Below are 55,530 nucleotides of genomic sequence, written 5' to 3'. Positions count from 1 at the left end.
CGGCAGACGCCGACCGCCAGCAGGCCTGCTCAGTACGGCGGGTGAGAACGGCATCGGCGAGTAGGGCGACGTCGCCTTCGGACTCGGCTTGCTGTTCGAGGAGCTGCGATTCGATGTTGTGCTCGACGATCAGCGTTTGGCTATGAGGGTGTTGCGGCAGCAAAGGGAACAGGTAGTGGCCTTCGACATGCACCGCGGTCGGCGGGGCAGCGGCGAGTCGGTCCGCCAGGTAGCGTCGGGCTGGCTGCGACTGATGGCGACGCACGTGTGAGCTCAGGCCCGGCGCGGTGGCCGGCGACGCCGGGAAGATTCGGGCCCGCACACCGGCTGCCTCTGCGTCGCCGAGATGTGCGTGGTCGAGACGGGGATCCTTTGAGACGGCGACGACCTCGATGTCGAAGTCGGCGGACAGCCGGTGCAGGAGCTGGCCTTCGCGTAACCGCCCCCCGCTGCAGGCCGGCCAGGGTAGGTGATGAGTGAGGTAGAGAACGCTTGGTCTTGGCACCCTGAGCCCTTCCCCCGTGGTCCATAGCGCTCAACAGGTTTCCTACTTTCTCATCAAGAAGGACCGTTGGAGTGGGAAAGTGGGAGGAAACTGCCGCGTGCCGAAGGGGGCGACACCGTGTTCCTGTTGTGTGCGCCTTGCCTGCCCGGGAGTTGCCGGTGACCGTGCACGCGGAAGGGGCCGGGTCGATCGCGATCGGGGGAGACGCGATCAACAGCATCTTCGTCACCGGAGGTGTCAACCAGTTCTTCGTCGGACAGTACCAGCGCCTTGCTGAGGCCTACCTCAACCCCCGGGCGCTATACCGGGAGTTGACGCTCAAGGACTTCACCGGGCGCGCCTGGCTCGTGCAGGCCGTCGACGCCTTCCTGGCCACCAACGACCGCGGCTATCTGCTCATCGAGGCGGAGGCCGGGATGGGAAAGACCGCGTTCCTCGCCTGGGTCGCACGGGAACGGCGGTACGTGCATCACTTCGTACGGCTGATGCCCGACGTGAACGATGTGGGAGTGGCGCTACGGAACCTCTCCGCTCAGCTGATCCGGGCGTGGGACCTCGACATGATGGCGGTTGGCGGGGTGCTGCCGGCGAATGCCTCCCGGCCTGACTTTTTCACCGAGGTCCTTTTCGAGGCAGCAGACAAACGGGATGCGACGCGGCCCGGGGAACCGATCGTCATCGCCGTCGATGGACTGAACGAGACGGCCACGCTGCCCTACCAAAACCCGCTGTCGCTGCCGGCCGACCTGCCCGCTGGTGTCTACGTGCTGGCCACACAACGCACGAGCCACATCCCGATGGTGGTGACCGCACCACGCCGAGTCGTCCGGATCCGACCTGAAAGCCGCGACAACCAGAGCGACATCCGCGCCTACCTGGAGCGGGCCCTCCGCACGCCAGGCCTCGCCGAGCGAGTGGCCGACCCTGTGGCGGTGGTCGACCGGCTCGTGAACTGGTGCGGCGGGGTGTGGCTGGTTCTCCGATATGTGCTGGCCGAGTTGCGGACCGGAGCCCGCAGCCCCGACGAGCTGTCGTCGCTGCCGATCGGCCTGTGGCACTACTACGCACGGTTCTGGCGAGAGTGGCAGCAAGCCCACGAGAGCACCTGGTCGGCGGTCGATCTGCCACTGCTCGTCACGATCACCGCCGCGCGGGAGCCGCTGACCCTCGACCTGCTGTGCACGATGAGTCGCTGCCCCGACCCCTCCCGGGCCGCCGACCTTGTCGGCGACGAGTGGCGGCCCTTCCTCCAAGTCACCGGGGAGGGAGCCGACGAGCGGTACGCGGCTTTCCACGACAGCCTCGGCGAATTCATCGCCAGTCAGGTGGACGGAACAGCACTGACCAGCGCCGAACGGTTCTTCGTTGAGCGCCTGAACCGTGCTCAGCGCGACGCCCACCGGCGCATCGCCGAACGCTACCTTGCCGCCTGGGGCGATCTTCTCCACGGGCTGCCACGACTGCGCGGCGAAGCCGCTGCCCTCGATGGCGGCTATGGGCTGCGGCACTTGGCCGCTCACCTCGTCCATGCCAGCCAGGACGCCGTCCTACACAGCCTCATGGCACTCGAATGGCCTCGCGACGACCACGCCGAGGAGACAGCCAACGCCTGGTACGAAGCGCACCGAGCCCGCCGCGAGTTCGCCGGATACGCACTGGACGTCCAGCGAGCCTGGGGTCAGGCCGAACGAGCACCGACCGTGTCCCGCAGCCTCGCCCTCGAGTTGAGGTACGCACTGATCGCGGCCTCCGTCGACAGTGTGGCGGGTAACGTGCCCAGCGAGCTGCTGGCCATGCTCATCGAGCACCGGATTGTCACGGCGCCACAGGCGCTGGAACTGACCCGAGAGATGTCGGACGCACGGATCAGAGCCGAATCACTCTGCGCGCTGCTGCCTCGGCTGCCCGGGAATCTGCGCACCGAAGCGGTCCGGGAGGCCCTTGCAAGCGTCCAACTCGTACCCGACGGCTACTGGCGCACAGGCGAACTGTTGCGCCTGGCCGAAGTCGCCGGACCCGCACACATCGAGGATCTACGACGCATCGCCGCAGGTTTGGGACGCCAGTACGAACGGGACATTGCGCAGGCCGGCCTGGACGCGCTGGGCCAGACCTTCCCCGCCGCCCACGTGACCACGGCGGACCCGCACGAGCCGAGCGACCCGGTGGAGTTCCTCGCGCAGTACCGCAGGCGGACCAGCCGCGGCCGCGCGACACTCATGCTCGGCCTGCCGCCCGGTCAAGGAGTCGACGGCAGCCGCTTCGTTCGCTCCCCCCGCTGGCGGGCCGAACTCCTCACCGAATCGGCGCGAACGGCACCGCAGCGCGAACCGGTACTCCGCGCAGCACTCGACATCTCCCTCCTGGTCGGCGACCGGGAAGCGCTCACCGCCACGCTCGGCGCGATCGTGGCCGAATTGGCCGCGACCGGCACCGTCGCCTCGGCCCTGGCCTGTGCCCTCGGGATCCAGGACACCGAGGCCCGCGCCCGTGCCCTCTTCGCGATCGCCGCCCATGCCGACGTCGCCGACCAGGCAATCCACGCCACTGCGGCCATCCCGGACGCCGTCACCCGCGGCTCGGTGCTGAGGGCACACGCCGCCTGCCTCGCTCTGCCGACCGCCCCCGGCTCCCTCACCCCGATCCTGGCCGACCTGCCCCGAGACTGGCACGCCGCCGTCCTTGGTGCGATCGCCAACCACTCCACCCCCGACCAGCGCGACTCGCTCCTCGCCAAGGCCCTGGAGATCGCCGTATCGGTACTGGATACGGGCGGCGCCCGCATCCTCAAAGACCTGCTCCCCGGCCTACCTGGACCCCTGATCCCGTCCGCCCGCGCAGCCGTCACCGCCATCAACGATGTTGAGACCCAGCACTGCGCGACCGCGGCTCTGGCCGCCCGACTGGCCCACCTGAACCGCCCCGACGAGGCCCAAGAGCTCCTTAAGACGATTCACGATCCCTACTGGAGAATGACCGGCGCCTTACGCACCGCCACCGGCCTGGCCGCCTCAGGCCACCCCGACCTGGCCACAGCACTGGCCACCACCCTCCCATCCCCTCATTGGCGCGCCGAGATCTTCGCCCGCACAGTCAACCTCCCTGCCGCATACGCCGAAGTCACCGCTCTGACCGACCCCGGCACCCGTGTCGCCACACTCCTGCGCATCGAATCAGCGATCTCGAGCATCCTGGAACAAGCCCGCACCGCCCTCACCGATCCCGACGAACACATCTCCGTGTTCCTGGAGAGCGGAGCGGCAGCCACAGCCGACCTGGAGCAAACTCGCGCGACCCATACCGAGATCGCCGATCCGCACGGGAGGATCGCGGCGTTGCCCAAGCTCCAGGCGGCACAGCGGGAGGGCCTGGAACGAACTCGAGCGGCGCTCAACGAGATCACCGATACTTTCGTGTCGGCACAAGCCACCACGGCGGTCGCACTTGTCTTCGGGCAACGACGCTGGACCGCAGAGGCACTTGAGTTGATCGCAACGCTTCCCGCTGAGAACCGAGAGGCAGCGCTGATCCAGCTGACGCCGCTCCCTGAGCAGGCCGTGGCAAGGGCCGTTGCGCTGGCTCAAACGCTGCCGCACCCCGTCGGGCGGGGACGCGCTCTGGCGCGCATGACGGGGCCACTCGTTACGGCAGGTGAGTTCGACGTCCTGAACCACGTGCGAACCGTGCTGCGACTGCTGTCGGCCGGCACTCGGGCACAATTGCTGGAGTCAGCGCCCGGTCTGCTCCCCGGATTGCTGGAACTGGCGGGACCAGAAGGGCTCGTCGACCTGGCCGCAGCGATCTCCGCCGCCTACCGTTGGTGGCCGTGATGGGGGACTTCGAACTGGTCGTCCACCACGACTACACGTCCGGGACCTGTGCCGACACATCCGGATACGGCAACCACGGATACAGCACCACATCACCAAACCCGGACGGCCTGCCGTTCGACGGTCGCAGTACCCGCGTCGTCGTGTTCCCCGCCCCCAGCCTCACCAACCTCGGCGGCATACGCGCCCGTGTCAGGCTGCGCGCCGACGCCCTCTCCGAACGCCGCACTCTCATCGAGGGCTACTTGGCGTTCTCATTTTCCATCGAGCCCGACGGCGCGCTGCTCGGCGCCGTCTACGCCGGCCTGAAGTGGTACGTCCTCAGCACCCCGCCCGGCATCGTCACCACCGGCCGCTGGACCGACGTCGCCTTCGTCTACGACGGCCGCGACACGATGTCCCTCTCAGCCGACGGCACCCTGATCGCCCTCCGCCAAGACCTCCTCGGCGGCATCGCCGACATCGAATGGCCTTACGGCCTCAACATCGGAGCCTGGCCGGACGACGACGTCCGCGTCTTCGCGGGTGTCATGTCCGAACTCTGGCTCTGGCGCCTCCCTACCCCAGCCGAACACCGGTAACGCTGCGCGACGTCCCAGAAGGCAGCCCGAAGATTCGGGCCGGTCAGTTCCCCCTTTTCATGGCTCGCATGTTCACTTGTCCCACTCGGGGTTCCTCCCGCTCGCCGCGAGCGCACGGTGGAAGGCCGGGGCGGCTGCGGACACGGGCAGGGGAGCGCCGTAGCCGCCGGTGGCGCGAGCCTGGTCGGCGATCTGCTCGACGACCCCCAGGGCGACCCGCGAGGTGTCCTCGCTCAGGGCGAACGGCCGGTTGGTGGCGCGGGCGAGGTCCCAGCCGTGCAGGGCGAGTTCTTGCAGGGTGATGGCAGCCGCGAAGGCGGCCGGCATCTCGCCGGGCCCGAACTCGGTGACCCCTTGGTAGGCCGCCGGGTCCGCCCAGGCGGCCGCGGCGAGTGCGGCGGCCTTCGCGAGGGCGTCCGGTGACATCGCGGGCGGGACGGCGTCGCCCGGCTGCGGCTCCTTTCGGGCGGCCCGCACGGACGAGGACAGGGCCCCACCGAGGTGGTCGAGGAGTTCGGCGACGGTGAACTTCTCGCAGGGGGTGCGATCGTCGAGCTGTTCGACGGAGATGCCGGTGGCCGTGGCGGCGACGGCGTCGGCGCATTCCCTGATGGCGGGGTACAGGGTGCTGTGGTCGGGGTTCATGGAGGTCCTCCCTCGGGTGTGCCGGCGGGTCCGGCGGTGGTGGTCGTGCGGGCGGGGTCGGGCGCCGGTTCAGCGGGTGAAGAAGGGCGCGGGCTCGCCGGTCTCGGCGTAGGTCTTGAGCTGGACGAACTTCGTGGCCCAGCCGTAGGTGAAGTCCCGGTAGGCGTCGTCGACGGCGGGGAAGCCGCCGTGGGTGAAACGCAGGGTGACGCCGCCCTCGGTGCGGGGCAGCAGCTCGTAGGTCTGGACGGTGCCGGTCCAGGGCCCGTTCTCGCCGGTCAGGACGAGTCGCTTGCCCGGCTCGGCCTCGGCGATGCGCAGGCGCCATGCCTCCGGGACGCCCGGGAAGCGCAGTTCGTGCACACCGTCCACGCCCTCGTCGGCGGTGGCGGTCGTGGTGAACCAGCCGTGGATGCCGTCGGTGGTGGAGATCGCCGTATAGACGGTGTCCGGTTCGGCCTCGATGTGCAGCTGCATCGCGATGTCTGCCATGACGTGTGCTCCTTCTCCGGTCGGATTTCGCTTTAGTGGAGACTAAAATGATGCGACGCTCGCTGGCAAGCTGTAGCGGCGGCTAAAATGACCTCATGGATGCGGTGCGGGCTGTCGCGGAACCCAGAAGGCGCGAGATTCTGCGCCTGGTCTGGGACGCGGAGCTGTCCGCGGGCGAGATCGCCGAGCGGTTCGATGTCACCTTCGGGGCCGTTTCACAGCATCTGAAGGTGCTGCGGGACTCCGGCCTGGTCACGCTGCGCCGGGAAGGCAAGAAGCGCTTCTATCGCGCCGACCATGAGGCCCTGGGCCCGCTCGCGGACTATCTGCGGTCCATGTGGTCCGCCAAGCTGGACACGCTGGCCGAGCTGGCGGAGGCGGCGGAGCAAGAGGGGCGCGATCACTCCGAAGGGGCGAGCCCATGAGCGGGAATGTGGTCACGGTGGAGCGGCTCATCGCCGCACGGCCCGAGACGGTGTTCTCCTTCTTCACGGACCGGGACAGATGGCTGTCCTGGATGGGCGAGGACGGCGAGTTCCGCTTCGAGCCCGGTGGTGCCTATCGCACGACGATCACCGGCGAGAACGTGGCCGAGGGCCGGTTCGTCGAGGTCGACCCGCCCAAGCGGCTGGTCTTCACCTGGGGCTGGGCGGAGGGCGGGATGCCCTTGCCGTCCGGCTCGACCACGGTCGAGATCACTCTTGAACCGGTGGCCGCGGGCACCCTGCTGCGCCTGGTCCACCGGGGTCTGCCCACTCCGGAGGCCTGCGCCGCGCACGAGGAGGGCTGGGTGCACTACGTGGATCGGCTTGCCACCGTGGCGGCGGGCGGAGACCCGGGACCCGACGACTGGATGTGAGGGGTCGCCGCGGCCTCATGGCGGTGTACCGCACACCGTCCGGGACACCTGCTGCCCTGCCGGCCACGCGCAGGCCGGCCCAAAAACGGGTTTCCGCTGCGGGGGACGAGGTCGTTAGGGTGAACGGCATGCACGCCACCCCCGTCGGCCTTTCCGAGTTGCGCGCCGACTGCGGCCGCTGCTTCGCCCTGTGCTGTGTCGCACTGCCCTTCGCCCGCTCGGCGGACTTCGCGGTCGACAAGGACGCCGGCACACCCTGCCGGAACCTCGGGGAGGACTTCCGCTGTGGGGTCCATGCCGAGCTGCGGCCGCGCGGCTTCTTCGGCTGCACGGTCTACGACTGCTTCGGCGCCGGACAGAAGGTCTCCCAGATCACCTTCGGCGGCCGGGACTGGCGGTCGGGAGGCCCGGAGCACGCCCGGCGGATGTTCGACGTCTTCCCCGTCGTGCGCCAACTGCATGAAATGCTCTGGTACTTGACCGAGGCGCTCAGCCTGCCCGCCGCCCGCCCGGTCGGCGGCGAACTGGGCCGCCTGCTGCAGGAGACCGAACGGCTCACAGTGCTGACCCCTGAAGAGCTGGGGGAGTTGGACGTGGGCACGCACCGGCAGAAGGTCAATGTGCTGCTGCTGCGCACCAGTGAGCTCGTCCGTTCCGGGAGCGGACGGCGCGCCACGGATCGGCGGGGCGCCGACCTCATCGGAGCCCGGCTGAAGGGCGCCGACCTGAGGGGCACCAGTCTGCGCGGCGCCTTGCTCATCGCCGCCGACCTCACGGCTGCCGACCTGCGCGGCGCGGATCTGATCGGCGCCGATCTGCGGGACGCGGACCTCACCGAGGCCGATCTGACCGGCGCCTTCTTCCTGACCCAGCCTCAGATCAACGCCGCCCGTGGCAGCGTGGGCACCAGGCTCCCGGCGTCAGTCACGCGTCCCGGTCACTGGACAGCGCGCCAGTGACGACGCGACCTCCACGGGGGCCGGGGTGCGCACCACAGCGGCCCGCCGGTCGAGGTGCAGCCGCAGCCCGTTCGGCATCAGCGTCTGCCGCTCCGCCACGCGCAGCCGGTGGCCGGGATCGGGTCGCAGCTCATAGCGGCGCAGCGGCAGGCCCGGCGCCAAGGTTGCTTCATGCAGCGCGAACTGCCGCCCGTTGCAGGCCCGAGCCCCTGTCCCGAACGGCTTGAAGGTGTGCGCGGGCCGGGCCCGTACCGCCTTCGCGTCGAACCGGTCGGGGTCGAACCGCTCCGCGTCGGCACTCCACGCCTGCGGATCCCGGTGCCGGCGCGCTGCTGGGAGTCATCGCGCGCTGACCGCAACCGTTCAGGTTCATGCGCCCGGTTGGCGTGCGCCCCGATCTCCGATAATTTAGGCAAGGCTTACCTAAGGAGGTTGAGGATGGGTGACCGTCATGACTGGACGGCCGCGCCCGCTGCGGCGCAACGCGCCCGCTCGGTTCTGGCCGCGGCGTGCTCCTGCGCGGTGACCATGGAGACCGGCAGGGAGGAGGCGGTCGGCGCGCACACCGTCACCGCCGACGGCCGGGTGCGGCTGCACCTGCCCGAGGACAGCGCGCTGCTCACCGCGGCGATCTGCGCACCGCGCGGAGAGCCGTCCACGGTGCTGGAGTTCGCGGATGTCGCGCCCGTCCCCGTACGGTGCCGGATCCGGGCCCGACTCTGGCTGGCCGGCTCGTGCGTGCCCCAAGAAGGGCATCTGGAGTTCCGGCCGACGCGCATTGCACTGCGCCGACCGAACGGCGTGGTCGTCGTGGACCCGGACGAGTACGCGGTCGCCGAGCCCGATCCGCTCGCCACCGCCGAGGCCAGGCTGCTCACCCACCTCGCCGACGCCCACCCGGATGCCGTCGAGCGCCTCACCCGCCTCGTCGAGTCCGACAGCCTGCACGGCGCCGTGCGCGTCCGGCCGCTCGCGGTCGACCGCCACGGGCTGACCCTGCGCATCGAGCGAGCGCGCGACCACGGTGACGTACGCCTGACCTTCCATCGGCCCGCCGCCGACGTCGCGCAGCTGACCGAACGGATGCACGCCCTGCTCACGCAGGCCGCCCGCGCCTGTCCCCGTGCGCTACAGAGGCAGCGCACAGACGGCGACCGGTGAGGCGAACGGTTCGCCCGCGAGCCGCAGTTCGCCGCTTGCGCGGTCGACGTGGAAGACCGTGACCGTGCCCGACCGCTGGTTCGCCGCGAACAGCAACCGGCCGTCCGGGGACAGCGCGATATGACGTGGGAAGTCCCCACCCACCGGCACCGTGTCCAACAGGCGCAGCCGGGCGCCGCCCGCCTCGATCGCATACCGGGTCAGGCTGTTGTGGCCGCGGTTGGCGAGGTAGGCGTACGACCCGTCGGCGGTCACCACGAACTGCGCCGGATAGTTGGTGCCCTCGCCCGTACCCGTGGACTGCGGGTCGCCCGGACTGAGGCGCCCGCTCGGCGGGTCGTAGGCGCAGACGACGGCAGTGTCGTCGACCTCGTTGGCCAGATAGGCGAAGCGGCCGTTCGGGTGGAACGTGAGATGCCGCGGGCCCGCCCCCGGTCGGGTGTGTGCCCGGGAGCCCTCGGTGAGCGTTCCCTTCGACGGGTCGAGACGGTAGGTGTAGACGGTGTCGGTGCCCAGGTCGACAGCGAGCACATGGCCGCCGTCGGGGCTGGTGACGATCTGGTGGGCGTGCGGTCCCTGCTGGCCGGGCCCGGGCGGCGGGCTGGAGTGCGTGACGACATCGGTGCGTTCACCGAGCGCGCCCGAGGCCTCGACACGATGCACGGCCACGCTGCCCGAGGCGTAGTTGGCGCTGAGGAGCCAGCGCCCGCTCGGATGCACCGACAGATGGCAGGGTCCCGCCCCACCGGTGCTCCGGGTACCGAGGATCTGGTGCCCGGGCAGGCGTACGGCCGTCACACTGCCGGCCTCCTGCTCGTCGACGGCATAGAGCGTGTGCCGGTCCGGATGCACGGCGAGATACGAGGGGTCGGCCACCCCGGTCAGCGTTCCGGTGCCGGTGATCCGGCCGGTCACCGGGTCGTACGTGGCCAGGCCGATGCCTTTGCCGCCGCCCTCGACGGAGGTGTACGTGCCGACGAAAAGCAGCCGGGGACCGGAGGGCCGACGAGGCGGCGAAGGCTCCTCGGCCGGAGTGCTCCCGGGCGCGGCCGACGACTGCCGGGGCGATACCGGCGCCGGTATCGTGGTGATCGCGGTGGCGGCCGTGGCGGCGCCGAGAAAGCGGCGCCTGCTCCAGCCCCCGCCGAGCGAAGTCCGCGTCGGTTTCGCACGCCTGTCCATGCCGCCCCTCGAGATTCGATGGCCTCAGCTGTCACAGCCACCATGGCGCGCATCGACCGTCAGGTGCAAGGCGGGCAACTTCCGTTGCGTCCGCCGCAACGGACGCGGCTACCAGTCGCCGTCCTCGATCGGCTTGCCCGGCGCGTCGCCCAGTGGCTTCACCTGGTGCGACGAGGGCTCCCGCCACGGCTCGTGGTCGTCGCCGAGCCAGTCGCCGACCGGTTTGACCTGATCGAGCGCGTCCGTGGGCGCGAGGTCCTCGCCGTCCTGGTCGTAGTAATCGAACCACGGCAGCCCGGCCTGCGTGTACGCCGCGCGGTCCACCGGTGACGGGGGCGGCGCCTCTCCCGTGATCCGGCGCCACTGCGGGGGCGTCACCAGATGGACGAACACCCGCCCCGCGGGCTCCTTCACCCAGCTTCCGGCCAGCCAGTCGTCCTTGTAGACCTCCTGCCGCATCGACCCGCCGACACCGAGCCCCATGGCGGGAGCGCTGCGCGGGGCACCCCCAGGGGCGGCCATGGCCGCAGGCGCCGGTACGGCGCCCGGGGCGGCGGGCGGAAGTCCCCCGTACGGCCCGGAGGGCGCCGACGGAGCCGCCTTGATCGCACGTTCCCGCTTGCGCCGTCCCTCCTCCCGCCACTGGGCGAGCGGCGCCTCCTTGAGGGGGAAGGTCTGCAGCTGGATGCCGCCCCACGTCTCCTCGCCGGTGACCTGGCCCTCGACCGTGGCGCCGAGGCCGAGGGGTACCGCCACGAACTGCCGGACCGTCCCCTTGCCGGAATTGATCCCGTCGAGCCACGGCTGGCGCGGCAGCACGACGTAGTTCTGCGGACGGCGCCTCAGGCGGGAGCTCCAGTCCTTGCCCGAGATCGCGCACACCTTGCCCACGCCCACCTGCAGCGCGGCGGGCTCCGAGGTGCCGAAGCCCAGCCACATGGCCTCGCGCAGATAGACCGGCAGCATCACGCCACCGCGCGCCCGCCACTCGGCGGGCACCGTTCCGGGGTAGTCCTCGACCCGGCGGACCGGGAATTGGCCAAGACCCGGCGGCAGCGCGTGCGTGCCCGTCTCCGGCAGCCGCAGTGTCCGCATGAAGCGGACCCGTACACCCCCCGGCAGCAGCAGGGAGTCCCCGTCGATCCGCACCGCTTCCATGCGCACTCCCCTTCCCCGCCCGGATCGTTCGTCCTCACCTAGAACGTCAGGGCGAGCCCCGACGGTTCCGGCCCGGCAGAAGACCGCGCAACCGGGCGAAGCGAGGAGCGCGCGCACGGTCCCGCAGTCTGGCCAGGCGCGGATTGCGCTCGCGCTGCTCCCGGGCGTTGTGGTCCAGTTCCTCCAGCAGCCGACGGGTGCGGTGCTCGGTGTCCATCTCGTCCAGGATGCGATTGACCTCGGTCAGGATCGCGCCGTGGAACTGCCACTGACGGGTGTCCCGTTGGACCTCCTCCCGCAGCAGCTGGGCCAGCTTGTCGCGGGTCGCGCCCGCCGTGATCAGCTCCTCTGCCAGCCTGGCCTCCGCCGATTCGGCGCTGCGGCTGACATCGGTGGTGACCAGCACCGCGAAACTGACCACGGCGTCGCCGATCTCGGACAGCAGCCGCTCCAGCGTCGCCCCGATCGCGGGCTCGAACAGCGGCTCGCCTTCCCGCTCCTTCGCAAGATCGGCGAGGGTACGCGCGATCACTCGCAGCACCACCGTGACGATCTCGAGCGTGTCGAGCCCGGTGCGCAGCACGATGCGGTGGAGCAGCCCCTCGCGGACCCGGGGGTTGAGCTTCAGGCTGTCCTCGGCCTGCCGCAGCGTCGCGTCCACCCCGACGATCTCATGGTCGAGCCGGCGCGCCTCGTACAACCGTGCGGTCGCCTGCGAGGCGGGTGTGCTCCCTGCGGCTTCCTCTCCGACGCGCAGCATCAGCTGCCGTACGCGCCGTGCCATCGCCTCGATCGACTCCCCGGCGGCAGTCACCCACACCGGGGGAGCGACGAGGAGGTTGATCCCCAAGCCGACGACCGCACCGATCAGGGTCTCCAGGACCCGCGCCCACGCCGTACTGCCCACCTGGGTCACACCGAGGATCAGCATGGCGCTGATGGCCACTTCGGGCACGTACTCCTCGACCCGTACCAGATGACCCACGGCCAGTGAGGCCAGGATGATCAGGGCAAGGCTCCACCAGGTCAGACCCACCAGAATGCTGAAACCGATGGCGATGACGACACCGGCCACCACGGAGTTCACCCGGCGCACACCGTTGGTGATCGTCGCGAAAAGCGTCACCTGGACGACCAGCAGGGCCGTCAGCGGCGCCGTCAGCGGCGCCGCCTCGGGACTGAGGTGCAGGGCGATCACATACGCGAGGGTCGCTGCAGCAGTCGAGCGCACCGCCTGGACTACCTCGGGCTGCCGGTGCCACCTTCCGATCCGGGCGGATGTCGTCGCCCACGCATCACGCACATCTCGCATCCCTAGGGGCCTTCCCGTTCCACCCGGGCGACGAACGTATCCAGCCACACAAGGAGCGTGTACGCACGTCACCGGGAGGAGTGTCGGCCCTGCTCGGCGGCGTCGGCGTCGGGTGGCGGCCGCGCCGTCGGGGCCACCTCCGCGGCCGATTCCGAACGCCGGGCGGGCATCGGTGGTGGGCTCGCCCGCGTCTGAGCCTTCCCGGCCCGGCCGGGAGGGGTCAGACGTGCAGTTTGCCGAGGAAGGAGGACAGATTGGCCACCATCCGGTCGATCTGTTCCTGCATGCTGAGGCTCTCCTCGAAGCGGAGCCCGGCCTCGGGCACCTTCTTGCCACGCACATACAGGGAGCACGCCAGGTCGGTGCACATGTAGACACCCACCGAGTTGCCCTCGCGCCCGGCCGCTCCCGCCTTGCGTGCCGTCATCAGGGACACGCCGCTCCCCGGGTGGGTGGTCAGACAGAGCGAACACATGCTCCGGTGCAGGAAGCCGCGTTGCGACGACGGAAAGCGCAGCGCGACGCCGACGAGCCGGTCGGGCTGTTCGGTGACCAGATAACTGCGATCAGGTGCCCCAGGGTCGCGCCAGCCCAGGAAGTCCAGGTCGTCCCAGGGGCGTTCACCGAGGTCCCGAGGTATCGACAGGCGCTTCGCCTCCCCCTTTGAGCAGTTGACAAATGAGTTGCGGATGTCCTGCTCGGAGAGTGGTCTCATGAGGAGTCCTCCAGGGGCGTACGCGAACCTAGGGGTATTAGGTTTATGGCTAAGCTATCCAGCTTCGTGGGGGGAGCGTCAATGGATTTCTACGACGGGGGACTCGGCACGGCCGCTGGCCGTGCCCTGCGTCATGTCGCGGCCCGCTCCTCGGGACCCGGACTGAGCAGAAGTCTGCGGCTGACGCTCAACTTCCACCCCGACCGGCTCGTGCGCGGGCGGCCGATCCTCGAGGCGATGGCCGAGGACGGCGTGTACCGCTCGCAGTTCGTCACCGGTATCGGCAACGGCGGGCTCACGGCCCACCGCGGCGGCGACCGCTGGCGCTGGGAAAGCCGGATCTTCGCACGGGCGTACGACCACGCGCCCGCTCACGAGCGGCCGGTGTACGGCGCGCTGAACTTCCGCCGTCAAGTGGTCGGTGCGGCACCCCGTTTCGGCTCCTCCCATTTCCGGCTCACCGCCGCGGCGCTCGAGAGGGCCACGTTCTGCTACCCGGACAGCGCGGCCGAGCCCACCGACTTCGGGGTGGCCGCCGGGATGCACCTGCTCGAACTGGCCGAGGCCGACGACCAGGACGCCCTCAACGACTACATCGAGGCTCAGGTGCACGGCCCCGTCGTCCTGGAGCGGGACGTGGAGGCCCTGGTCCTGGACGGTGGCTACCACGACACCCCGGTCGAGGCAGCCGCGCGGCGTCTGCCGTGCCCGTTGGAGTGGCACCCCGGATACCGGCTGTCCGTCGCGGAACTGCGCCACCACGCGGACTACCGCGGCCCGGAGTACGTCCGTCTGGGGGAGCGCATCGCCGAGCGCGGGCACCTCGATCCCCGGATCATCGGCGACGCCTCGCGCACGGGCCGGTACGCGGTGCAGGACGTGAAGATGGTGTGGCACTGCCTCGCCCGACTCGGGGCGCCAGCGGGCGCGGGGACGGCGGAGGCGGCCCGGCGTCCCGCCACGGCCGTCGTCGCACCGGAAGGCGACACGGCCGGGGCGTAGGCGGGATCCGGCGGTCCCGGCGCGACGCGGGCCGGTTGTCACACCCCCGCCCTAGGGTGGGCGCCATGGACACCACGGACACGCTGCGGGTGAGGCTCGAACCCTGGGCAGAAGGCGACTTCTGGCTGCTGCGCAGGACCAACTCCGCCGAGATGACCGAGCACCTCGGCGGCCCCGAGACCGAGGAGCAGCTCGTGGCACGTCATCGGCGCTATCTCGCGCCGGGGGCCGGGCGGATGTACCGGGTGTCGCTGGCGGAGACCGGTGAGACGGTGGGCTCCATCGGATTCTGGGAGCGGACCTGGCGGGACACCACGGTGTGGGAGACCGGGTGGGGGGTGCTGCCCGAGTTCCAGGGGCGGGGCCTCGCCGCGCGGGCGGCGAGGGAGATCGTCGAAGTGGCGAGGGGCAGCGGGACGCACCGGTATCTGCACGCGTTTCCCGACGTCGCGAACCGCGCGTCGAACACCGTGTGCCGCAAGGCCGGTTTCGAGTTGCTCGGACCGGTCGCGGTCGAGTACCCGAAGGGGCACTGGATCACGTCCAACGACTGGCGGGTCGATCTCGCTCGTCCCTGACGGTGCCGGGGGCCGGGCACAGGGACGGTCAGGCGTCCTCGGCCGGCTGCCTCGCCTTCGCGTTCACCTCCGCCTCGATCTCGCGGCGCGGTCTGCCGTGCTCCTTCGCATGCTCGGTGATCTCGATCTGAAGGTCCCGGTCGAGGTCCCGCCAGGCACGTAGTGCGGTCTCGTACAGGTCGGTCTGCTGCTTGGTCCAGGGGGTGGCAGCGGGCGGACCGTATTTCTCGCGCAGCTCGTCGGCCGTCGCCTGCGCGTCGTTCGCCGCACGCTGCATCTCCACGAGTTCTTCAAGGGTCGACACCACGGCCGGATACTAGGCGCGCACCTGCGAGCCCGAGTCCCTCGACCCGCACGCCGGACGCCGAGATCGACCGGTCGGCCGTAGGCGCGGGCGACACGCCATGGTCGGCCCCGGCCGCATGCACCTGTGAGCGCGGAAAGGGGAGTATGTCACCGTGGGTTCACCAGGCAGAGTCGCTCACGGCGGCGAGGGGGCCCCGCGTGGAGGCGGGGAGCGGGCCCGGGGGTCCCCCTGGCGCGCGACCGGCGAGCGGCAGGCTGACCGGTGACATGTGCACCAACCCGGAGGCTATCGTCCTCATGTCTTAAATTAGGGTCTGATTTAAGACGGTGACGAATGGGCTTCCCGGCCCGGCGCAGGGGTATCGTGCAGGTCGGGACGGGTCGGAGGGAGCCACATGAGCGGGCGGAACGGGCGCACCGTGCGCGATCTGCGCCGGGGCAATCGCGCCGAGGTGCTGCAGCGGCTGTATTTCGACGGCCCCATGAGCCGCTTCGAACTGGGCCCGGCGACCGGACTGAGTTCCGGTTCCATCAGTAACGTGGTCGCCGAGCTGGTCGCCGACGGCCTGGTGGAGGAGGCCGGCAGTGTCGACTCCGACGGCGGCCGCCCGCGCACGCTGCTGAGGGTTGCGCCCACCAGCGGCCACATGATCGGCGTCGACGTCGGCGAGACCCGTGTCCGCGTCGAACTGTTCGACCTGGCCCTCACGGAACTGGCCCGCACCGAACGTCCCCTGGAGCACCAGCGGTACGACGTCGAAGTCGTCGTCGGTCATATCCGAGACGGCATCGCCGAGGTCCTGGCCGCCGCCGACATCGCCCCCGAGCGGCTCCTCGGCGTGGGCATCGGCGTGCCCGGCATCGTGGCCCGCACCCCGGACCTGGGCGCTGTGGTGCACGGCCAGACCATCGGCTGGGACGGCGTCCCGGTCGAGTCCCTGCTCCGGTCCACGTGCCGGCTCCCGGACTCCGTCCCCTTCTTCATCGACAACGGTGCCAAGACCCTGGGCCAGGCCGAGATGTGGTTCGGTGCCGGACGAGGCGCTCACAGCGCCGTCGTGATCCTCTTCGGCTCCGGCGTCGGCGCGTGCCTCGTCACCGAGAAGGTGGGCAGCGGCCGGGCCGTGGAGTGGGGCCATCTGACGGTACGGGTCAGGGGGCGCCGGTGCCGCTGCGGCGCCCTCGGCTGCCTGGAGGCGTACGCGGGCGCGGAGGCGCTCCTCGACCGCTGGCGCGAGCAAGGTGGACGGCCGCCGGAGAACACGGACGAGGAGACCGCGCTGACCGCCATGCTGGCCGCGGCCTTCCCGCCCGAGGGCAGGGACGCCGACCCGGTCGCGCTCGCCGTTCTGGAGGAGACCGCCGAGTACCTGGGCGCGGGGCTGTCCGACCTGATCAACCTCTTCCAGCCCGAGCGGATCCTCATCGGTGGCTGGGCGGGCCTCCAGCTCGGGGCCAGGTTCCTGTCCGCAGTGCGCCGGTACGCGACGTCGTACGCCCTGCGGTATCCGGTCGAGCGGGTCTCCATCGACCTCGGTCGGCTCGGCCCGGACGCCGTGACGGTCGGTGCGGCGATCCTGCCGCTCGCCGACTTCTTCGCGCGCGGCGGCCGGCGCGCGGAGCCCGCGAGTGAGGGGCGGCCGCCGGCATGGCGGACGGCACTGGAGGAGAGGACGCCGCGCTGAGCGGCTGAACCTCGCCGATCTGCTGCACATTTCCGTGGATGCCACGACGCCGCCCGGGAGTTTCGCCGATGCTCCCCGCGGTACTCGCGGCCTCGTCCGACAAGGGGGCCGTGGGGGTTCGCGTACGCGTACTTCCTGGCGGGCGCCGGTACGAAGCAGGTGGTGCGGACCGCGGAACGACCGGCCCGAACTGCCGAGGGGGCGCCACGAGGTGACGGCCCTCGACATCGACGGCGCATACCTGTCGGGCCTCAGGATCCATCTTCTGATCGGCCAGTTGGAGCACTCCACGGGCTTCGACGACGGCCGGCGGCGCGGTGCTCCTGGCACCGAAACCCGATCCGATCTTGTGCGTGGAGTGCTCATGCGGCGCACGCTGCGAATTCGGGAGCGCTCGAACTCAAGCAGGCGCCACCCTTGCGGTGGTCATGAAAAAGCCCCGACCGCGACGGGGGAATCACGGTCGGGGCAGTCGGTGGTGGGCGCGGACGGCGGTCACCCCTCGGCGAAAGGCTCCACAGGGCTTCAGCCGAACGATCGTCCCTGTGGGCGAGAGATGAGGCCCGGGGACACTGTTCTGTCCGCTCCCACGGCTGCGTCAACGAGAAACTACTGGTCGCTGTTCCGGAAAACCGGTTACTTCGCTGTGATGTACCTCACCACCCGGGTGTGCCCGATACAGAGTCGGACCTAGGTGTCGGGCGCCAGCGGACTGTCCGCCAGCATGGCGAGCAGATGTGAGGGATCCCGGTAGATGGCCCGGGCTCCGGCCTCCTGCAGATCCGCCCTCGGAATGCCGCCGGACAGCAGACCGACGCACGTCACCCCCGCTCGCGTCCCCGCCCGCATGTCCCAGACGGTGTCGCCCACGAACACGGCGGCCTCGGGCGGGACGCCGGCCAGTTCCAGGGCGTGCTCGACGGGCTCGGGTGCGGGCATGCCTGACTCCATGTCGTTCGCGCTCGCCGTCGCGGCGATGGCGTCATCCGCGCCGATGGCACGGCGCAGCGCCGACAGTTCCCGCCCGCCGGCCGACGTGGCGAGCACGACGTTCCAGCCGTCGTGGTCGAGCCTGCGCAGCAGCCGCCCGGCGTCCTTGAGGGGCGGCAGACGGTCGAAGAACGTTCCGTACAGGGCCGTGTGCGCGGCGACGAGCAGGGCGACCTCGTCCCGGTCCCGGCCGCCCAGCAGGTGGGCGATCAGATCCTCCGAGCCGAGGCCCACCGATCGGTGGATGGCGTGCATCGACACCTGGTGGCCCGCCTGCCGGAACGCCTCCCACCACGTCGTGACGTGCAGATGGTTGGTGTCGACGAGGGTGCCGTCGACGTCGAACACGGCCGCCCGTCCCATGTCCAGTCCTCCCTCGTGTACGGGGCCGGGTACCACGTCAGGTGCCCACCACACGCGTGGGTGGCGTCCGCTCGCGCGTCCAGGCCAGCAGCTCGTCGGCGGTCCAGGCCGTGATCACACGCTCGGGAGGCACCCCGCACTCCTCGGCCCGGGCGCAGCCGTGGACCTGCCAGTCCAGCTGGCCCGGTGCGTGCGCGTCGGTGTCGATGGCGAACAGCACCCCGGCTCCGACCGCCTGTCGCAGCAGCCGCCGCGGCGGGTCCAGCCGCTCCGGCCGGCTATTGATCTCCACCGCCGTACCGGATTCGGCGCATGCGGTGAACACCGCCTCCGCGTCGAATTCGGACTCGGGGCGACCGCGCCCGGTGACCAGCCGTCCCGTGCAGTGGCCGAGCACATCGGCGAGCGGGTTGCGCGCAGCGGCGATCATCCGGCGGGTCATCGACCGCGCGTCCATGCGGAGCTTGGAGTGGACCGAGACCACCACGACGTCGAGCCGGTCCAGGAGATCCGGCTTCTGGTCCAGCGAGCCGTCGTCGAGGATGTCGCACTCGATGCCTGTGAGCAGCCGGAACGGCGCCCATCGCGCATTGAGCGCGGCGACCACCTCCAGCTGCTCCCGCAGCCGCTCGGCGGACAGGCCACGGGCCACGGTGAGCCGGGGCGAGTGATCCGTGAGCACGGCCCACTCGTGCCCGAGCCGCGCGGCCGTCCGGCCCATCACCTCGATCGGGCTGCCGCCGTCGGACCAGTCGGAGTGCAGATGGCAATCGCCGCGCAGCAATGCCCGCAAGCGCTCGCCGCCGTGGGTCAGGGGCGCTCCGGTCTCCAGCTCCAGCTTCTCCAGGTACCCGGGGGTCTGCCCCGCCAGCGCCTCCCGCACCACCTGGGCCGTCTTCGGACCGATGCCCTTGAGGGATTCCAGCGTCCCGGCGGCGGCGCGCTCGGCGATCTCGTGCCGGGGCAGCGCGGACAGCACGGCGGCAGCGGTGCGGAAGGCCCGTACGCGATAGGTCGGGGCCCCGGCCCGCTCCAGCAGAAACGCGATCCGGTCCAGGGCTTCGACGGAATCCATCGGCACCTCCTCACCCCAGCCTTGCCCAGGGGCGTCCGGCCCGCACGGCGGGGCGGGGAGGGGACGACGTCACCCGGGCGGGCCGAGGGACCGGGGGCCGGGCGGCCTGGGCGGGGCCGACCCGACGGCCGCAGACCCACCCCTCAGCGGCTGAGGAGCCGCGATGCGTTCTACCCTCTATTCATGACCGAAATAGCAAGCCCGCACATCTCCCATCCACGTGTCACGGTGCTCGGGGTCCAGCCCGGCACGCCCCCGTTCCGGATCGTGGAAGTCGACGGTGAGGTGGTCGGTCGGGCGAGATCGCTCGTCGACGTGCTGGACGTCGCCTCGGAGGCCGGAGTGCCGGTCCACGACCTCGACGACCCGGAAGTGATCCGCTGGGTGGGCGGCGACAAGCTGACCTGGTACGTGCACTAGGCGCTGGTCCGGTGCGTCGTGCACCGGTCGGCGCGGTGCGCCGCGGGGCCGGAACGACACCGGCGACGCACGCGTGAGGCCCACCCACGGCGGGCCGCCGCGACGACTCCGTCCGCCCGCGGCGCGCACGGGCGGACGGGCCTTTCATCGTGATCGACCGGTGATGATCAGCCGACCGTCCACTTCTGGTTGGCACCACCGGAGCAGGACCAGATCTGCAGCCGGGCGCCGTTGGCGGAGTTGTAGTCGGTCACGTCAAGGCACTTGTTCGCCTGGGGGTTGACGATGTCGTGGGCCCCGGTGACCGTCCACTTCTGGTTGGGCCCTCCCGTGCAGTCCCACAACTGGACCTTGGAGCCGTTCGCCGTGCCGTTGCCGACGACGTCCAGGCACTTGCCGAGTGCGCGCAGCGTGCCGTCCGAACCCACCGTCCACTTCTGAGCGGCGGTTCCGTTGCAGTCGTAGAGCTGGACGGGGGTGCCGTTCGCCGGGTTCGCCCCCGCCACGTCCACGCACTTGCCCGCGAGCCCGGTGATCGGCACCCCGGTACCGCCTGAGTTGTTGCTTGTCGTCACCGTCACGGAGTCGACGACGAGTTGCTGCGGGAACACGGTGGAACCGTCGGGATCGCCGGGCCAGTAGCCGCCGACGGCGAGGTTGAGGATCAGGAAGAACGGCTTGTTGAACGCCCAGGATCTCCCGCCCAGATCCGCCGGGGTGCGCCGCTGGTAGACCGTGCCGTCCACGGACCACGTGATCGAGTCGGGTGCCCAGTCCACGGCGAAGGTGTGGAAGGCGTCGGCGAAGGCCTGGCCGTTCGGCAGCGAGTACGCGGCGCCTATGCCGCCCGAGCCCGAGTACCCGGGCCCGTGGATGGTGCCGTGGACGGTCGAGGGCTCGTAGCCGACATTCTCCATCACGTCTATCTCACCGCTGTTGGGCCAGCCGACCTGTCCGATGTCGTTGCCCAGCATCCAGAACGCGGGCCACATGCCTTGCCCGCGCGGGATCTTCATACGGGCCTCGACATGGCCGTACTGCGCCGTGAACTTTCCCGAGGTGTTGAGCCGGGCCGAGGTGTACTGGCAGCTGCCGTACCAGCACTGGTAGCCCGCCGGATTCTCGCGGCGGGCCGTGATCACCAGATGGCCCTGCCCGTCCAGCGCGGCGTTCTTGTTGCCCGATGTGTAGTACTGCCGCTCATGGTTGTTGACGTTGTCGCCGGTCTCGATCTGCCACTTGGAGGAGTTGACGGCCGATCCGGCGGCGCCGTCGAAGGTATCGGAGAAGACGGTCGCTTCCGCTGCCTCCGGTGCCGCGTGGGCCGGGCCGGTGAAGGCCGACGCGGCGAGCACCGCGGAGAGCGCGGCAAGCAGACATCTGCGGAGCAGACGCGGGGAGTCCATGACGCTCCCTTCCACGGCCACCCGTGCACGGGTGGGCCGACTGAGGTGGGGGTGCCGGCGCGGGCGGGACCGACGGCCGTGCCGGTCGGGTTCCGTGGGGCGTTGGTTCGCCTCTTGATTCAAGAGGTGAAATAAGGGAACGTCAAGAACCAGGTATGGACCAATACTTGTGCTTGCCGAAGGGGCGCACGGACCGCCGCCTCAGGACCGGGCGCGCTCGCGAGCGTGCACGGCGCGCCCGAGTCGCCTTCCGAGGAGCAGACATCCCGTCCAGCCGGGGCTCTTGGACGGCTGAGAACCCGGGGCAGCGCTCAGGTGCCGTAAGACACCGTCACCTCCTTGAAGCCGAGGGACTTCAGCAGTCCGCCGAGCATGCTGGTGGTGTTCGTCTCGGCGCGATCGGTCAGTCCGCTCTCCTCGGCGGCCTCGCCGATGTGCTGAACCGCCAGTTTCTGCACGGCGCGTTCGCTGTTGGGGTTGTCCGAGAAGAGGTCGCCGAGGCGGTCCAGCACACCTCGCTGTTTGGAGACGGCGTAGGAGCGGTCGGGGTCGAGGGCGGGCTTGCCCAGCGCCGCGTGGGGGAGCCGCAGTGTGGCGGACGTCCGGTCGCCGTTGACCGACACGTCCTGCTTGCCGACCTTGCCGAGGTCGACGAATGCGTCGACGGTGCCCGCGCCCACGTACAGGGTGCGGGTACCGCGGATCGCCGACGGCAGGAACCTGGAGTCCTTTTCCAGGTCGACGACCACCTGGAAGTTGCCGGACGCGGCGTGGTAGCGGCTCATGTCCTGGATGGACCTCAGCAGCGCGGGCCCCGAACGGTCGTGCGTGTCCGTGCCGAACAGGTCGCGCAGCCCGGGCAGCACGCTCAGCCGCAGCCCGGCGAACAGCACCGCGAGCACCGCGACGATGGCGATGACCGCCTTGGCCCACCCGGGCATCGGTCGTTTCACGGACGTCGATTCGGGCGCCTGCTTCGTGGACGTCGTCATGTCGACAGTCCTCCTTTCTGTACTTCGAGTGCCCGCCATGTCCCTTGGCGGAACCCGGTGTTGGCAGGTCGAGGACGCCGATGGCACAGAAGCGGCTGACGCGGGCGCCCGTGGCGCGGTGATGAGGACCGGTCGTGCGAGGAGCGAATCGTGCGTGACATCGCCGTCTTCAGCGCCAGCGCCACGCATCACCTCTGAGCCGGCTGTGAATTGACGATGTGTCTGAACACTGCCGGACCCGTCTGCGTACAGGGGAGGGGGATGTTTCATGCCAGGACCGCCATGACGTGTAGGAGTACTCCCGTGGGACGCAACTCGCGCAGACGCCCGACAGGCGCACGGCGCGCGACCTTTGCAGCGGTCGCGCTGATCTTGGGCGGAGGGGGACTGGTAGCGGCGAACGTCTACGCCTCGGCGAGCGAGACCTGGGGCGGGGGAGCGAGCCAGAGCGGCACCGACCAGGTGAAGTCGGCTACCGTCACCATCGACTGCCCGGACGTCGGCCAGAAGTTGACCGATGTGCCGAACGCCGCGAAGCAGAACGTCGACACGGAGCTGTCGACCCTCGACCAGCAGATCACCGAGGCCTACGACCGGCTGGCCTCGACGCGTCAGGCGCAGAGCGATGACGCGAACTACGTGCAGAACGAGATCCTCGGCCCGCTCAAGGACAACCGCACCGCGGTGATCGACCGGATCAAGGCCGATTACCAGAGGGCCGGCGCCACCGCTCCGAGCGCCATCGACGGCATGGCAGCCTGCACGGGAATGGCGGCCGACCAGGGCCGGCCCCCCGCCGGGGGCCAGAACGACGCAGGCGGCCCGCAGCCGAACGACAACGGGGGCCCGAACGCCGGACAGCAGGGCGATGGCGGCCAGGCCGTGAGCGGCCCCGTCGCCTCGGATTTCGTGGACATCACGACCGTGCAGCCGAACGTCGGCAAGCCCGCACCGCAGGCCGGGGCGTCTACCGGTGAGTTCGTCACCAAGTGCGGTGTGAACGCGAACGGCAAGCACAACACCGACAACGTGATCGTGGCGCCCGGTGTGAAGAACGGCGCGCACCACTTGCACGACTATGTCGGCAACCAGTCCAACGACGCCTTCGCCACGAACGACACCTTCGCGGCGGCCGAGACGAGCTGCGAGAACCAGGGCGACAAGTCGTCGTACTACTGGCCCGTGGTGCGTGTGCAGGACGGCACGCAGGACTTCGACCAGGATGCCGACGGCGGCGGCAAGGAAGGCAACGTCGGCCGGATCCTGGTGGCCAAGCAGGCCGACATCAAGTTCGTCGGCAGTCCGACCGGCGAGGTCGTCGCGATGCCGCGGTTCCTGCGGATCATCACCGGTGACGCCAAGGCCTTCACCAACGGCCCGGCGAACGCCAACGCGCACTGGAGCTGCACCGGCTTCGAGGACAAGGTGCAGCTGACGGACAAGTACCCGATCTGCCCGCAGGGCAGCCAGGTGGTGCGGTCGTTCGCCTTCCAGAGCTGCTGGGACGGCCAGAACATCGACAGCGCCAACCACCGCACGCATGTGGCCTTCGCCGACGCGAACGGCGACTGCCAGTCAGGCTTCAAGGCGATCCCGCAGCTGACGATGCGCCTGGTGTACGACGTCCCGCGGCCGACCATCGACAACGGCCAGGTCAAGAACGGCTACGCGGTCGACGGCTTCCCCGAGCAGCTGCACAAGCCGATCACCGACCACGACGACTTCATCAACGTCATGACCGACGAGCTGATGGACCAGGTGGTCGACTGCATCAACGAGGGCCGTCAGTGCGGCGGCGACGTCGACGACCAGCCGCCGGCCACGCCGACCGCGTCTGCCGAACCCTCGTTCGGCGGTGACGGCGGGAACGCCCTCGGCAACGGCGGCGGCAACCAGGCGCAGCAGCCATCGGAAGGGGTGCCGGGCACCGCACCGGCAGGTACCCCGGGTGCCGAGGGGGCGGGCCGAGGCGCGCAAGTCGACCACGGCGGCGCCACTCCCAAGGTCTACTCGACCCCCAAGTCGGCCCGGAACGACGAGTCCGCCGCGCCGCAGAGCGCCTCGGAGGGCGACGGCACCGGCCAGGCGCCGGGGTCCGGGCAGGCCCCGTCCACGGGTGACGACACCGTCTCCGCCGCAGCACCCGCCGCCTCACAGGCGGTCGGCGGCGGGGACACGTCGTCCGTTCCTCCGGTACAGACCGAGTCGCAGGCGGTCACGGGTGGACTGGCCGAGACCGGTGTGCAGCTGTGGCCGGCCGCGATCGGAGCGGTTCTCGTGATCATGGGCTTGCTGCTCCTGCGCCGCATCGGACGCCGCTCCGTCTGACGCCCTCCTCGCAGGGCACGAGCGAAGGCGACGGACCTGCCGACAGGTCCGTCGCCTTCGTGTGTGCGGGGCCTCTCACGGTCCGGGCGCACGTCATCCGGTCGATCAGCCGGTCTCCACCGAACCCGCGGCCTCCGGCCGGCCGAGGGCCTCCGCCACCGACGTCGACGGCGGCAGCACCTGGGCCAGTCCGGTGATCCGCAGGATGCGCAGCGTCAGCGCATGGGTGCAGACCAGGTGCAGGGTGCCGCCCTGCGCGAGCACACGGCGCCTGGCGCGGTACAGCAGGCGCAATCCCGAGCAGTCGAAGAACTCCACCGGGCGCAGGTCGATGACGACGCGTGGTGCGGGACGGCCGGTCGCGGAGTCGAGGAAGGGCGTGATCTCGGATGCGGCGACGACATCGATCTCGCCGTGGAACTCGAGCACCAGGTGACCGCCGTCCCGATGGATGCGCAGATGCCGGGTGAGCGGTGCAGGGTCGTGATGCACGTCGACATCGCCTCCATCCGACTCCTCGCCCCCTCCTGCAAGTTACCCTCGCTAGAGTGAATTTGAGCATGTTCGATTGACATATGTCTTCGAAATGCGGGCGAGTCGTCCGGTGAGGCGCGTCGCAGAATCACGACGCACGAGCCCTCTGGGTGCCGCCGACGCGGCCGACCCCGGCGAAGCGCTCGCCGTTCACCGCACCGGGGTCGTCAGTCCATCACCAGCACGAGTTTGCCCGTCGTCCGGCCGGTGTCGCCCGCCTCGTGCGCCTTGGCGGCATCGGCCAGTGGGAACGTCCCCGCGATCGTGGCACGCAGCTTGCCCGCCTCGACGAGTTCCGCGATCGTCCTCATTCCGTGGCGGTCGGCGTCGACGAGCATCTCGGTGGCGCGCACCCCGAGTTGCTCCGCCTGCCCGGGCAATTCCTTCGAACCCCGCGGCAGGATCGTGACCAGGATCCCGCCCGCGCGCAGAGTCCGCAGCGAACGCTGGACATAGGCGCCGCCGATCGTGTCCAGGACCACGTCGACGTCGCGAACCGCTTCGGCGAAGTCGGTCTCCCGGTAGTCGATCAGTTCGTCCGCGCCCAGTCCGCGCACGAAGTCGTGCTTGCCCGCGCTCGCCGTCCCGATCACCCGGGCGCCGCGGGCCTTGGCGATCTGCACGGCCACATGCCCGACCCCGCCGGCGGATGCATGGATCAGCACCTTCTGTCCGCGCTGCAGACCCGCCGTCTCGACCAGGGCCTGCCAGGCGGTCAGCGAGACCAGGGGCAGAGCGCCCGCCTGTGTGTGATCGATCGTCGCCGGCTTGTGTGCGAAGGCACGGGCCGGGGCGGTGACGTACTCGGCGTGCGCACCGTGACCGAACGGGTAGGGCAGCATGCCGAAGACCTCGTCGCCGGGCTTGAAGGTGGCGACGCCGATTCCGGTGTCCTCGACCACGCCCGAGACGTCCCAGCCGAGGACGAACGGAGGTTTGCCGAGGAATCCACCGGTGGCGCGGTGTTTCCAGTCAGTGGGGTTGACTCCGGCGGCGTGCACCCGGACCAGCACCTCGTTCGCACGGGGTGCGGGGCGCTCCATTTCTACGACCTTCAAGACCTCGGGGCCGCCGAGGATGTCCTGACTGACGGCACGCATCGTGTTCACAGTCCTCATGGTGTCCCAGCCTGCCCGGGCCCGCCCCTTGGAGAAATGGCACGATTGCCACGCATCGATACGATCGTGCCATGCAGCGGACGGATCGGGTCCTGGTCCTGGCGCTCGACCGCGTGTACCCCTTCGAACTCGCCATCCCCAGCCGGATGCGTCTGGACACGACACCGTGGGGGCACGAGCACCCCCCGCGGCGATGCGCAGCGTCCCGAGCCGGGCCGGCAGGAAGACGGCGCTTGGTCGGGTGCCTTTCTCAGCCGACCTTGTCGAGCAGCAGCTTCGCGGCCACCGCCGCGCCGTCGGTGCGGATCGTGCCGGCCACAGCGGCTGCCCGGGCTCGGGTCTCGGGAGCCAGGGCGACACCGAGCGCGGCCGACAGGGACTCGAAGGTCGGGTTCGGGCCGTCATGTGCCGCGCCGATGCCGAGGTCGGCCACGCGGCCGGCCCAGTACGGCTGGTCCGCCAGCTGGGGGTACGACCACCTGGGGCGCACCGGCCCGGCCAGCCGTGGTCGTGGTGCCCGCGCCTCCGTGGTGGACGACGGCGGCGACACTCGGTGATCTCGTCGGCGAGCCACCGTCGCTGCCGTTCCGTGAGCATCTTTTGTCAACGCCCGATGCCTGCGGCGACGGATTCGATGACGCCCCGCCATGTCCGGCAATAGCCCTCGCGAAGCGGTCCACCGACTAGGTCGAGGATCCGGACGGCTGCATCGATCAACAGCACCGGGTCACCCGTCTCGCACAGATGTCGGTGCCCTTGGAGAAGGGCTCCGCCGCGCTCTCCATCAGCCTCCAGCAGCCGCCGGGGCAGCCACTTCCCGCCGCCCGCCCAAGCGCGGTGGTGGTCGAAGAGCAGGTCAGCGGCAACGTTGAGGACGACCCCTGCCACCGCCAGGCGTTCGAAGGGATCATCCGCATCCGCCAGATCATCCAGAGCGTCCGTCAGTCCATACCTCTTGGTCTCGACCGTCTCCGGCTTCAGCGCCGGCGGACCATTGCGGAGGTCGGACTCGGCCCGGGCCCGGGCACGTCCGGCTTCACCGCCGGTGTCGACCAGGACGAGGCCAGTGGCATACATGCTCTGCAGCACCCCACGACGCGCGGCGACATCTGCGGAAAAGAGCTCCACGAGACCGGCACGGGTGTGGATGAAGAGCTCCACGAGGCGTCCCTCGAACCGGAGCGTCTCCCGGCGGGTCTCGCCGCCGTCCCCGATCAGCACCACGATGTCCAGGTCACTGCTGGCGGTCGCCCGTCCCGTGGCGGTGGATCCAGCCAGGACCACGGCGAGCGCATCGGGAAATCGGCCCTGCACAAGACGCCGAGCCAGGTCAATCGGTTCCGGATGCATGTCCCTCAGCGTTTCACGAACCCTTTAGCAGCGACAGATTTTCCCGCACCTCAGGCCCGGATCACTACAGTCCGTGACAGACCTCACCGCGCGCAAAAGGGATCGCGCAGAAGGGATACAGACCAGCTGAACAACGATGCCTACCAGTCTCAGACCCCTTCTCGTGTACGTCGCCTACCGCCTCGCCCGCGACGCCCACGACCAGCTGGTCGGGCAGGCTGCCGGGGCCCACTGAGGGAGGTCACGCCCGCACTCGGCCGGCGCCACCGCCACAGCACCGAGAAGGCCCGCCGGGTTCTCGGCCGGCAACCCCGCCCCGCTGGGCAGACGGTGCTACTGCGCGGAGAGCCTGATCGAACCCGGCGCCGTCCAGGAGCCGTCGAAGCACCGCGACGGAGCACCCCGGCGGCTGCGGCGGCGTGGGAAGGGGGGCCAAGGGCCGGTGCCGGTGAGAGAGTGGCCGATACGCCAGGTTGAGCTGACGCATCCGAGGGATCATTCTGGACGATATGGAGGAAGTCGCCGCTGCGGCGATCGTCGACGCCCGGGGCACGGTGACGGGATGGAGCGAGGGTGCCCGGCGGCTGACGGGATACCCGGCCGAGGAGGTTGTGGGACGCGCGGCGCAGGACCTCCTGGCAGAGGGCACGGTACCTCCGGCGCTGACCGCTCTGACCGGCACGGTCGTGGTGCGGCATCGGAACGGGCGGCCCATGCCACTGCGCCTGAGCGCGGTCCCCATGACCGGCCCGGACGGCTCCTCGCTGGGTTTCGTGGTCGTCACCGCGCCCGAGTCGGAGGACGCCCTCTTGGTGGCCCAGGCCTTCCAGCAGGCGCCGGTGGCGATGTCCGTGTTCGACACGGGGCAGCGCTACCTCCGGGCGAACGACAGGGCCGCGGCGATCATGCACGTCGACCCGGCCGGCCTCGCCGGACGCTACTTCCCGGACACCGCGGACCGGCGCGACGAGCACGACCAGCTGTTCCACCGCCATCTGCGCCGGGTCGCGGAGAGCGGACTCCCGGTGCACTACGAGAGTTTCAGTCACGTCCCCTCGCACCGCCGGGAGCGGGCCTGGACCATCGACATGTGGCCGGTGTACACCGACGCCGACCAGGTCACCGCCGTCGCCACCTCGGTCTTCGACAACAGCGAACAGCACTGGGCGCGTCAGCGCCTGGTGCTGCTGAACGAGGCCGCGACCGCGATCGGCACCACGCTGGACGTGCTGCGGACCGCCGAGGAGCTGCTGGAGGTGGTCATCCCCCGGTTCGCCGACTTCGCCAGCGTGGACCTGCTCGACTGGGTCCTCGACAAGGACGAACCCCCGAAGGCGTCGGGCGACGACGTCGTCCTGCGCCGGATCGCCCACCTCTCGGTTACCGAGGGTGTTCCGGAGGCGGCCGTCAGGCTGGGAGACAGGGACACCTACCAGCCCCTCTCCCCGCCCGTCCGGGCGCTGCGGGAAGGACGGCCCGTGCTGCGCAGGGCCGGTGAACGCGACTTCGACCGCTGGGTGCAGCAGCGCAACGCCCAGGACATCGGCGACCCCGCCTATCGCAGGGGTGCCCACTCGATGGTGACCGTGCCGCTGCGGGCCCGCGGCACCACCCTGGGTGTGGTGGTGTTCGTGCGCGTCGCCAACCCGGACCCGTACGCGGCCGACGACGCCGTTCTCGCCGAGGAGCTGGCGAGCCGGGCCGCCGTCTGCTTCGACAACGCCCGCCGCTTCGCCCGTGAACGGTCGACGGCGCTGGCCCTGCAGCACAGCCTGCTGCCGCGCGGGCTGGCCGAGCAGGCCGCACTCGACATCGCCCACCGCTACCTTCCGTCCGGGTCGCAGGCCGGGATCGGGGGCGACTGGTTCGACGTGATCCCGCTGTCCGGGGGACGGGTCGCCCTGGTCGTCGGCGACGTGGTCGGGCACGGCATCCGCTCGTCCGCCACAATGGGCCGGCTGCGCACGGCCGTACGGACCCTCGCCGACGTCGACCTGCCGCCGGACGAACTCCTCACTCATCTCGACGACCTCGTCACGCACCTGGCGGCGGACGAGAGCGGCGAGGAGGAGGTCGGCGAGCTCGGCGCCACCTGTCTGTACGCGGTCTACGACCCCGTCTCGCGGCGCCTGGCGCTGGCCGCCGCGGGACATCCGGCGCCGGTCGTCCTGCAGCCCGACGGCGGTGCCCGGCTCGTTGCCATGTCCGCCGGACCACCGCTCGGCGTCGGCGGTCTTCCGTTCGAGGAGACGGAACTGGACCTGCCGGAGGGCTCGCTGATCGCCCTGTACACGAACGGGCTGATCGAGGGCCGCGACCGTGACCTCGACCGGGGTGTCATGGAGCTGTGCCGCGCGCTGGAGACCTCGCGCGGCTCCCTCGACGACCTGTGCGACAAGGTCGTGAAGTCGGTGCTGCCCGACGAGCGCGGCGACGACGTCGCCCTGCTGCTGGCCCGCAGCCGGGCCCTGGGCGCGGACCAGGTGGCGACCTGGGACGTGTCTTTGGACCCGTCCCAGGTCGCCATCACGCGCCAGTACGCCGTCGAGCAGTTGGCTGACTGGGGCCTGGGCGAGATCGCCTATGTCACCGAGTTGGTCGTCAGCGAACTGGTGACCAACGCGATCCGCTACGGCGGGCCACCCATCCAGCTGCGGCTGATCCGCGACCGCTCGCTGATCTGCGAAGTGTCCGACGGCAGTTCCACCTCACCGCATCTGCGCCGCGCGCACGCCTTCGACGAGGGTGGCCGCGGTCTGCTGCTGGTCGCTCAGCTCACCCAGCGCTGGGGGAGCCGGCAGACCAACGAGGGGAAGACGATCTGGGCCGAACAGCCGTTGCCCGCCTGACCTCTTCCGAATGTGCGAGCGGGCCGCACGACGGCAGCCGTGCGGCCCGCGGATCGGACTCGCTCACGTCCCGGTCGGCTCCAGTACGAAGACGGGGATCTCGCGATCGGTCTTGTTCTGGTACTCGGCGTACGGCGGAAACGCCGCGACCGCCCGCTCCCACCACGTCGCCTTCTCCTCGCCCGTGATCTCACGGGCCGTCATCTCCCGGCGCTCGGCCCCGTCCTGGAGCATCACGGCGGGGTGCTGCGTGACGTTGTAGTACCAGACGGGGTGTTTGGGCGCGCCCCCCAGCGAGGCGACCACGGCGTACCGGCCGTCGTGCTCGACGCGCATGAGCGGAGTCTTGCGGATCTTGCCGCTCTTGTTGCCCAGGGTCGTGAGGATGATCACCGGCATCCCCGTGTCGAGGAGTGTCGTGCCCTGGGTGCCGCCGGAACTCTCGTACAACTCGACCTGCTCGCGCACCCACTGCGTCGGGCTGGGCTCGTACTCGCCCTCAAGAGGCATGGCATCCGTCCCATCGTCATGTACGACTGCTGTCACGTCCGTGGCGCCGGGGTTCCGTGTCCGGGACCACACGTCTCGGAATTCAACACCAGCCGCCCACCGTTTCATCCGCACCGCGCCCCGGGCACGGACGTCCCTGTCGGCTGCCCCGTACGGGGGCCGGACAGGTGTTCGGGCGTGGCAGGGAACGTCCTGCGTCATCCCGGTGCGACCAGCATCCGCACCGCCAGCGCCGCCATCACCGCGCTGGAGGCGAAGGCCGTCACCAGGCGCCCGCGCCGCCCGGTGAGCGCCCTGCCGAGCAGTGCGCCGCCCCCGGCCAGCGTCAGCTGCCAGCTGGCGGACGCGGCGAAGGCCGCGAGGACGAAGAGTCCCTGCTCCAGTGGCCGTGACGGATCGGTCGCACGGCTCCCGAGCACCAGCGCGGCGAAGTAGATCACGGTGGTCGGGTTGAGCAGCGTGACACCCAGCAGTCCGAGATACGCACGCACGGGGCCCGGTGGCGCCGTGGGCGACGCGGCGGCGCTCCCCGTGGAGCGGTAGCGGCGCAGGGCGGTGGCGGCTCCGTGCAGCGCGAGGGCGGCCAGTACCAGGGCCGAGACCCAGCGCAGGGGCACCATCACCGGTTGCAGCGCGGCGGCCAGGGCGGTGCCGCCGACGGTCGCCACCAGGGCGTAGAGCCCATCGGCGCTGGCGACGCCGAGCGCGGCGCACGCCCCGGTCCGCAGGGAGGTACGGGCCGTGAGGGAGACGAGATAGGCCCCGACGGCTCCGACGGGCACAGCGATGCCGTAACCCGCGACCAGCCCCGCGACGAGGGCGCCGGTCATGACGGGGTGAGCGAGCGCCTCCGCGGACGTCCGGGCTGCTGTCGGCGCCCCGCCGTGCAGGTGGTGGCGGACATCGGCGGCAGGAGGGCTTCGCGCGTCGGCATGCGCAGATCCTGGGCGACCGACGGATGCCGGGGCAAGCGAATTACGACGGCTACTGCGGAAAGCGCGCGACGCGTCCTGGCGTCGCGGCGACATGAGCCGCCCGGCCGAAGACATCCTTCGGCTCCCAGGGCATCCGAGGGCTCCGGCCGAACTTCGAGTGGCTTTGTAGATGCCTCGGGCATCTAATGGAGATTGGCAAGAGTGAATCTTCGCGTGCGAGGCCATTCATGACGAAACCCGGAACAACCGCGTCAGAGCGCGTCACATTTCCCCAGGACCGCACCTGCCCGTACCATCCGCCCACCGCCTACGAGCCGTTGCGCGAGGGACGGCCCCTGACCCGGGTCACCCTGTACGACGGGCGTGACGTCTGGGTGGTCACCGGGCACTCCGCCGCCCGTCAGCTCCTCGCCGACCCCCGGCTGTCCTCCGACCGTAGCCGCGCCGCGTTCCCGGTGACCAACGAGCGCTTCGCCCGCACCCGCGACCGCAGGCTCGCCCTGCTCGGTGTCGACGACCCCGAGCACCACGACCAGCGCCGCATGCTGGTGCCCAGCTTCACCGTCAAGAGGGTCACCGCACTGCGCCCACGCATTCAGGACACGGTCGACCGGCTGCTGTCGGCCATGGCGGCCACGGGTCCGCCGGCCGAGCTGGTGAGCGCCTTCGCGTTGCCCGTGCCCTCGATGGTGATCTGTGCACTGCTCGGCGTCCCTTATGCCGACCACGACTTCTTCGAGGAGCAGTCCCGCCGGGTGCTGCGTGGCCCGACCGCGGCCGACACCCAGGACGCTCGCGATCAGCTCGACGGGTATCTCGGGGACCTGATCGACAACAAGCACGAGGAGCCGGGGGACGGGCTGCTCGACGAGCTGATCCAGGAGCAGTTGCGCGACGGCGCGCTGGACCGGGCCCAGCTGGTCTCCCTGGCCACGCTGCTGCTGGTGGCCGGACACGAGACGACCGCCAACATGATCTCCCTCGGTACGTACACCCTGCTCCGCCACCCGGAACAGCTCGCCGAACTGCGCGCCGAGCCGGAGCTGATGTCCGGCGCGGTCGAGGAACTGCTGCGCTTCCTGTCCATCGCCGACGGGCTGCTGCGGGTAGCCACCGAGGACATCGAGTTCGTGGGCGCGACCATCCGGGCGGACGAGGGCGTGCTGTTCTCCACGTCCGTCATCAACCGGGACACCACCGCCTTTTCCGAACCCGACACCCTGGACTGGCACCGCCCGGCCCGCCACCACGTCGCCTTCGGGTTCGGGGTCCACCAGTGCCTCGGCCAGAACCTGGCCAGGGCCGAGCTGGAGATCGCCCTGCGCACCCTTTTCGAAAGGCTGCCCGGGCTGCGACTCGCCGCCCCGGCGGAGGAGATCCCCTTCAAACCGGGCGACACGATCCAGGGGATGCTGGAACTCCCCGTGACCTGGTAAGAGGCTTGAGACCATGACCGGCGACATCTCCATCACCATCGACAGGGACGTCTGCATCGGAGCGGGCCAGTGCGCCCTCGCCGCGCCCGGCGTCTTCACCCAGGACGACGACGGCTACAGCGAACTGCTGCCCGGCAAGGAGGACGGCGGCGGCGACCCTCTGGTGCGGGAGGCCGCGCGCGCCTGCCCCGTGAGCGCCATCACCGTCACCGAGAAGGGAGGCTGAAACTGCTTCCGCACGGTGAGGCGAGATCACCTCAGACGTCGAGGACGGTGAGCGAGAGCCGCCGCAGTCGTACGGGGTCGCCGATCGCCTCGTACGAGGTGATGCCGCCGTCCTCGACCGCGACCCTCAGCACCAGGCGCAACCGCCCACGTGGGGCCACGACGTCGCCCACGGCCCCGTCCACGAGCGCCACCTGGGCGAACCGGGCCCCGCGCAGCTCCGGGGGCCGCCCAGCGACCAGGCATGCGCAGAGCACGGCGTGGCTGAGGAGAACCCGCACTTCGTGCGGGCGCAGATGGCGCTCGCCGGGATCGCCCCCGGGCTGACCCGATTCCGGGAATGGGCCGATGCTTCGCTCGCTGCGGCCCGGGACGCGCTGACCGAACTGACCGGCCGCGGACCGCTCCCGCTCTAGCGGTAGGCCTCCAGCAGCAGCCCGGCGGCACGGCCCGCCTCTGCTGCCGGTTCCGCGGTGCCCTCTATGCCGGCGGTCACCATGGCGCCCTCGGCCAGCAGGTACAGCCCGCCGCCCAGAGGTTCGGGCAGTCCCGCGTCGGCCACCAGTCCGGCCAGGTAGGCCTTGAACGCCTGCTTGTGGGCGCGCACCCGGGCGAGCACCCGTGGCGACGTGGCGCCCAGCTCCCCGTACGAGTTGATCCACGCGCAGCCGCGGAAGTCGGGCTCCTGGAACCATTCCCGCAGCCAGTCGAACACCGAGAGGATCCGCTCTCGAGGGTCCGTATGCCGGTCCACGTGCTCGGCCAGCCGCTGCCGCCAGACCACGTCACGCCGGTCCAGATAGGCCTCGACCAGCTGTTCCTTGGCCGGGAACAGCTGGTACAGCCGCTTGAGCGACACCCCGGAGGTGCTGCGGATGGCGTCCATCCCGACGCTTTGTATGCCACGGCCGTAGAACAGCTTCTCCGCGGCGTCCAGGGCACGGTCCCGGGCGAGTTCGCTGTCCATGTACGAGCCCTCCTGGATGCCCTCGGGGAGAACCAGCGTTCTCAACGGTAGCAGCCATGTCGGGCCGGGCGTCGTTCAGTGCCCGGCGGGCACGGCCGGACGCCACCTAGAGTGCTCGGGTGACCGAAGACGCCTCGAAACCCTTTCTGTACGTCGTCGTCTGCGCCGCGGGGATCGCCGAGGACATCTGCACACTGATCACCGCCGCACAGGAGCGGGACTGGGAGGTGGGCGTCATCGCCACCCCGCTCGCGCTCCGCTTCTTCGACACCGATGCGGTCGAGGCGCAGACGGGCCGCCCGATCCGCTCCGCCTGGCGCATCCCGGGCGAAGCACGGCCGTTCCCGGACCCGGATGCGGTCGTCGTGGCCCCGGCCACCTTCAACACGGTGAACAAGTGGGCCGCCGGCCTGGCGGACACCCTTGCGCTGGGTACCTTGTGCGAGGCGTACGGTCTCGGCGTCCCCGTCGCGGTCCTGCCCTGTGTGAGCGAGGCGCTCGCGGCCCATCCCGCCTACCGCGCCAGCCTCGAACGGCTGGGCGGAATGGGTGTCCGGTTCGGTGCCCCCTACGCCGGAGGCACGGACGAGGACGGCGGGCGCCCGGAGTTCCGGTGGGAGCGTGCCTTTGATCTGCTCACGCCGCAGACATGACCGGTGTCCCCACGCGCGTCCCATCGGCGCACCGGGGCCGTCTCCGCGGCATACGGCAGCCACATGCCGTCGCGGGAGATCCTTCCGCCCCAGATGTCCTGTCTGTCCGGACCTGACGCTTTAGTGTCGTCCCATGACCGGAGACCGTATCGCGCTGGCCGTACACGATCACAGGGGTGAGGGGCCACCCTTGCTGCTCCTGCACGGCGCCGGACGCACGCTCACCGACTGGGCCGCCGTCGCACCCTTGCTCGTGGCGCACCACCGTGTGCTGGCCGTGGACCTGCGCGGCCACGGCCGCTCGCCCTCCGGGCCGTGGACCGTGCCTGAGGTGTTGGCAGACCTCGAGCAGGTGCTGGCCGCACACGGGATTCCGGGGGCCCTTCCCGTCGGGCACTCGCTCGGCGGCATGCTCGCCGTGCTGTACGCGGTGGAGCATCCGGACGTCACGCCCGGTGCCGTGAACCTCGACGGATTCGGCTGGGGACGTCCGGACCAGTACGTGGGTCTCGATCCGGACCTCGTCGCCCGGCACCTCACCCTGGTCCGCGAAATGAACGCCGCGGCGCAAGGCAGGGAACTGTCCGCGGACGGGCTGAAAGACCTTCTCGCCGAACAGCGCACGACGTCCGACCGGCTGGGCATTCCGTACGAACTGCTGGAGGCGGGCGTTCTGCGCTCAGTGCACCAACGCGACGACGGGGTCCTGGAGGTACGGCCGGGCCGGGGGGAGGCACGGAAGATCCTCGCGGCGATGGACTCCCTCGACTTCTTCGCCCTGTTCCGCAGGATGCCCACGCCGCTGCTGCTGGTCCGCGCCCAGCGGGCCGAGTTGTCCGTGCCCGGCCTGGACTGGTTCGAACCGATGATGGCCGCCTACGCCAAGGGGCTGGCCCGCGACCTCGCCGCGCTGGCCGAGGAGTGCCCCCGGGTGTGCGTCGCCGGAGTCGACGCCACCCATTCGATGCTGCTGGAGAATCCCAGGGCGGTCGCCGAGACCATCCTCGGCTTCACCGTCTGAGGGGCACGGTTCAGTGCGGGCCCGCGGCCGTGAACGGCTCACGTGTCCGCCTCCTCCTCACCAGTGCCCACCCGGGCGCCGCCGACGGCGCGGCGCGCCTCAGCAGGCTGGAGGTCCCGGTCGTCTGACGCCGGTTCACGCAGGTGGGCGGTGAGTGTGTACCGCCGGGCCGGGGAGAGCGGCTGCCGCGCCTCGACGTACTCGCCGTGCGGCAGCCGCTTGACGATCCCGGTCTCGCGGCCGTGCTCCACCAGCTCGCGGTCCTTCGACTGGAGTCCCAGACATATGCGCCGGGTCAGGACGAAGACCACCACCGGCACGAGCAGCACCGCGATCCTGAAGGTCCACGTCAACACGTTGACCGACAGATGCAGATGCGTGGCCAGGATGTCGTTGCCGCCGCCCGCGAGCAGGATCAGATAGAGGCTCAGCCATGCCGTGCCGAGGCCCGTGCGGACCGGCCGGTTGCGCGGGCGGTCCAGCAGATGGTGCTCGCGACGGTCCTTGGTGACCCACGCCTCGACGAACGGGTAGACGCCGATCAGGACCAGGAGGAGGGGGAAGACGACCACCGGGATCAGCACGCCGAGGACCAGCGTGTGGCCCCACAGAGTGATCTCCCAGCCCGGCATGATGCGGACCAGCCCCTCGGCGAAGCCCAGATACCAGTCCGGCTGGGCTCCCGTCGACGCCTGGTCGGCGCGGAAGGGCCCGTAGGACCAGACGGGATTGACCGTCGCCACCGCGGCGACGAGCGCTGTCACCCCGAAGACCAGGAAGAAGAAACCGCCCGCCTTCGCCAGGTACACCGGGAAGAACGGGGCTCCCACGACGTTGCGTTCCGTCTTTCCCGGGCCCGCGAACTGCGTGTGCTTGTGGTAGACGACCAGCAGCACATGGGTCACGACGAGCGCCGCCATGATGCCGGGGATCAGCAGCACATGGAGGGAGTAGAAGCGAGGCACGATGTCGTGGCCCGGGAACTCCCCGCCGAAGAGGAACATCGACAGATACGTGCCCACGATCGGCACGGACAGCACCGCGCCGTTGACGAACCGCAGCCCGGTTCCCGACAGCAGGTCGTCCGGCAGCGAGTAGCCGAACAGACCCTCGAAGATGCCGAGGACGAGCAGTAGCCAGCCGAACAGCCAGTTCAGGTCGCGCGGTTTGCGGAACGAGCCGGTGAAGAAGTGACGCATCATGTGCGTCAGCATCGCCGCCACGAAGATCAGTGCCGCCCAGTGGTGGATCTGCCGGATCAGCAGACCACCGCGTACGTCGAAGCTGATGTGCAGCGTCGAGGCGTACGCGTCGGACATGCGGATGCCGTTCAGCGGCACGTAACTGCCGTGGTACGTCACCTCGGTCATCGACGGGTGGAAGAAGAGCGTGAGGTATGTCCCGGTCAGCACCAGCACGACGAAGCTGTACAGGCATACCTCGCCGAGCAGGAACGACCAGTGGTCGGGGAAGACCTTGCGCAGGTACTGCCGGCCCAGCGAGTGGATGCCGAGGCGCCCGTCGAACCAGTCCGCGACGCGCTGCCCCGAGGTCGGTTGTGCGGACCGTCGCTCGTTGGTCGTCATGCCTGCTCCTCCTTGGCCGCGGCCCGCTCGTCCCGTCGCACGTGCGCGAGCTTGTCGGGGTTGGTGACGATGAAGACGTCCGACACCTTGTCGCCTTCGGGCGTCAGATCCATGACCATGACCGCGTACGGGGAATCGCCCGCGAACACCACCGCGGAGTCGTCGCCGTTGACCCGTCGGTAGCGGATGTCGAATCCGGCCCCGTGACGGGCGGCGTAACCCGCCAGCAGACGCGCGGCCTTGTCGCGGCCGTGCACGGGCCGCAGCCCGGCCGCGGCCTTCCCGCCGCCGTCCGTCCACACGGTGACGTCCGGCGCCAGAATCTCCATCAGCGCGGCGATGTCCCCGCCGAGGGAGGCCCGGACGAACCGCTCGGTCGCCTCCTGGCGCACCCGCGGATGGGCCCGGTGGAGCGGGCGGCGGGCGTGGACGTGTGCGCGGGCGCGGTGCGCGAGCTGCCGAACGGCCCCGGGACTGCGCTCCAGGACCTCCGCGATCTCCGTGTGGGCGTACCCGAACACCTCGTGGAGGACGAACACCGCTCGTTCCAAGGGAGTCAGCGACTCCAACACCACGAGCATCGCCAGCGACACCGACTCCGATCGCAGTGCGCGCTCGGCCGAGTCGTCGGGCGCCGCCCGATCGACCAGGGGCTCGGGGAGCCAGGAACCCACGTAGGTCTCGCGGCGGCGGGTGATGGCGGCGCGGCGCGCGAGCGCATGGTTCACCGCGATGCGGACCAGATAGGCGCGCGGGTTGTCGATTCCGTCACCCTGGCCGCGGGCCATGCGGCCGGTCCAGGACAGCCAGGTGTCCTGAAGTACGTCTTCGGTGTCGGCGACGCTGCCGAGCATGTTGTAGACGACGGCGAAGACCAGTTCGCGGTGGTCGACGAACACCTGGGTCGCGGTGCCGGCCTGGTCGCCGGGCGGGTGGTCGGTCCTTTCGGGCATGACGGTGCCTCCCTGGGTGCGCTCAACTACTGCGACTCCTGGAAGGGGGTCGACTGTGACATGAGGCGGCCGGAAGTGACGTAGGTCTCACCGGCCCACACCGTCCGCGGTCCCTGCCCTGGACGGCATCCCACTGCTGCGGCATATGGCCGACGCGGCGGGCGTGCCACTCTCCGGTACCGCTGTCACCCCGTACTGACCTGGCGGTATTTACGAGTAAGTACCCTCGCGGTAGCGTGTGGTCATGCCAGCCCTCAACGTGGAGTTCAGTGATCGGGAGCTCGAGGACCTCCGACAGATCGCCAAGGAGCGCGGTACGTCGATGAAGGCTCTGGTACGGGAGGCCGCCGCCGCCGACATCGCGCGACACCGGGCGCTCCAGGAGGGTGCCGAGGCCTTCCGCCGGTTCTTCGCCACGCATGCGGAGGAATTCGCGGCCGCCTTCCCGGAGGACGAGCCGCCGGCCAAGGGTGACCGGCGGGACGCCTGACCGATGGCCCCCACCCTCCATATCGATGTGCCCTGGTTGCTGCAGCGCCACGAAGAGGTCCTGCCCGACCAACCCGTGGTCACCGACTTCTCCGCACTGTTCGCCGCCGTCGCCCGCCATCGCGTGGATCCACCCCGGCTGGGTGTGGACTCCGACCCCGCCTGGCGCGCCGCCGCGCTGTTGCACAGCCTGGCCCTGCTCAAGCCGCTGCCGTCGGCCAACGCGCGCTTCGCCTGCGCCACCGCGGTGGCCTACATGTTCGTCAGTGGCGTCGGTGTCGACCCGCCGCACGGTGCGCTGGTGGATCTCGCCCGTGACCTCATCTCCGGCAAGACCGACGTCTACGGCGCCGCGGACCGGCTGAGGTCCTGGCAGAAATGACGCGACGGTGGGGCCCGGGGTCGGCGCCGGGTCGCCCTCGGGGCCGCCGACCGAGGGCGGGGGGATCGGGGTCGGCGGCCTGTTCTGCGCGGGAGGGCCGCCGTTCCGCGCGGTGCCCGAAGAAGAGGCCCTTTCCAGTGGACTCCCCGGCTCGGTGTGCCGGGAGCGTGTGCGCGGCGCCGGCGTGAGCACACGGTTCACACGGGGGCACGGAATTTCGAATGCCGGTACGCCTGCCCGTAGTTGACGTGGTGTCCAACTGCAATTCCCATGGGTGCCGATGTTGTTCCAGTGCCTTGTTGGCCGTGAGTGACGTGTGACAGGGTGAGCTTCCCCAGGCATGGGCAATGGCCGGGTCCGAAACGCTGCTCGTCATTCCGGGTCGTCGGCGAGCTCAAAAGGCTCCCCGTCCGACGGCCGCCGCACAGCCCCACGCCCGAGGCCCTTTCCCGCGCCCGCCAAAAAGGTCCGCACCAATCCGGCTCCTTTCGGCGACCCGAGAACTCCATGTGCCACCTTGCGCCTTGGAAGGAAACCGCTCAGTGCACACCCCCCACCCCCCGCCTCCGCCCTACCCTCCCCGCCCCGGCATGGCACCCGGGGAGTCCGACGAGACCTTGGCCACCCGGCTCAGAGGCCGTCCCGTGGGCGAGGACACCCAGCCCGTCGCGCTGTTGATGGCGCGGCACTGGCAGGCGGCGCACGACTACGCAGTCATCTGCCTCGCCTCCACGGCGGACGTCGCCTCGATGGTCACCGCCACCGCGTTCCATCGGACACTCGGCCATCTCCAGCGCTCCGGATCTGCTGCGGCGATGCGGCCTCAGCTTCTGGTGGCGGTACGGGACACGGTCCGGGAGTGGTCGGCGGAGGACCGGATATCCGGCGCCGTGCCGGCGTTGAGGAAACCCGCGGGGGGTCGCGGGATGCGCACCGCGAAGTCTCTGACACGCGAAAATCGCGTCCTTGCCGAACGCTCTTTCCAATCACTGCCCGGACTTGCCCGGTGTCTGTTGTGGCATGCGGAGGTCGAGGCCGAGCACATATTTGTGCCGGCCGTTCTGCTGGGCATGGACTCCGAGAGCGCGGCGGCCGCGCTGGAACAGGCACGCGAGCAATTCAGGGCGGCCTGTGTGCGCTCCCACCGGGAACTCGCGCCCACCGACGAATGCCGCTACCACAACCGGCTCCTCGATGTCCCCATGCGCCGCGGCAGCGCCTTGCTCCCGGAAGTGCAACAGCACGTTCTTGAGTGCCGCTACTGCCGTTCCGCTGCCGAACAACTGAGCCATTTCGAAGGCGAACTCGGCGGATTGCTCGCCGAGGCGGTACTGGGCTGGGGCGCACGCCGCTATCTCGAGTCCCGGCCCGGACGCGCCTCGTCCGTCGCCCGCGCCGCGGGCGGGGCCGGCATCGGCCGCAGACGCGTGGGCGGTGGTGGACGCCACCGGCTGCTGTCGGGGGTATCCGCACGGAGCCGCGGCATCCTTGCCGGGGGGCCGCAGGCAAGGGCGCTGCTGACCGGCGTGGGCATCGCCGCGGCGGCCGCGCTCGCGACGCTGCTGGCCGGCGGCATGTGGTCGGACGAGGGCGGCGCCGACCCGGTGGCCACCAGCGCGAGCGGCGGGGTTGCTCCCAGCACGGATCCGCAGGCACCGCCGGCCGTGTCCGCACCGCCCGACACGGCCGGACTCTCCGCGGAGCCGCAGCAGACCGGTCTGCGCAATGTCGCAGCCGACCTCTGCCTCGACATCCGCGGCACCGTGAAGTCGGGCGCGAGCACCCGGCTCGCGACGTGCTCCTCGGCATGGACCCAGCAGTGGTCGTACGAGGGCGACGGCCTGCTGCGCAGTGTCGCCGACCCGGGGCTGTGCCTCGACTCCCGTGCCACCGACGGGGTCGTCAGGCTGGCCTGGTGTGACACGGACGCGGCGCGCGCGAACGACGTCCGCTACGACCTCACCGTGCGGGGCGAGCTGCTGCCACGCTGGAACGAGGGCCTCGCCGTCACACCCGCGAACGCCGATCCGAACGCCGACGTCGTCGTCAGGTCCCGCGACGGCTCCGGGATCCAGCGGTGGGCGACCGACGGGCGGTCGGCCACGTCCCAGTCCCTGTCGATCGCCGGCACGGGCGGGCCGCCGGCCGTGCCGGACCCTCAGCTGCCGCCCCACCTGGGGGGTCTCGGTCTCTGAGCACTGCCGGGTGAGCAGGTGACGTAGGCGCGGTCGAAAGTTTCGCACCGCTCGCGGTGCTCTGCTGTTCCGCATGGTGGGGCGCGGGTGTGATGTGCGCGGGGGACGTCGCCGGGGCACTGTGGTGGGCGTCCCCGACGGGGCGCCTTGCCGTGCTGCGCAGGGTCGGCCGCCGGTCTGCTGTCCAGGTCCGTTGTGCCAACGGGTTTCTGACAGGTCATGAAGAGGGGTGAGCTCGGCCGGGGGAGGGTCCGCGCCGCCGCGGGGAAGTGCTCAGCTGCTCTTCGGGGGTGCGGTGCTCTGCCGTACCACCAGGTGGGTCGCGAGCTCGATGCGCAGCGCGGACTTGCCGGGGTCGTGGGGGCGCAGCAGCATCCGGGCCGCCTCCTCGGCCATCTGTCGCAGTGGCTGATGGACCGTGGTCAGGGCGGGGCTCGACCACTGTGCGAGCGGTACGTCGTCGTATCCGACGACCGAGAGGTCGTCCGGCACACTCAGCCCCTTCAGGCGTGCCGCCTCCAGCACACCGAGCGCCTGCAGGTCACTGCCGGCGAAGATGGCGGTCGGCCGGTCCGGGCGCTCGAGCAGGTCCATGGCGTGTTCGAAGCCGCCCTGCACATGGAAGTCGCCGAAGCGCACGAGGCTCGGGTCGACCTCCAGGCCCGCCATCGTCATGGCCGAGCGATAGCCGTCGAGCCGTGCGAGGGAGCACATCATGTCCTCCGGGCCGGTGATGATGCCGATGCGCTCGTGCTGGAAGTCGGTGAGGTGACGGGTGGCCGCGAGGCCTCCGGCCCAGTTGGCCGAACCGACGGAGGGTACGTCCGGGTCGGGGTCACCGGCCGGATCGACGATGACGAACGGGATGGCCCGCGAGCGCAGTTGCTTCTTCACCTTCTCGGGGAGCGCGGAGAACACCAGGACCACGCCCAGGGGCCGACGGCGCAGGACCCCCTCGATCCAGTCGGGCGCGGGCGCATGCCGTGTGCCGCTCTCCGTGAGGACGACGCTCGCCTTGTTCTCCTTGGCGACGTTCTCCACCCCTCGGATGAGTTCCATGGCCCAGACGCTCTCCAGCTCGTGGAAGACAAGCTCGATGAGCGGGGCCTGGGGCGGGGCCTGGGACCTGCGACGGTAACCGTGCAGATCGAGGAGCTGTTCGACCTTGGTGCGGGTCGCCTCGGAGACATCGGAGCGGCCGTTGAGGACTTTCGAAACCGTCGACAGCGACACGCCGGCCTGCTCGGCCACGTCGGCCAGGGTCACGCGGCCGTCCACCTCGTCGTTATCACGCATGTCGGAAGGATAGGCCACGAGCAGCCGATAACGGTTTGGTCGCGCGCGTGCACCCCCGTTGACCGTGTGGAGTGCCTCCCATACTGTCCGACAGCATTGACTTTCGGCGACGTCGTCGAAACTTTCGAAAGGCGGACGATGAAGATACGCGCACGGTTGCCCCGGCTGGTCGCCGGTGGCGCGACGCTTGCCCTGGCGCTGAGCCTCTCGGCCTGCGGGAGCGGAACCGGCGGGGGCTCGTCGGACGACGGGAAGATCCACGTTCTTGTCTACGGAGACGCCAGCAACAAGGTCGAGAAGCAGATCATTGCGACGTTCAACAAGACCTCGGACGTCAAGGCCGTCCTCGACACCATCCCCGGCGCCGACTACCAGCAGAAGCTGCAGACGATCATCAACACGCCGCAGGCACCCGACGTCTTCTTCAACTGGGGCGGCGGCAGCATCCAGCCGTTCGTCAAGGCCGACCTGCTGATGCCGCTGGACGACTTCATCAAGGACGACCCCGGTCTGAAGTCCCACTTCCTGCTGTCGGTGTTCAACAGCGCCGTCGTCGACGGCAAGGCCTACGGCATTCCGATGCGCGGTACTCAGCCCGTCCTGCTCTTCAACAACAGCAAGGTGCTGGACGACGCCGGTGTGCAGCCGCCCAAGACGTGGGAGGAGCTGCTGAGCGCGGTCAAGACGCTCAAGTCCAAGGGGATCACCCCGATCGCTCTCGGCGGCGGCGACCAGTGGCCGACGCTGATGTGGTTCGAGTATGTCTACGACCGCGTCGCGGGGCCGGAGTTGTTCCAGAAGGCCCTCGGCGGCGACAAGAGCGCCTGGGAGAGCGCCGAGAGCAAGAAGGCGCTGAGCATGCTCAAGGAGCTCGTCGGCGCCGGCGCCTTCGGCACCAACTTCGACTCCGTGAAGTACACCAACGGCGCGTCGCCGGCGCTGGTGGCCAAGGGCAAGGCCGCCTTCGAGCTGATGGGCTCGTGGTACTACGCCCAACAGCAGCAGGACGCCAAGGATTTCGCAGCCAAGGGCCTGGACTACACCACCTTCCCGACCGTGCCGGGCGGCAAGGGCGACCCGGCGGACGTCGTCGGCAACACCAACAACTTCTACTCGGTGCTGAAGAAGACGAAGCACCCCGAGGCCGTCGAGCAGTTCCTGAAGCTCATGTACTCCGACGAGTTCGTGAAGGCGCAGATGGCCATCGGCAACCTGCCGACCACCACCAACACCGAGAAGTTCCTCGACACCTCCGCCAGCCCCGCCTACTCGCACTTCCAGTACGACCTGGTGAAGAAGGCCCCGTCCTTCCAGCTGTCGTGGGACCAGGCCTATCCGCCGTCGGCCATCACGCCGATCCACCAGGCCGTGCAGCAGTTCTTCAACGGCCAGATCGACGCCGACGGCTTCGTCAAGGCCATGCAGGCCCTCCCCACCGAATGAACCGCTCATGACCACAGAAACGACGAGCGCTCCTCCCGCCGTCGGGACCCGAAAGGCGGCCCGAAGGCGGTCGGAGGGCTCCTATGCCGCCCACGTGGGGCGCCCGGGCTTCGCCTGGGCGCTCCCCGCCACCGTGTTCTTCGTGATCTTCGCCATCGCCCCGCTGGTCATGGTGGCGGTGCTGTCCTTCATGAGCTGGAACGGCCTCGGCTCGCCCCGGTTCGTCGGCATGGACAACTGGAACCGGGTCCTGGACGACCCGGTGATGATCAAGAGCATCTGGCTGACCCTGCTGGTCACCGTGCTCGGCGTCGTCATCCAGACGCCGCTGAGCATCCTGCTCGGCGTCTGGGCCGCGGGTCAGCAGCGCAACCGCGCGGTGCTGTCGGTGATCTACTTCGTGCCCCTGCTGCTGTCCTCCACCGCCGTGTCGGTGCTGTGGCGAGCTCTCCTCGACCCGAACTTCGGCATCCCGGCACAGGCGACGTGGCTGTTCGGCGACGGCAACCTGTTCGGCAAGCAGGCCAGCGCGATCGGTGTGCTCGCGTTCGTGAGCACGTGGCAGTTCACCCCGTTCCACACCCTGATCTACCAGGGCGCCGCTCGCGCGATCCCCCAAGTGCTGTACCAGGCCGCCGAGATCGACGGAGCGGGGCGCTGCCGTCAGTTCTTCCACATCACCCTGCCGCAGCTGCGCAACTCGATCATCACCTCGATGATCCTGATGATCGTCGGCGGGCTCACCACCTTCGAGACGGTCCTCATCCTGACCCAGGGCGGACCGGGGGCCGACACCACGATCAGCGCCTACTACATGTACCAAAAGGCGTTCAAGAGCTTCGACTTCGGCGCCGGTGCCGCCATCGCCCTCGTCCTGGTCGTCGCCGCGACGATCATCTCGCTGATCGTCGTGCGTGTGTCGGGCTACGACAAGATGCGCAGTTCGATGGAAGGTCTGTCATGAGGCGACGCCCCAATCACCTGGCGGGTGTGGGCTCGGTGGTCTGGCTCTTCCTGGTCGGACTGCCGCTGTACGTGATGCTCGTGGCGACGGTGCAGCCCCAGTCCGAGTACACCCAGAACGGTCCACTGTCCTTCCCGCACAGCTTCACCTCCGACAACTACACCGGTGCCTTCGGCTCCGGCTTCGGTCAGTACTTCCTCAACACGGTGGTCGTCACCGTGTGCGTGGTCGGCCTGGTGCTGCTGCTCGTCCCGCCCCTTGCCTTCGCGATCATACGCAGCCGCAGCAGGATCACCTCGCAGGTCTTCCGGCTGTTCCTGCTGGGGCTCGCCATCCCCGCGCAGGCCGTGATCGTCCCGATGTTCTACCTGATCAGCAAGGCCGGCCTGTACGACAACCTCCTCGGTGTCATCCTGCCGACCGCCGCGTTCTGTCTGCCGATGTCGGCGCTCGTCCTCAGCGGCGCCATGCGGGACATCTCCCCGGAGCTGTTCGAGGCCATGGCCATGGACGGCGCCACCCCCCGGCGGATGTTCTTCCAGCTCGTGGTCCCGCTCTCCAAGGGCGGCCTCTCCACGGTCGTGGTCTTCTCCGCCCTCCAGGCATGGAACGGGTTCCTGTTTCCCCTGGTCCTGACCCAGTCCGACTCCACCAAGGTGATCACCCTGGGTCTGTACAACTTCCAGACCGAACACGGCATCAACATCCCCGGGCTGCTGGCAGCCGTCGTGCTGTCCATGGTGCCCGTCCTGCTCGTCTACCTGTTCGCCCGTCGTGCCCTGATCCAGGGACTCATGGGCGTCGGAGGAAAGTGACCGCCAACGTGGCAGTTGAGACCACCCCCGAAACCCCCGTCTGGAACGATCCGGCCCACGACATCCACACCCGGGTGACCGCCCTGATCGGCGCCATGACTCTCGAGGAGAAGATCGCGCAGCTCTACGGTGTCTGGGTCGGCGCGTCCGACGAGGGGGGTGAAGTGGCCCCCCATCAGCACGACATGGAGGAGGCCGTCGAGCTCGACACCCTTCTGCCGAACGGTCTGGGCCAGCTGACCCGTCCCTTCGGCACTGCCCCCGTCGACCCCGCGCTCGGTGCGCTCTCCCTTCTTCGCACACAGGCGCGCATCATCTCGGCGAACCGTTTCGGCATCCCCGCCGTCGCGCATGAGGAGTGCCTGGCCGGCTTCGCGACCTGGAAGGCCACCGCCTTTCCCGTCCCGCTCTCCTGGGGCGCCACCTTCGACCCGGACCTGATCCGCCGCATGGCCGCCGCCATCGGCCGTGACATGCGGTCCGTCGGAGTGCACCAGGGACTCGCCCCCGTGCTCGACGTGGTTCGTGACGCCCGTTGGGGCCGCGTCGAGGAGACCATCGGCGAGGACCCCTACCTCGTCGCCACCGTCGGCACGGCCTATGTCCAGGGACTCCAGTCCGCGGGCGTCACCGCCACGCTCAAGCACTTCGTCGGGTACTCCGCCTCGCGGGCCGGGCGCAACCTCGCCCCGGTCGGCATGGGTTCACGCGAGTGCGCCGACATCCTGCTCCCGCCCTTCGAGATGGCGGTGCGCGAGGGCGGAGCCCGGTCCGTCATGAGCGCCTACAACGACACCGACGGAATGCCCGCGGCGGCCGACGAGGACCTGCTGACCGGGTTGCTGCGCGACGACTGGGGATTCGACGGCACGGTCGTGGCCGACTACTTCGGCATCGCCTTCCTGCGGACCCTGCACGGGATCGCCGGAGACTGGAGCGAGGCCGCGGGCACCGCACTCCGTGCCGGTGTCGACGTCGAACTGCCCACCGTCAAGACCTTCGGAGCACCGCTCGTCGAGGCCGTGACCGCCGGACGGGTGCCGGAAGGTCTCATCGACCGTGCCCTGTACCGGGTGCTGGCCGAGAAGACCCGGCTCGGACTGCTCGACGCGGACTGGACCCCGGTGCCGCCCGCCCTTGCCGGCGCCGACCTCGAGGACCCGGACGCGCTGCGCGGCACGGTGGACCTCGACACACCCGAGAACCGGGATCTGGCCCGGGAAGTCGCCGAACGGGCGGTGGTGCTGCTCGCCAACGACGGCACGCTGCCGTTGGACCGGCCTCGCCGCATCGCGCTGGTCGGCCCCAACGCCGAGGAGCCGACGGCCGTACTGGGCTGCTACTCCTTTCCCCTCCATGTCGGCGTCCACCATCCCGAGGTCGAGGCCGGGATGGCCCTGCCCACCCTGCGGGAGGCCGTCGCACGCGAGTTCCCCGGTGCGGACGTCACGCCGGCCCGCGGGACCGGAATCGACGACGGCGACACCGCCGGCATCGCGGAAGCCGTACATGTGGCGCGTGAGGCCGACCTCGTCGTCGCGGTGCTGGGCGACCGCGCGGGGCTCTTCGGCCGCGGTACCAGCGGCGAGGGCTGCGACGCCGAGTCTCTGACACTGCCCGGAGCCCAGCAGCAACTGCTCGACGCGCTTCTGGACTCGGGCACCCCGGTGGTGACTGTGCTGCTCGCCGGCCGGCCGTATGCGCTCGGCCGTGCAGTCGACGAGGCCGCGGCGATCGTGCAGTCCTTCTTCCCCGGGGTCGAGGGGACCACAGCCCTCGCCGGTGTGCTCAGCGGCCGGACCAACCCCTGCGGAAGGCTGCCTGTCAGCGTGCCGCGGGGTCCGGGAGCCCAGCCCGCCACCTATCTCGGCGCTCGGCTCGCCCAGTCCAGCGAGGTGTCCAACATCGACCCGACGCCGGCCTTCGCCTTCGGGCACGGACTGTCGTACACGGCCTTCGACTGGAGCGACCTCGCGGTCGAGGAGAAGGAGACCGGCACGGACGGCGCGTTCCGTCTGGCCTTCACGGTCCGCAACACGGGGGAGCGGGAGGGCACCGAGGTCGTGCAGCTGTACCTGCACGATCCGGTCGCCTCGGTCGTCCAGCCGGTTCAGCGCCTCATCGGATACACCCGGGTACCGCTGGCTCCCGGTCAGGCGCGGCGAGTGCGAGTGACGGTTCCGGCCGATCTCGCCTCCTTCACCGGCCGGGGCGGACGCCGCGTCGTCGAGCCGGGTGATCTGGAATTGCGTCTGGCCGCGTCCAGTGCCGACCCGCGTCTGACGGCGACGGTCACCCTCACCGGCCCCGAGCGGTGTGTGGACCACACCAGGCGGCTGCAGGCCGTCTTCGGCCAGGAGGCCGAGCCGGCCGGGTGAGACGGCGGCGGTCCGGACCGGCCACGGGGCGGTCCGGACCGCAGCACCGCCCGAGCGCGGCACCGGTCTCAGGTGACGATGTCCCGCGGCTCCTTGCCGGCCAGGAAGTCGGCCGCGTTCTGCACCGCCGCCAGGGCGATGCGCACGAGGGTCTCCCGGGTGACGCCGGCGACGTGCGGGGAGAGCACCACGTTCGGCGCCTTGAGCAACCTCAGGGCCGGCGTGGGCGGTTCGGGGTCGAAGACGTCGATTCCCGCGCCGGCCAGCGTGCCCCTCTCGAGCGCGTCCGCGAGGGCGTCCTGGTCGATCAGCGCGCCCCGCGCCGTGTTGATCACGAACGCGGTGGGCTTCATCAGCGCGAGGCGCTCGGCGTCGAGCAGATGCCGGGTCGCGTCGGTGAGCGGCGCGTGCAGGGTCACATAGTCGGAGGTGCGCAGCAGTTCCTCGAGCTCGACGTGGCGGGCGCCGAGTCGGCCCTCGGTGTCCGCCGCCACGCGCTGGGGGCCCGCGTACAGGACCGCCATGTCGAAGGCGACCGCACGGCGTGCGACCTCCTCCCCGATATGGCCGAGCCCGATGACGCCGAGGGTCTTGCCGGACAGCTCGGTGATCGACCGCTGCAGCCGCGGCAGCGCCCAGTCGGCTTCGACGAGCGCGGTGTGCGCCGGCACCAGCTGCTTGGCGAGGGCGAGCATGAGCGCGAAGGTCTGCTCTGCGACGTTCTGCTTCTCCGCGCCGCTGGAGCCGATGTTGCACACGGGCACGTTCCGGGCGCGGGCCGCGTCCAGGTCGACGTAGTCGAAGCCGTGGCTCGCGCACTGCACGAGTTCCAGCTCCGGTGCGGCGGCGATGTGTTCGGCGGTGACGGGGGCCAGGCCCGTGACGATGACGTGCGCCGCGCGCAGTGCCGCCGGATCCTCGTCCGTCCGCTCCACCACGGTGACATGGGCCTCGCCGGGGAAGACGGAAGCGAGCCCGGCCCCGGTCGAGCGCCCGCCGACGTGCGGCGAGACGACGGCCAGGACATTCTTGACGTCGGTCATGCGGATTCCTCGATCAGGTCGTCGGCGCCGAGCGTGCCGGGACCGGCGTGCCCGGACAGGGCGAGGGTGAGGTCGAACTCGGCGAGCAGACAGCGGACGACATGCTCGACGCCCGCCTGCCCGTCGAGCCCGAGCCCGTACGCGTACGGCCGCCCCAGGAGCACCGCCCGCGCGCCCATCGCAAGCGCCTTGAACATGTCGTCGCCGGTGCGGATCCCGCTGTCGAACAGCACGGTGAGCCGGTCCCCGACGGCCTCCACCACCCGCGGCAGGGCGTCCGCTGCCGCCACCGAACCGGCCACCTGCCGGCCACCGTGGTTGGAGACCACCACGCCGTCCATCCCCGCGTCGACAGCCCGGCGGGCGTCGTCCGGGTGCAGGATGCCCTTCAGCACGATCGGCCCGTCCCAGTTCTCCCGCAGGAACGCCAGGTCCGGCCAGGTCTTCCCGGGGTCCGCGAACATTCCGACGAAGTGCATCACGGCCGCGTTGGGGTCCTCGTGCACCGGCTTGGCCAGACCCGCCTGGAAGGCCGGGTCGGAGAAGTAGTTGGCGGTGCCCACGCCGTGGAGGAAGGGCAGATACGCCTGGTCGAGGTCGCGGGGACGCCAGGCCAGCAGCGGCGTGTCGAGCGTGACGAGCAGCGCGGTGAAGCCGGCCGCCTTCGCCCGGGTCAGGAAGCTGCGCGTGACCTCGCGGTCCTTGGCCCAGTACAGCTGGAACCAGCGTTCCCCGTCGCCCGAGGCCTCCGCCACCTGTTCCATCGGAGTGCTGGAGGCCGAGGACAGGATGAACGGCACGCCCTGCGCGGCGGCCGCCCGCGCCGCTGCGGGCTCGGCGTCCGGATGCATGATCGACAGGACACCGATCGGCGCCAGGGCGAGCGGTGCGGGCAGCGAACGCCCCAGCACCTCGACCGACAGATCGCGCTCGTGCACGTCCCGCAGCATCCGCGGCACGATCCGGCGCCGCTCCAGCGCGGTCCGGTTGGCCCGAGCGGTGCTGCCGGTGCCCGCGCTGCCCGCCACGTACCCGACCGGGCCGGGTCCGAGCCGCTGCTCGGTGACCTGCTCCAACCTGGTCAGATCGGTGGGCAGTCGTGGTACGGCGCCCGTCATGCCGTTCAGATATATCTCGTACTGGAAGTCCGCCCAGTGCCTCGTCATCCGCACGTCCCGCCTCTCGTCCCTGAGACCGCGCTGTACGCCGACGATCCTTACGACTGTGACAAGGCCCGTCCAGCCTGGTGCGCACAACACTCGGCTGGAATCATCATCCTGTGACAAACCAGCCCCTTGATGCCCGGATCCGCGTCCGGGACGAGATCGTCGCCGACCCCCGGGTCGTGGAGGCGGTCGTCGCTGCGGTCAACGCCCAGGTGCCGGTGTACGCCGCGCTCGACGACAGCCGGCTGCCGGAGGTGCGGGCCATCGCCGCCTGGGGCCTGCACCGTCTGCTTCACCTCTGGGCCACCGACGGCACGCTGGGACCGGCCGATCTGCGCAGATTCCGCGGCATCGCGGCGGCGCGCGCGGCCGACGGCCGGCCGGTGCAGGCCGTGCTGCGCGCCTACCGGGTGGCGGCGGCCGTCGTCACCGACGAGGTCGCCGCCCGCGCGCACGGCCTCACGGCGGCGGACGGCTTGTCGCTCGCCCGGGTGCTGCTGACGGCGCTGGACACGCTGTCGGAGGAGATGGCGACGGCTTACGCGGCGACCACCGAGGACCTCGCCGGGGACCGGGACCGCGCGCTGCGGCTGCTGCTCGACGACCTCATCGCGGGCAGACACGCCTCGGTGGGCGCGCTCACCGACCGGTCGGCCCGGCTGGGTGTCCATCTCCCCGATCCCTACTGCCTCCTGCTGGCCGAACCGGCGACGGGCGGCGGCCCGGACATGTCCTACGAGGCCGCCGCCGGACTGCTCGGCGCGCTCGGCGACGGCGGTACGGCACTGTCGACGGTCCGGGGTTCGCGCGCCGTCCTGCTGTTTCCCGCAGTGGCCCTGGACCGGGCGCCGGCCCTGCTCGACGAGCGGCGCTGGCGGGGCTGCGCGATCACGGGCGAGGGCCTGGACCGGGTGGCCGTCGCCCACCGGCTCGCCGCCGACGCCCTCGACACGGCACCCGACCACGCCCACCGGCCAGGCCGCCTCCTCACGGACGCCGACGCTCACGTCCTCGCACTGCTTGCCGGACACCCGGCCGCCACCGCGGATCACATCGCCCGCCTCGTCCTCGGACCACTGACCGACCCCGACCAGAGCCACCTGTTGGAGGCCCTGAGCGCGTACATCGACGCGGGCTCGGCGACGGCCGCCGCCCGAGCACTGCATCTGCATCCGCAGTCGTTGCGCTACCGCCTGCGGCGCGTGCACGTGCTGACGTCCCGCGACCCCCGCGATCCCTGGCAGCGCCTGACCCTGGACATCGGCCGCACCATCAGGACCTGACCCGTGTCACGGGCCGAGCCGCACCGCCACCGGACCGCCGTCCCGGTCGAGGTCGACCGATACCGGAAACCAGCCGTCGCCCCGGCCGGTCATCGCGCAGAGCATCCGTGCACCTCCGACCTCCACACATCCGGCCTCCACAGCCGAGGCGCGGACCTCGCGCATGACCTGCCAGTGATGGGAGTGCGGCCGGAGATCCACCCTCATGCGGCGCCGCGGATCGGCGTCCTGCCACGCCATGAGCGCGCGGGCCTTGCGCACGGCATCGCCCACGGCCAGGCCCGTCCAGCCCATGATCCCGTCCTCCCCCGGCTCGCCGAGCGCAGGGGCCCCGAACGCGGTCGCGGCCTCCTTCTGTGCCGCGCCCCAGAAGGCGACGTCGGTGAGGCCGTCGACGGGCTCGTCGTGCTGCCACGATCCGAGCGCCTCGGCGTCGCCGAAAAGGACACGCGCCCAGTCCACCCGGATCTCCCCGAGGTGCATGGACTTCGCGGCGGGCGTGCCGCTGACCGGGATCACCGTGCCCTCGCCGGACCGCAGCACCGGCAGCTCACGATCGCGGGGCAGTCCGCCGACCGCCACCACGGGAAGTCCGTGCATCAGAAAGGCACCACCGCCCTCGCCTACGACACGGCGTACGCGCTCGCGGTGCGACACCCGCTCGGCGCAGGCCTCCAGACCGGCCCGCAGCCCGAGGCTCCGGCAGTGTTCCCCGAACAGGGCGCGCATGTCGGCGACACGGGAGACGGGGATGTCGTACAGTGCGCGGCCGGGCTGACGGTCGAACGAGCGGGCGGCGGCCTCGGCGTCGGGGCCGGTGATCTCGAGGTCCACCGCGTGCAGCACATCGGCCGCGACCGATGGATCATCGATCCCGAAGGACCCGGGATCGATATCCGCGGGCGACCGGACCCCACTCCACAGGCCGAGATGACCAGCGTCGACGATCACCAGCTCCCCGGAGGGGCAGGTGATGTCGCCCAGCTCGAAGATCCCTCCCATGGCCGGGGAGTCTACGGACCGCGTGACCGGTGCTTGCGCGTACCCCGCGGTCCTACGTGTACCCCGTCGACCCGCCGACGCGGGCCACCGCCCGGACCGGGGCGCCGTCCGAGCCGGGCAGGTGCAGCGGGAACAGGAACACCTCCACAGGACGGCCGACCTCCTGCGCGGCGAGGACGCGGTCGAGGCCGGTGAGGTTCTCGGCGATCACGCCGGCCGCGCCGCACAGCACGCGGTGAGCGGGCAGGTCAGGGTTGCCCGCCGGATCCACGCTCAGCGCGTCCACCCCGACCGTGCGGACGCTCGCATTGACGATCGCCTGCGCCGCCTCTGGGGCCAGCCACGGGTGTTCCAGGTAAGCGTCGCTGCCCCAGTACGCCGACCAGCCGGTCGCCAGCAGCAGGATGGCGCCCGGCTGGAGCCGCAACAGGCTCAGTGCGGGCGCGAGCAGTTCCGGGGTGATGGGTGCCCGGGCCCGCAGGCCCCGCACATCCGCCACCACCGCCGGACCCGCGAACCGCTCCAGCGGCAGCGCGTCCAGCGTGGGCCAGGCGGAGTTGACGTGATATGGCGCGTCCACATGGGTCCCCGACTGTGATCCCATGTGCAGGCCGAGGACGTTCACGCCGTCCGTGGCCACACGCAGCGCCCGTTCCACCTCGACCTGCGGGTCACCGGGATACACGGGCATCCCGGTGACCACGGGCACCGACAGGTCGAGCCAGACGTCCATCAGCCGCCCTCGACCGCGAGCACCGGAGCGCTCTGCTCGGGAGCGCCGGGCCCGGTGATCGGCGGCACCGGCGCCTCGACCGTACGGGCCGGCCGCGCGCCCTGTGGCCCGTACGCCGCCGGCGGCTCGGGGAAGAGCCGGAGGAGTGCCAGGACGAGGATCGCGGCGACAGCCGGGGACGACGTCGGGCTGATGCCGACGCCGTTCGCCAGATTGCCCAGCGGGCCGACGAACTGGCCCGGGATGCCGGTGAACGCCACGCCGACCACGGCGGAGACCCACCAGGCGGTCATGCCTCGCCGGTTCCAGCCGTGCGCGAGCCGGTAACGGCCGCCGTGCTGACGGCGGTTGACGACCTGAAGCGCGTCCGGGTCGTACCAGCCGTGCCGAGTGCAGAAGCCGAGCATCATCACGACCATTCACGGAGTGGTACAGGTGGTGATCATCGTTGCAAAAGTGGAGATCGACTGCATCAGGTTCAGCCCGAATCGGCCGATGAAGATGAACGCGATCGACAGCGCGCCGACCCCCGCGTCGTCTGCACCCTCGGCAGCCGCAGGGGACACCGACGAGAGGTTCAGCCCGGTCGCGTTCAGCCTCTCCGGCACACAGGGCCCGGCGGGCCGGACACCCTTCGGCACCCGGCCCGAGCGGGGTGGTTTCACCTGGTTGCGCGTGAAGCCATGGTCAACCTTGACAATGGGGCGCTCAAGTTTTATTCAGGCTGTAGAGGCAGCTCGCGGCGAGCGGAAGCGGCTTCACGGCCCTTGCAGGGAACGCACCCGCGCGGGTACTCGCCGGGCGGACCTCAGACAGGAACGACGCGAGGAGGCAGAGCCCCATGGCACGTCCGGTCGGTATCGACCTCGGCACCACGAACTCGGTGGTCTCGGTCCTCGAGGGCGGCGAGCCCACCGTCATCACCAACACCGAAGGAGCCCGGACCACACCGTCGGTCGTGGCCTTCGCCAAGAGCGGCGAGGTGCTGGTCGGTGAGGTGGCCAAGCGGCAGGCGGTGACCAACGTCGAGCGCACCGCGCGCTCCGTCAAGCGCCACGTGGGCGACTCGGCGTGGCGCTTCCCCGAGAGCGGCACCGTCGACGGCAAGAAGTACACCGCCCAGGAGATCTCCGCGCGTGTGCTGCAGAAGCTGAAGCGGGACGCGGAGGCCTATCTCGGCGAGGACGTCACCGACGCCGTGATCACCGTGCCGGCGTATTTCGACGACGCCCAACGGCAGGCCACCAAGGAGGCCGGGGAGATCGCCGGACTGAACGTCCTGCGGATCATCAACGAGCCGACCGCGGCGGCCCTGGCGTACGGACTCGACAAGGAGAACGACCAGACGGTCCTCGTCTTCGACCTCGGCGGTGGCACGTTCGACGTGTCGCTGCTGGAGATGGGTGAGGGCGTCATCGAGGTGAAGGCCACCAACGGAGACACCCGTCTCGGCGGTGACGACTGGGACCAGCGCATCGTCGACCACCTGGTCAAGCAGTTCAAGAACGCGTACGGAGTGGACCTGTCGACGGACAAGATGGCCGTACAGCGTCTGCGGGAGGCCGCCGAGAAGGCGAAGATCGAGCTGTCCTCGTCCACCGAGACCTCGATCAACCTGCCCTACATCACGGCCTCTTCCGAGGGCCCGCTGCATCTGGAG

General features: G+C 70.3%; 52 protein-coding genes and 4 pseudogenes (1 of these 56 only partly in view). 27 read left to right on the top strand and 29 right to left on the bottom strand.

The genetic code is table 11. The annotated features are described in order from the left end of the window. Window positions 1-505: the 5' end (the start) of a glycosyltransferase gene (locus tag VXC91_RS12805; protein WP_329507269.1), read on the bottom strand. The gene continues 698 nt to the left of window position 1, outside the view; the window shows 505 of its 1,203 coding nt (coding positions 1-505); it begins with the start codon at window positions 503-505; the stop codon falls past the left edge of the window. Between the two features lie 158 nt (window positions 506-663). Here VXC91_RS12805 and VXC91_RS12800 point away from each other — a divergent pair, with 158 nt between their 5' ends. Together VXC91_RS12800 and VXC91_RS12795 are read left to right on the top strand one after the other, a co-directional pair. Continuing rightward, window positions 664-4,335 (top strand): hypothetical protein, encoded by a 3,672-nt coding sequence (locus VXC91_RS12800; protein ID WP_329507268.1) that lies wholly within the window; start codon window positions 664-666, stop codon window positions 4,333-4,335. Then, the gene (locus VXC91_RS12795) at window positions 4,335-4,916 is read left to right on the top strand and encodes a LamG-like jellyroll fold domain-containing protein (RefSeq protein WP_329507275.1); all 582 of its coding nucleotides are present in this window, start codon (window positions 4,335-4,337) and stop codon (window positions 4,914-4,916) included. Before VXC91_RS12800 ends, VXC91_RS12795 begins: the two co-directional genes overlap by 1 nt. A gap of 72 nt (window positions 4,917-4,988) precedes the next feature. On the opposite strand, the gene VXC91_RS12790 is transcribed toward VXC91_RS12795, so the two are convergent. Together VXC91_RS12790 and VXC91_RS12785 are read right to left on the bottom strand one after the other, a co-directional pair. After that, window positions 4,989-5,561, bottom strand: a complete 573-nt coding sequence (locus VXC91_RS12790; RefSeq protein ID WP_329507267.1) for a TIGR03086 family metal-binding protein — start codon at window positions 5,559-5,561, stop codon at window positions 4,989-4,991. A gap of 69 nt (window positions 5,562-5,630) precedes the next feature. Beyond that, the gene (locus VXC91_RS12785) at window positions 5,631-6,053 is read right to left on the bottom strand and encodes an SRPBCC family protein (RefSeq protein WP_329507266.1); all 423 of its coding nucleotides are present in this window, start codon (window positions 6,051-6,053) and stop codon (window positions 5,631-5,633) included. Between the two features lie 95 nt (window positions 6,054-6,148). Here VXC91_RS12785 and VXC91_RS12780 point away from each other — a divergent pair, with 95 nt between their 5' ends. The 3 genes from VXC91_RS12780 to VXC91_RS12770 all read left to right on the top strand — a co-directional run bounded on the left by VXC91_RS12780 (window position 6,149) and on the right by VXC91_RS12770 (window position 7,871). Next, the gene (locus tag VXC91_RS12780; protein WP_329507265.1) at window positions 6,149-6,478 is read left to right on the top strand and encodes an ArsR/SmtB family transcription factor; all 330 of its coding nucleotides are present in this window, start codon (window positions 6,149-6,151) and stop codon (window positions 6,476-6,478) included. Further along, entirely contained in the window at window positions 6,475-6,912 is a 438-nt protein-coding gene (locus VXC91_RS12775; protein ID WP_329507264.1) for an SRPBCC family protein, read from the top strand. Before VXC91_RS12780 ends, VXC91_RS12775 begins: the two co-directional genes overlap by 4 nt. A 128-nt stretch (window positions 6,913-7,040) precedes the next feature. Next, on the top strand, window positions 7,041-7,871 hold the full coding sequence (locus VXC91_RS12770; protein ID WP_329507263.1) for a pentapeptide repeat-containing protein: 831 nt from the start codon (window positions 7,041-7,043) through the stop codon (window positions 7,869-7,871). Here VXC91_RS12770 and VXC91_RS12765 read toward each other — a convergent pair. After that, window positions 7,833-8,192, bottom strand: a pseudogene (locus VXC91_RS12765) (cytochrome P450); the annotation flags it as partial. The gene VXC91_RS12770 and the pseudogene VXC91_RS12765 sit on opposite strands and share 39 nt — an antisense overlap. A 117-nt stretch (window positions 8,193-8,309) precedes the next feature. Between VXC91_RS12765 and VXC91_RS12760 the strand changes: the two are divergent. Beyond that, the gene (locus VXC91_RS12760) at window positions 8,310-9,032 is read left to right on the top strand and encodes a DUF2470 domain-containing protein (protein ID WP_329507262.1); all 723 of its coding nucleotides are present in this window, start codon (window positions 8,310-8,312) and stop codon (window positions 9,030-9,032) included. Here VXC91_RS12760 and VXC91_RS12755 read toward each other — a convergent pair. The 4 genes from VXC91_RS12755 to VXC91_RS12740 all read right to left on the bottom strand — a co-directional run bounded on the left by VXC91_RS12755 (window position 9,000) and on the right by VXC91_RS12740 (window position 13,399). Beyond that, the gene (locus tag VXC91_RS12755) at window positions 9,000-10,214 is read right to left on the bottom strand and encodes a lactonase family protein (protein ID WP_329507261.1); all 1,215 of its coding nucleotides are present in this window, start codon (window positions 10,212-10,214) and stop codon (window positions 9,000-9,002) included. The two genes, VXC91_RS12760 and VXC91_RS12755, sit on opposite strands and share 33 nt — an antisense overlap. Window positions 10,215-10,322: 108 nt before the next feature. Further along, window positions 10,323-11,372 carry a hypothetical protein gene (locus tag VXC91_RS12750; RefSeq protein WP_408057375.1) on the bottom strand — a complete coding sequence of 350 codons (1,050 nt, stop codon included), beginning with the start codon at window positions 11,370-11,372 and terminating at the stop codon, window positions 10,323-10,325. 46 nt (window positions 11,373-11,418) lie between these two features. Beyond that, window positions 11,419-12,684 (bottom strand): FUSC family protein, encoded by a 1,266-nt coding sequence (locus VXC91_RS12745; RefSeq protein WP_329507259.1) that lies wholly within the window; start codon window positions 12,682-12,684, stop codon window positions 11,419-11,421. Window positions 12,685-12,904: 220 nt separating this feature from the next. Further along, complete coding sequence (locus VXC91_RS12740) at window positions 12,905-13,399, bottom strand: FBP domain-containing protein (RefSeq protein WP_329507258.1); 495 nt, start codon at window positions 13,397-13,399, stop codon at window positions 12,905-12,907. Window positions 13,400-13,480: 81 nt separating this feature from the next. Between VXC91_RS12740 and VXC91_RS12735 the strand changes: the two genes are divergently transcribed. Continuing rightward, complete coding sequence (locus VXC91_RS12735) at window positions 13,481-14,401, top strand: DUF3626 domain-containing protein (RefSeq protein WP_329507257.1); 921 nt, start codon at window positions 13,481-13,483, stop codon at window positions 14,399-14,401. Window positions 14,402-14,466: 65 nt separating this feature from the next. Next, complete coding sequence (locus VXC91_RS12730; protein WP_329507256.1) at window positions 14,467-14,979, top strand: GNAT family N-acetyltransferase; 513 nt, start codon at window positions 14,467-14,469, stop codon at window positions 14,977-14,979. Between the two features lie 28 nt (window positions 14,980-15,007). Here VXC91_RS12730 and VXC91_RS12725 read toward each other — a convergent pair whose 3' ends face one another. Beyond that, the gene (locus VXC91_RS12725; RefSeq protein ID WP_329507255.1) at window positions 15,008-15,286 is read right to left on the bottom strand and encodes a hypothetical protein; all 279 of its coding nucleotides are present in this window, start codon (window positions 15,284-15,286) and stop codon (window positions 15,008-15,010) included. A 394-nt stretch (window positions 15,287-15,680) separates the two neighbouring features. On the opposite strand from VXC91_RS12725, the gene VXC91_RS12720 reads away from it, so the two are divergent. After that, window positions 15,681-16,970: an ROK family transcriptional regulator gene (locus VXC91_RS12720; protein WP_329507254.1), complete on the top strand. Its 1,290-nt coding sequence runs from the start codon at window positions 15,681-15,683 to the stop codon at window positions 16,968-16,970. 91 nt (window positions 16,971-17,061) lie between these two features. After that, window positions 17,062-17,286 (top strand): annotated as a pseudogene (locus tag VXC91_RS46975) (hypothetical protein); the annotation flags it as partial. A 374-nt stretch (window positions 17,287-17,660) separates the two neighbouring features. On the opposite strand, the gene VXC91_RS12715 reads toward VXC91_RS46975, so the two are convergent. Together VXC91_RS12715 and VXC91_RS12710 are read right to left on the bottom strand one after the other, a co-directional pair. Beyond that, the gene (locus VXC91_RS12715; protein ID WP_329507253.1) at window positions 17,661-18,323 is read right to left on the bottom strand and encodes an HAD family hydrolase; all 663 of its coding nucleotides are present in this window, start codon (window positions 18,321-18,323) and stop codon (window positions 17,661-17,663) included. 37 nt (window positions 18,324-18,360) lie between these two features. Next, the gene (locus VXC91_RS12710; protein ID WP_329507252.1) at window positions 18,361-19,398 is read right to left on the bottom strand and encodes a PHP domain-containing protein; all 1,038 of its coding nucleotides are present in this window, start codon (window positions 19,396-19,398) and stop codon (window positions 18,361-18,363) included. 183 nt (window positions 19,399-19,581) lie between these two features. Here VXC91_RS12710 and VXC91_RS12705 point away from each other — a divergent pair, with 183 nt between their 5' ends. Further along, window positions 19,582-19,818, top strand: coding sequence for a hypothetical protein (locus VXC91_RS12705; protein ID WP_329507251.1), 237 nt, complete (start codon window positions 19,582-19,584; stop codon window positions 19,816-19,818). Between the two features lie 167 nt (window positions 19,819-19,985). Here the strand turns inward: VXC91_RS12705 and VXC91_RS12700 are convergent, their stop codons facing one another. Together VXC91_RS12700 and VXC91_RS12695 are read right to left on the bottom strand one after the other, a co-directional pair. Continuing rightward, on the bottom strand, window positions 19,986-21,224 hold the full coding sequence (locus VXC91_RS12700) for an RICIN domain-containing protein (RefSeq protein WP_329507250.1): 1,239 nt from the start codon (window positions 21,222-21,224) through the stop codon (window positions 19,986-19,988). Window positions 21,225-21,535: 311 nt separating this feature from the next. Continuing rightward, a complete protein-coding gene (locus VXC91_RS12695; protein WP_329507249.1) occupies window positions 21,536-22,216 on the bottom strand; it encodes a DUF4230 domain-containing protein in 681 nt (226 codons plus the stop codon). Window positions 22,217-22,519: 303 nt separating this feature from the next. Between VXC91_RS12695 and VXC91_RS12690 the strand changes: the two genes are divergently transcribed. Continuing rightward, entirely contained in the window at window positions 22,520-24,544 is a 2,025-nt protein-coding gene (locus tag VXC91_RS12690) for a DUF1996 domain-containing protein (protein WP_329507248.1), read from the top strand. A gap of 105 nt (window positions 24,545-24,649) precedes the next feature. Here the strand turns inward: VXC91_RS12690 and VXC91_RS12685 are convergent, their stop codons facing one another. The 4 genes and pseudogenes from VXC91_RS12685 to VXC91_RS12670 form a co-directional block, all read right to left on the bottom strand. Continuing rightward, window positions 24,650-25,036, bottom strand: coding sequence for an anti-sigma factor antagonist (locus VXC91_RS12685; protein WP_329507247.1), 387 nt, complete (start codon window positions 25,034-25,036; stop codon window positions 24,650-24,652). A gap of 209 nt (window positions 25,037-25,245) precedes the next feature. Beyond that, entirely contained in the window at window positions 25,246-26,196 is a 951-nt protein-coding gene (locus VXC91_RS12680; protein ID WP_329507246.1) for an NADP-dependent oxidoreductase, read from the bottom strand. Between the two features lie 250 nt (window positions 26,197-26,446). After that, window positions 26,447-26,744 (bottom strand): annotated as a pseudogene (locus tag VXC91_RS12675) (nucleotide disphospho-sugar-binding domain-containing protein); the annotation flags it as partial. Window positions 26,745-26,799: 55 nt separating this feature from the next. After that, a complete protein-coding gene (locus VXC91_RS12670; protein ID WP_329507245.1) occupies window positions 26,800-27,546 on the bottom strand; it encodes a nucleotidyltransferase domain-containing protein in 747 nt (248 codons plus the stop codon). A 509-nt stretch (window positions 27,547-28,055) separates the two neighbouring features. On the opposite strand from VXC91_RS12670, the gene VXC91_RS12665 reads away from it, so the two are divergent. Then, window positions 28,056-30,395: a SpoIIE family protein phosphatase gene (locus tag VXC91_RS12665; protein WP_329507244.1), complete on the top strand. Its 2,340-nt coding sequence runs from the start codon at window positions 28,056-28,058 to the stop codon at window positions 30,393-30,395. A gap of 63 nt (window positions 30,396-30,458) precedes the next feature. On the opposite strand, the gene VXC91_RS12660 is transcribed toward VXC91_RS12665, so the two are convergent. Both VXC91_RS12660 and VXC91_RS12655 read right to left on the bottom strand, forming a co-directional pair. Then, window positions 30,459-30,905 (bottom strand): nitroreductase family deazaflavin-dependent oxidoreductase, encoded by a 447-nt coding sequence (locus tag VXC91_RS12660; protein ID WP_329507243.1) that lies wholly within the window; start codon window positions 30,903-30,905, stop codon window positions 30,459-30,461. Window positions 30,906-31,102: 197 nt separating this feature from the next. Further along, window positions 31,103-31,735, bottom strand: coding sequence for a LysE/ArgO family amino acid transporter (locus tag VXC91_RS12655; RefSeq protein ID WP_329507242.1), 633 nt, complete (start codon window positions 31,733-31,735; stop codon window positions 31,103-31,105). Window positions 31,736-32,067: 332 nt separating this feature from the next. Between VXC91_RS12655 and VXC91_RS12650 the strand changes: the two genes are divergently transcribed. Further along, the gene (locus VXC91_RS12650) at window positions 32,068-33,276 is read left to right on the top strand and encodes a cytochrome P450 (RefSeq protein ID WP_329507241.1); all 1,209 of its coding nucleotides are present in this window, start codon (window positions 32,068-32,070) and stop codon (window positions 33,274-33,276) included. Window positions 33,277-33,301: 25 nt separating this feature from the next. Next, a complete protein-coding gene (locus VXC91_RS12645; RefSeq protein ID WP_329507274.1) occupies window positions 33,302-33,502 on the top strand; it encodes a ferredoxin in 201 nt (66 codons plus the stop codon). A 31-nt stretch (window positions 33,503-33,533) separates the two neighbouring features. Here the strand turns inward: VXC91_RS12645 and VXC91_RS12640 are convergent, their stop codons facing one another. Next, a complete protein-coding gene (locus VXC91_RS12640) occupies window positions 33,534-33,758 on the bottom strand; it encodes a hypothetical protein (RefSeq protein WP_329507240.1) in 225 nt (74 codons plus the stop codon). Between the two features lie 3 nt (window positions 33,759-33,761). Here VXC91_RS12640 and VXC91_RS12635 point away from each other — a divergent pair, with 3 nt between their 5' ends. Beyond that, on the top strand, window positions 33,762-33,917 hold the full coding sequence (locus VXC91_RS12635) for a hypothetical protein (RefSeq protein ID WP_329507239.1): 156 nt from the start codon (window positions 33,762-33,764) through the stop codon (window positions 33,915-33,917). Here the strand turns inward: VXC91_RS12635 and VXC91_RS12630 are convergent. After that, window positions 33,914-34,468, bottom strand: a complete 555-nt coding sequence (locus VXC91_RS12630; RefSeq protein ID WP_329507273.1) for a TetR/AcrR family transcriptional regulator — start codon at window positions 34,466-34,468, stop codon at window positions 33,914-33,916. The two genes, VXC91_RS12635 and VXC91_RS12630, sit on opposite strands and share 4 nt — an antisense overlap. A gap of 119 nt (window positions 34,469-34,587) precedes the next feature. Between VXC91_RS12630 and VXC91_RS12625 the strand changes: the two genes are divergently transcribed. Continuing rightward, complete coding sequence (locus tag VXC91_RS12625; protein ID WP_329507238.1) at window positions 34,588-35,121, top strand: flavoprotein; 534 nt, start codon at window positions 34,588-34,590, stop codon at window positions 35,119-35,121. A 133-nt stretch (window positions 35,122-35,254) separates the two neighbouring features. Then, the gene (locus tag VXC91_RS12620; RefSeq protein ID WP_329507237.1) at window positions 35,255-36,142 is read left to right on the top strand and encodes an alpha/beta fold hydrolase; all 888 of its coding nucleotides are present in this window, start codon (window positions 35,255-35,257) and stop codon (window positions 36,140-36,142) included. Window positions 36,143-36,180: 38 nt separating this feature from the next. Here the strand turns inward: VXC91_RS12620 and qcrB are convergent, their stop codons facing one another. Beyond that, a complete protein-coding gene (qcrB, locus tag VXC91_RS12615; RefSeq protein WP_329507236.1) occupies window positions 36,181-37,728 on the bottom strand; it encodes a cytochrome bc1 complex cytochrome b subunit in 1,548 nt (515 codons plus the stop codon). Next, entirely contained in the window at window positions 37,725-38,681 is a 957-nt protein-coding gene (sigJ, locus tag VXC91_RS12610) for an RNA polymerase sigma factor SigJ (RefSeq protein WP_329507235.1), read from the bottom strand. The genes qcrB and sigJ overlap by 4 nt, the downstream gene beginning before the upstream one ends. Before the next feature lie 244 nt (window positions 38,682-38,925). Between sigJ and VXC91_RS12605 the strand changes: the two genes are divergently transcribed. From VXC91_RS12605 to VXC91_RS12595, 3 genes are all read left to right on the top strand, one after another. Next, window positions 38,926-39,171 (top strand): hypothetical protein, encoded by a 246-nt coding sequence (locus VXC91_RS12605; RefSeq protein WP_329507234.1) that lies wholly within the window; start codon window positions 38,926-38,928, stop codon window positions 39,169-39,171. Window positions 39,172-39,174: 3 nt separating this feature from the next. Continuing rightward, complete coding sequence (locus tag VXC91_RS12600) at window positions 39,175-39,552, top strand: toxin Doc (protein ID WP_329507233.1); 378 nt, start codon at window positions 39,175-39,177, stop codon at window positions 39,550-39,552. A gap of 590 nt (window positions 39,553-40,142) precedes the next feature. Next, the gene (locus tag VXC91_RS12595; protein ID WP_329507232.1) at window positions 40,143-41,747 is read left to right on the top strand and encodes an RICIN domain-containing protein; all 1,605 of its coding nucleotides are present in this window, start codon (window positions 40,143-40,145) and stop codon (window positions 41,745-41,747) included. 273 nt (window positions 41,748-42,020) lie between these two features. Here the strand turns inward: VXC91_RS12595 and VXC91_RS12590 are convergent, their stop codons facing one another. After that, a complete protein-coding gene (locus VXC91_RS12590) occupies window positions 42,021-43,043 on the bottom strand; it encodes a LacI family DNA-binding transcriptional regulator (RefSeq protein ID WP_329507231.1) in 1,023 nt (340 codons plus the stop codon). Between the two features lie 138 nt (window positions 43,044-43,181). On the opposite strand from VXC91_RS12590, the gene VXC91_RS12585 reads away from it, so the two are divergent. From VXC91_RS12585 to VXC91_RS12570, 4 genes are read left to right on the top strand one after another with little or no spacing between them, the layout of a single operon-like run. Continuing rightward, window positions 43,182-44,486 carry an ABC transporter substrate-binding protein gene (locus VXC91_RS12585; RefSeq protein ID WP_329507230.1) on the top strand — a complete coding sequence of 435 codons (1,305 nt, stop codon included), beginning with the start codon at window positions 43,182-43,184 and terminating at the stop codon, window positions 44,484-44,486. Window positions 44,487-44,493: 7 nt separating this feature from the next. After that, a complete protein-coding gene (locus VXC91_RS12580) occupies window positions 44,494-45,450 on the top strand; it encodes a carbohydrate ABC transporter permease (protein WP_329507229.1) in 957 nt (318 codons plus the stop codon). After that, window positions 45,447-46,265 carry a carbohydrate ABC transporter permease gene (locus VXC91_RS12575; protein WP_329507228.1) on the top strand — a complete coding sequence of 273 codons (819 nt, stop codon included), beginning with the start codon at window positions 45,447-45,449 and terminating at the stop codon, window positions 46,263-46,265. The genes VXC91_RS12580 and VXC91_RS12575 overlap by 4 nt, the downstream gene beginning before the upstream one ends. Further along, window positions 46,262-48,643: a beta-xylosidase/alpha-l-arabinosidase gene (locus VXC91_RS12570; RefSeq protein ID WP_329507227.1), complete on the top strand. Its 2,382-nt coding sequence runs from the start codon at window positions 46,262-46,264 to the stop codon at window positions 48,641-48,643. Before VXC91_RS12575 ends, VXC91_RS12570 begins: the two co-directional genes overlap by 4 nt. Before the next feature lie 68 nt (window positions 48,644-48,711). Here VXC91_RS12570 and VXC91_RS12565 read toward each other — a convergent pair whose 3' ends face one another. Together VXC91_RS12565 and VXC91_RS12560 are read right to left on the bottom strand one after the other, a co-directional pair. Then, the gene (locus VXC91_RS12565) at window positions 48,712-49,686 is read right to left on the bottom strand and encodes a 2-hydroxyacid dehydrogenase (protein ID WP_329507226.1); all 975 of its coding nucleotides are present in this window, start codon (window positions 49,684-49,686) and stop codon (window positions 48,712-48,714) included. After that, entirely contained in the window at window positions 49,683-50,852 is a 1,170-nt protein-coding gene (locus VXC91_RS12560) for a lactate 2-monooxygenase (RefSeq protein WP_329507225.1), read from the bottom strand. Before VXC91_RS12560 ends, VXC91_RS12565 begins: the two co-directional genes overlap by 4 nt. Window positions 50,853-50,965: 113 nt before the next feature. Between VXC91_RS12560 and VXC91_RS12555 the strand changes: the two genes are divergently transcribed. Continuing rightward, window positions 50,966-52,135 carry a PucR family transcriptional regulator gene (locus VXC91_RS12555; protein WP_329507224.1) on the top strand — a complete coding sequence of 390 codons (1,170 nt, stop codon included), beginning with the start codon at window positions 50,966-50,968 and terminating at the stop codon, window positions 52,133-52,135. A 6-nt stretch (window positions 52,136-52,141) separates the two neighbouring features. Here the strand turns inward: VXC91_RS12555 and VXC91_RS12550 are convergent, their stop codons facing one another. The 3 genes and pseudogenes from VXC91_RS12550 to VXC91_RS12540 form a co-directional block, all read right to left on the bottom strand. Next, window positions 52,142-53,137 (bottom strand): hypothetical protein, encoded by a 996-nt coding sequence (locus VXC91_RS12550; protein ID WP_329507223.1) that lies wholly within the window; start codon window positions 53,135-53,137, stop codon window positions 52,142-52,144. Window positions 53,138-53,189: 52 nt separating this feature from the next. Then, entirely contained in the window at window positions 53,190-53,870 is a 681-nt protein-coding gene (locus VXC91_RS12545; RefSeq protein ID WP_329507222.1) for a cyclase family protein, read from the bottom strand. Then, window positions 53,870-54,466, bottom strand: a pseudogene (locus tag VXC91_RS12540) (cytosine permease); the annotation flags it as partial. The pseudogene VXC91_RS12540 and the gene VXC91_RS12545, both read right to left, overlap by 1 nt. A gap of 245 nt (window positions 54,467-54,711) precedes the next feature. Here VXC91_RS12540 and VXC91_RS12535 point away from each other — a divergent pair. After that, a partial coding sequence (locus VXC91_RS12535; RefSeq protein ID WP_329507221.1) for an Hsp70 family protein occupies window positions 54,712-55,530 on the top strand: 819 nt, incomplete at its 3' end.

Origin of the sequence: Streptomyces chiangmaiensis (assembly GCF_036281785.1) — a bacterium.
Lineage (GTDB): Bacteria > Actinomycetota > Actinomycetes > Streptomycetales > Streptomycetaceae > Streptomyces > Streptomyces chiangmaiensis.
This window is presented reverse-complemented; position numbering and strand designations above follow the sequence as displayed.

What these genes read in the sequence shown, in the direction of transcription:
- VXC91_RS12795 (WP_329507275.1), top strand. Translation starts at nt 4,335, where the DNA reads ATGGGGGACTTCGAACTGGTCGTCCACCACGACTACACGTCCGGGACC.
- VXC91_RS12790 (WP_329507267.1), bottom strand. Translation starts at nt 5,561, where the DNA reads ATGAACCCCGACCACAGCACCCTGTACCCCGCCATCAGGGAATGCGCC.
- VXC91_RS12785 (WP_329507266.1), bottom strand. Translation starts at nt 6,053, where the DNA reads ATGGCAGACATCGCGATGCAGCTGCACATCGAGGCCGAACCGGACACC.
- VXC91_RS12780 (WP_329507265.1), top strand. Translation starts at nt 6,149, where the DNA reads ATGGATGCGGTGCGGGCTGTCGCGGAACCCAGAAGGCGCGAGATTCTG.
- VXC91_RS12775 (WP_329507264.1), top strand. Translation starts at nt 6,475, where the DNA reads ATGAGCGGGAATGTGGTCACGGTGGAGCGGCTCATCGCCGCACGGCCC.
- VXC91_RS12770 (WP_329507263.1), top strand. Translation starts at nt 7,041, where the DNA reads ATGCACGCCACCCCCGTCGGCCTTTCCGAGTTGCGCGCCGACTGCGGC.
- VXC91_RS12760 (WP_329507262.1), top strand. Translation starts at nt 8,310, where the DNA reads ATGGGTGACCGTCATGACTGGACGGCCGCGCCCGCTGCGGCGCAACGC.
- VXC91_RS12755 (WP_329507261.1), bottom strand. Translation starts at nt 10,214, where the DNA reads ATGGACAGGCGTGCGAAACCGACGCGGACTTCGCTCGGCGGGGGCTGG.
- VXC91_RS12750 (WP_408057375.1), bottom strand. Translation starts at nt 11,372, where the DNA reads ATGGAAGCGGTGCGGATCGACGGGGACTCCCTGCTGCTGCCGGGGGGT.
- VXC91_RS12745 (WP_329507259.1), bottom strand. Translation starts at nt 12,684, where the DNA reads ATGCGAGATGTGCGTGATGCGTGGGCGACGACATCCGCCCGGATCGGA.
- VXC91_RS12740 (WP_329507258.1), bottom strand. Translation starts at nt 13,399, where the DNA reads ATGAGACCACTCTCCGAGCAGGACATCCGCAACTCATTTGTCAACTGC.
- VXC91_RS12735 (WP_329507257.1), top strand. Translation starts at nt 13,481, where the DNA reads ATGGATTTCTACGACGGGGGACTCGGCACGGCCGCTGGCCGTGCCCTG.
- VXC91_RS12730 (WP_329507256.1), top strand. Translation starts at nt 14,467, where the DNA reads ATGGACACCACGGACACGCTGCGGGTGAGGCTCGAACCCTGGGCAGAA.
- VXC91_RS12720 (WP_329507254.1), top strand. Translation starts at nt 15,681, where the DNA reads ATGAGCGGGCGGAACGGGCGCACCGTGCGCGATCTGCGCCGGGGCAAT.
- VXC91_RS12715 (WP_329507253.1), bottom strand. Translation starts at nt 18,323, where the DNA reads ATGGGACGGGCGGCCGTGTTCGACGTCGACGGCACCCTCGTCGACACC.
- VXC91_RS12710 (WP_329507252.1), bottom strand. Translation starts at nt 19,398, where the DNA reads ATGGATTCCGTCGAAGCCCTGGACCGGATCGCGTTTCTGCTGGAGCGG.
- VXC91_RS12705 (WP_329507251.1), top strand. Translation starts at nt 19,582, where the DNA reads ATGACCGAAATAGCAAGCCCGCACATCTCCCATCCACGTGTCACGGTG.
- VXC91_RS12700 (WP_329507250.1), bottom strand. Translation starts at nt 21,224, where the DNA reads ATGGACTCCCCGCGTCTGCTCCGCAGATGTCTGCTTGCCGCGCTCTCC.
- VXC91_RS12695 (WP_329507249.1), bottom strand. Translation starts at nt 22,216, where the DNA reads ATGACGACGTCCACGAAGCAGGCGCCCGAATCGACGTCCGTGAAACGA.
- VXC91_RS12680 (WP_329507246.1), bottom strand. Translation starts at nt 26,196, where the DNA reads ATGAGGACTGTGAACACGATGCGTGCCGTCAGTCAGGACATCCTCGGC.
- VXC91_RS12670 (WP_329507245.1), bottom strand. Translation starts at nt 27,546, where the DNA reads ATGCATCCGGAACCGATTGACCTGGCTCGGCGTCTTGTGCAGGGCCGA.
- VXC91_RS12665 (WP_329507244.1), top strand. Translation starts at nt 28,056, where the DNA reads ATGGAGGAAGTCGCCGCTGCGGCGATCGTCGACGCCCGGGGCACGGTG.
- VXC91_RS12660 (WP_329507243.1), bottom strand. Translation starts at nt 30,905, where the DNA reads ATGCCTCTTGAGGGCGAGTACGAGCCCAGCCCGACGCAGTGGGTGCGC.
- VXC91_RS12655 (WP_329507242.1), bottom strand. Translation starts at nt 31,735, where the DNA reads ATGACCGGCGCCCTCGTCGCGGGGCTGGTCGCGGGTTACGGCATCGCT.
- VXC91_RS12650 (WP_329507241.1), top strand. Translation starts at nt 32,068, where the DNA reads ATGACGAAACCCGGAACAACCGCGTCAGAGCGCGTCACATTTCCCCAG.
- VXC91_RS12630 (WP_329507273.1), bottom strand. Translation starts at nt 34,468, where the DNA reads ATGGACAGCGAACTCGCCCGGGACCGTGCCCTGGACGCCGCGGAGAAG.
- VXC91_RS12620 (WP_329507237.1), top strand. Translation starts at nt 35,255, where the DNA reads ATGACCGGAGACCGTATCGCGCTGGCCGTACACGATCACAGGGGTGAG.
- qcrB (WP_329507236.1), bottom strand. Translation starts at nt 37,728, where the DNA reads ATGACGACCAACGAGCGACGGTCCGCACAACCGACCTCGGGGCAGCGC.
- sigJ (WP_329507235.1), bottom strand. Translation starts at nt 38,681, where the DNA reads ATGCCCGAAAGGACCGACCACCCGCCCGGCGACCAGGCCGGCACCGCG.
- VXC91_RS12605 (WP_329507234.1), top strand. Translation starts at nt 38,926, where the DNA reads ATGCCAGCCCTCAACGTGGAGTTCAGTGATCGGGAGCTCGAGGACCTC.
- VXC91_RS12600 (WP_329507233.1), top strand. Translation starts at nt 39,175, where the DNA reads ATGGCCCCCACCCTCCATATCGATGTGCCCTGGTTGCTGCAGCGCCAC.
- VXC91_RS12595 (WP_329507232.1), top strand. Translation starts at nt 40,143, where the DNA reads ATGGCACCCGGGGAGTCCGACGAGACCTTGGCCACCCGGCTCAGAGGC.
- VXC91_RS12590 (WP_329507231.1), bottom strand. Translation starts at nt 43,043, where the DNA reads ATGCGTGATAACGACGAGGTGGACGGCCGCGTGACCCTGGCCGACGTG.
- VXC91_RS12585 (WP_329507230.1), top strand. Translation starts at nt 43,182, where the DNA reads ATGAAGATACGCGCACGGTTGCCCCGGCTGGTCGCCGGTGGCGCGACG.
- VXC91_RS12580 (WP_329507229.1), top strand. Translation starts at nt 44,494, where the DNA reads ATGACCACAGAAACGACGAGCGCTCCTCCCGCCGTCGGGACCCGAAAG.
- VXC91_RS12575 (WP_329507228.1), top strand. Translation starts at nt 45,447, where the DNA reads ATGAGGCGACGCCCCAATCACCTGGCGGGTGTGGGCTCGGTGGTCTGG.
- VXC91_RS12565 (WP_329507226.1), bottom strand. Translation starts at nt 49,686, where the DNA reads ATGACCGACGTCAAGAATGTCCTGGCCGTCGTCTCGCCGCACGTCGGC.
- VXC91_RS12560 (WP_329507225.1), bottom strand. Translation starts at nt 50,852, where the DNA reads ATGACGAGGCACTGGGCGGACTTCCAGTACGAGATATATCTGAACGGC.
- VXC91_RS12550 (WP_329507223.1), bottom strand. Translation starts at nt 53,137, where the DNA reads ATGGGAGGGATCTTCGAGCTGGGCGACATCACCTGCCCCTCCGGGGAG.
- VXC91_RS12545 (WP_329507222.1), bottom strand. Translation starts at nt 53,870, where the DNA reads ATGGACGTCTGGCTCGACCTGTCGGTGCCCGTGGTCACCGGGATGCCC.